This window comes from Mycobacterium sp. IDUB_1 (assembly GCF_055419625.1).
Genome location: NZ_JBVAYA010000002.1, coordinates 1 through 57671 on the forward strand (window position 1 = coordinate 1; position 57671 = coordinate 57671).

Below are 57671 nucleotides of genomic sequence, written 5' to 3' on the forward strand. Positions count from 1 at the left end.
CGTCAGTCCGAGCGCTACGGGGTGCCTGCGCACCAGCTGCTGCACCGTGCCGGGCAGCGCAAGCTGATCGGCGGCCAAGAAGACCAACTGATCGACATCGCCCTGGAAATCAAACGCGAAATGGACGCCGCGTCCCCATAGCCCGGCCGAATGCACACTCTGCCACGCGAACACCAGACACCGTGCACTCGACGCCGCGGGACTGACTTTTTTGGGATTTTCTGCCGGCCATCTGACCTGCGCGGACGGTGCGGGTTGTGAGTTGGGCGACGGTGCGGGGTGTTTGGCATCGGGAGCGATCGGCTAGCAGTGGGGGTGCGACTGTTTGATCGCAGACCCAAAGGAGTGATTTTTCGTGACTACCGCTAACACCGTTCGCCGTGGACTGTTCGGCATGTTCGCCGGCGGCCTGCTCGCCTTCGGATCGGCGGCGATCATCGCCCCAGTGGCCAATGCGCAGCCCGCGCCCGGGCCCGCACAGGACCAGGACTGCACGGCCAGCACCGTGGCCGGCACGGTCAGCACCGCAGCCGCATCAGAGGGCGCTTTCCTGACGGCGAACCCGCAGGCCAACGAGGCGCTGACGAAGATCGCGGCCGAGCCGCAGCCGCAGGTCAGCCAGGCGTACATGGCCTACTTCGCGGAGAACCCGCAGGTCGAGGACCAGCTCAAGGCGATTCACGAGCCGGTGAGTGCGCTCTCTGACCGCTGCGGTGTGAAGCTGGCGCCGACGCCGGTGGCTCAGGCGGTGTGGAGCGCCTCCGAGCAGTCACCTGAGGTACCCGTGATGCCGGCGCCTGAGGGCGAGGCGGCAGTGCCGGCAGCCCCGGAGATGCCGACCACCTGACCGCTCTCTCAGATGTTCACCGTGTCCACGTCGTGTGGGCACGGTGAATTTCTGTGTGGAAGCTACGCTCTGGCTGCGCCGGTGCGGTCCGTCCCGGCAAGTTCGGCCCGCTCGCGACATCGGAGTCTTCTTGACCGACGGCCTATCGACCGCCGACATTCCCCGCGTCCGAGGCTGGATTCACGTCGTTTGCGCAGTGCTCGCCGCCGCCGGCGGCTTCGCCCTGCTGCAGTCGGCCGCCATCGCGACGTCACCTCAGGTGTTCTGGTCGGCTGCGGTGTACGTCTGCGCCGTCGTGGCGATGTTCACCATCAGTGCGACATACCACCGGGTGGCGTGGGCATCACTGCCTGCGGAGAAGTGGATGATGCGTCTCGACCATTCGGTGATCTTCGTGTTCATCGCCGCTAGCTACACGCCGTTCGCGTTGCTCGCGATGCCGCCCGACATCGGTGCGCAAGTGCTGGTGATCGTCTGGAGTGGGGCGGCAGTGGGTGTCGTCCTGAAGCTGTGCTGGCCGTCAGCGCCGCGCTGGGTCGGGGTGCCGCCCTATCTGATGCTCGGGTACGTCGGGATCTGGTTCGCCGGGACACTGCTCGACGGCGCGGGCGCTGTGGTGGTGGCGCTGCTGATCGCCGGAGGCGTGCTCTACAACATCGGCGCCGTGCTGTACGGGCTCCGATGGCCCAATCCGTGGCCGAGGACGTTCGGCCATCACGAGTTCTTCCACGCCTTCACCGCCGCCGCGGCCGCGTGCCACTTCGCCGCTATCTGGCTTGTCGTCGGCTGACGGCACGATGGGGGCCATGGTGACCCGAAACGACGCGCAAGCGATCCTCGAGCAGTTGGCCGGGCCGGGCGCGCGCCTGCGTGACGACCAGTGGACGGCGATCGAGGCGCTGGTGGTGCACCGGCGCCGGGCGTTGGTGGTGCAGCGCACCGGCTGGGGCAAGTCGGCGGTCTATTTCATCGCGGCCACCCTGCTCCGTCGTAGCGGCCACGGTGCCACGGTCATCGTCTCGCCCCTGCTGGCGTTGATGCGCAACCAGGTGGCGTCCGCGGAGAAGGCGGGGGTGCGGGCCGCGACCATCAACTCGAGCAACATGACCGACTGGGACGGTATTCAGGCAAGGGTTCGCGACGGCGATCTCGATGTCCTGCTCGTCAGTCCGGAGCGGTTGAACAATCCCGAATTTCGCGACGCGGTGCTGCCGGAGCTCGCGCGCGACGCGGGCCTCGTCGTCGTGGACGAGGCGCACTGCGTCTCGGACTGGGGCCACGACTTCCGCCCCGACTACCGCCGCATCCGCACTCTTCTCGCCGACCTCGGCAGCGACGTTCCCGTGCTCGCCACGACCGCCACCGCGAACGACCGGGTGGTCGCCGACGTGGCCGCTCAGCTGGGCGTCGGCGGTCGCGACACGCTCGTGCTGCGCGGCGGTCTGGACCGGGAGTCACTACGCCTGTCGGTCGTCACCGCGGGCAACCCCGCTCAGCGCGCGGCCTGGCTGGCCGCTCACCTCGGTGAGCTGCCCGGGTCCGGCATCGTCTACACGCTGACCGTCGCCCAGGCGCACGACGTCGCCGCCCTGCTGCGTGAGCGCGGCTATCCGGTCGCGGCCTATACGGGCTCCACCGAGGCGGCCGAGCGGGAGCAGCTCGAAGCGGATCTGCTGGGAAACCGCGTCAAGGCGCTGATCGCCACGTCGGCGTTGGGGATGGGGTTCGACAAGCCCGATCTGGGGTTCGTGGTCCACCTCGGTGCGCCGTCATCGCCGATCGCGTACTACCAGCAGGTTGGCCGCGCTGGACGTGCGACCGAGCGTGCCGAGGTGATCCTGTTGCCCGGCCACGAGGACGCCGATATCTGGCGGTACTTCGGATCGCTGGCCTTCCCGCCGGAACAATTGGTGCGCAAGGTGATTCGCGAGCTGGATGGACAGCGTCCGCTGTCGACGGCGGCGCTGGAGCCGCTCGTCGACCTCAACCGTTCCCGGCTGGAGATGGTGCTCAAGGTCCTCGACGTCGACGGCGCGGTCCGCAGGGTCAAAGGTGGCTGGATCGGCACCGGGGTGCCCTGGGAGTACGACGAGCAGCGTTATCGGACGCTCGACGAGGCGCGCCGCCGCGAACAGCAGGCCATGCTCGACTACCAGGTGACGCAGGGCTGCCGGATGGCGTTTCTGCGCGGCCAGCTCGACGATCCGACGCTGAACCCTGACGAACGCTGCGGCCGCTGTGACAACTGCACCGGTGATCGCGTCAGCGGCGATGTCGCTGCCGCAGATGCCGAGCAGACCCGCGCCGCGCTGATGCGGCCCGGGGTCGAGTTGGCGCCGCGTAAGCAGTGGCCGACCGGGCTCGCCAAACTGGGCATCGAGCTGTCGGGCCGCATCACCGACGGGCCGTCGTCCGGTCGCGTGGTCGGGCGGCTCACGGATCTGGGGTGGGGCGCACGGCTTCGTACGCTGCTCGACGGCCCGGACGCCCAGGTGCCCGACGACGTGGTGGGCGCGGCGGTGAAGGTGCTCGCGGCGTGGGACTGGAAGGTACGCCCGACAGCAGTGATGGCGCTCGACTCGGCCACGCACCCGCTGCTGATCTCGTCGCTGCGCGTTCGGCTGGCCGAGCTGGGGCGGGTCACCGACCTCGGCACTCTGCGCTACGCGCCCGATCATCGACCGGTCAGCGCGGCCAACTCGGCGTACCGGGTCGCGGCGCTGTACGGCGCATGGTCGGAGCCCGACGCGCTGCCCGAGAGTCCGGTGCTGCTCGTCGACGACCGCACGGACACCGGGTGGACGATGACGATGGCCGCGCGCGTCGTACGGGCGGCCGGCGCTTCCGACGTGCTGCCGTTCGCGCTGGCCGCTACGTCGTGACCAGCAGGCGGCCGGGTCGGACCCCCCCGAGCTGGCCGGTGACCGCGTCTGCGGCGGCCACGACTGCCCGTGCCCGTTCGCCGATCTCGCGCTCGCTCAACGCCGTACCGATGTGCATCGAGGCCACCATGGCCTGACGCTGATGCTGGTCGAACACGGGGGCGGAGATCACGCTGATGTCGTGACGGCCCGCGCGCCTGTCCTCTCGCAATGACACACGCTCGCCGATGTCGGAGACCAGTTCGCCGAGCAGGGCGCGCAACTCGCCGGGCAGCGTCGCGGACATGCCGGCCATCAATGCGTACAAGCGCCGGCCCGCCGGGGTTTGTCGTTCCACCAGGTAGCCGTCCGCGCGGCACGCGGTGATCACCCGGTGCAGCCGCTGGGTGTCGGTGCGCAGCGGGATCGTCGGCTCCTTGGCCAACCAGGCCTGCGCCGCGAGGTCGTCCCACAGCACGAACATCAGTCCGACCGGCGGGGCGAACGGATAGCTCTGTCCCACCTCGACGCCCGGGTGCGCGCCGGGCGGGCTGACCAGGTCGAGCACGGTGATCCGATCGTCGACCACCGCCGACAGCGCGGCGGTGACCCCGAACCCCGTCGACAGGCGGCGCAGCTCGTCGCGTGCGGCCGGGCTGACCCGCATCGCCTCCTGAGCCCGGTGGCCGAGCGTGATCAACGACGGTCCCAGCCGGTAGGTCTTGTCGGTGTCGTCGCGCACCAGATAGCCGGCCTCGGCGAGCGAGGTCGTGATGCCCAGGCAGGTCGGCTTGCTCAGACCGAGGCGCCGCGCCAGTTCCGAGACACCGAAGCGTTCCGTCGGGTGCGCACCGAGGAAATCGAGGATCGCGACGACTCGGTCGGTCGGCGGCGACACGCGGCGAGGGGTGGGGGCCACATGCTGCACGGTACATATATGGAACGCTGCGGTCGATATATTGACTCCTGCTAGAACGCGTTCTAGTTTCAGGGTCGTGCACGCGCAGCCGTTGATCGACGCCATCGCCGAGGCCGAGGCGCTCGTCGTCGCCGCCCCGTTCATCGAATCCGAAGCCGACCTCCTCGAAGGTCTGCAGTACTTCGCCGGATGTGTGGCGGCATGCACGCAAGTGGCGTTCGACTACGACCGGGACCATCCCTTCCTGCACAGCGGGACCGGGCCGTTCACCAAGATGGGCCTCGACAACCCCGACACTCTGTACTTCGGAACCCGCGTGGTGCCGGGCCGTGAGTACGTCGTGACCGGGCGTCGTGGCACGACAACCGATCTCAGCTTCCAGATGCTCGGAGGCGAGTACACCGACGACAACGTCCCCGACAGTGAGACGGCGTTCGACGATCGCGAACTCGACATCGCGCCCGACGGTACCTTCGAGTGGCGCGTGGTCCCGAAGTCGCCCGCGCAGTTGGTGATTCGCGAGGTCTACAACGACTGGTCCGCACAGCGCGGCACGTTGGCGATCGCGCGCACCGACACCGCGGGAACCGCGCCGCCGCCGCTGACTCCCGAGCTGATCGAGAAACGGTTCGCGGTCGCGGGCAAGCAACTCGTGCAGCGGGTCAAGACCTGGCTGCAGTTCCCGCAGTGGTTCTACGACACGCTGCCGGTCAACACGATGGTCCCGCCGCGGCTCACCCCGGGCGGGTTGGCCACCCAGTACTCGTCTGTGGGTCACTTCGACCTGGGCCCAGACCAAGCCATGGTGATCACCGTGCCGGTCTCGGATGCGCCCTACATGGGCTTCCAGCTGGGCAGCCTCTGGTACATCTCGCTGGACTACATCAATCACCAGACCTCGTTGAACGGCACTCAGGCGCAGGTGGATCCGGACGGCTTCATCCGCATCGTGGTCTCCGATGCGAACCCCGGGGTGACCAACTGGGTCGAAACACTCGGCCACCGCAAGGGTTACCTGCAATTCCGGTGGCAGCGGGTGTCACGGCAGATGACCGAGGCCGACGGTCCCACAGTGGCCGTGATGGGCGTCGACGACGTCGCCGACGCGCTGCCGTACCACAGGGACAACGTGATCTCTTCCGATGACTGGCGGGCGCGAATCGCCCTGCGCCAGGAGCAGATCGGCTACAGGATGGTGGGTTGACGATGGGCATGCTCGAAAACAAGGTCGTCCTCATCAGCGGCGTCGGCCCGGCGTTGGGCACCACGCTCGCGCGTCGATGTGCCCAGGAGGGCGCCGACTTGGTGTTGGCAGCGCGCACCGTCGAGCGGCTCGAGGGCGTCGCCGCGGAGATCGAGGGCATCGGTAGACGAGCGGTCTCGGTGGGCACCGACATCACCGACGAGTCGCAGGTCACCAACCTGGTCGAGAAGTCACTCGAATCCTTTGGTCGGGTGGACGTGCTGATCAACAACGCGTTCAAGGTGCCGTCGATGAAACCGTTGGGCAAGACCAGCTTCGACCACATCCGGGAGACGTTCGAGCTCACCGTCCTCGGCGCGCTCCGGCTGATCCAGGGGCTGACGCCGGCGCTGGCCGAGGCCAACGGTTCGGTGGTGAACGTGAACTCGATGGTGGTGCGGCACTCCGATCCCAAGCAGGGCGCCTACAAGATGGCCAAGTCAGCGCTGCTGGCCATGTCGCAGTCGCTGGCGAGTGAACTCGGCGAGCAGGGAATTCGTGTGAATTCTGTTCTGCCGGGCTATATCTGGGGCGGAACGCTGCAGGGTTACTTCGAGCACCAGGCCGGCAAGTACGGCACGACGGTCGATGAGATCTACAAGGCCGCCGCGGTGAACTCCGACCTCAAGCGGCTGCCCACCGAAGACGAGGTGGCCTCGGCGATCCTGTTCATGGCCAGCGACCTGTCCAGTGGGATCACCGGCCAGGCGCTGGACGTCAACTGCGGGGAGTACAAGGCGTGACTTCTTCCTCCCGGACCAACGTTGGCACCGTCGAGGACCTGCATGCCTCGGCGGTGAAGGCCTGCGGGCTCGATGATTTCGGCAGCGACGACGACAATTACCGCGAAGCTCTGGCCGTCCTGCTCGAGTCCTATCAGCGCGACGCCGACCTGACCGAGTTCGGCAGCAAGATGCAGCGGTTCTTCGTGCGCAACGCACTGGTGGCCCGGCTGGTGTCGGAGGCGGCCTTTGCGCAGTACCCCGAGCACGCCGACGTACCGATCGAACGGCCGATCTTCGTCACAGGACTGCCCCGTACGGGTACCACGGTCGTGCATCGGTTACTGGCCGCCGATCCTCGTCATCAGGGTCTGGAGCTGTGGCTCGCCGAGTTCCCGCAGCCCCGGCCGCCGCGCGACACCTGGTCGCAGAACCCGGTCTTCCAACAGCTGGATGCACAGTTCGCCAAGGCGCACGCGGAGAATCCGGACTACACCGGCCTGCACTACATGACCGCCGACGAGGTGGAGGAGTGCTGGCAGCTGCTACGCCAGTCTCTGCATTCGGTGAGTTACGAGACGCTGGCTCATCTGCCGACCTACTCGCAGTGGCTGGCGCGGCAGGACTGGACGAAGCCGTACCAGCGGCACCGCAAGAACCTCCAGCTGATCGGGCTCAACGAAGTCGGGAAGCGTTGGGTACTCAAGAATCCCAGCCATCTGTTCGCGTTGGATGCGCTGTTCGCGACCTATCCCGACGCGCTGGTGATCCAATGTCACCGGCCGGCGGAGACGATCATGGCGTCGATGTGCTCGCTGGCGCAGCACACCACCGAGGGGTGGTCGAACAGCTTCCACGGCAGGGTCATCGGCGAGGACTCGCTGGAGACATGGTCTCGCGGGTTGCGGTTGTTCAGCGCCGAGCGGGCCAGGCACGATCCGGCGCAGTTCTACGATCTCGACTACTTCGCCCTGATCAAGGATCCGGTGGCGGTCGTGGAGGACATCTACCGGGCGTTCGGTATCGAGTTCACCGACGACGCACGCCAGGCGGTGGCGCACACGCACGAGAAGAGCCAGCAGGGGCCGCGCGCTCCCAAGCACACGTATTCACTGGCTGACTACGGCCTGACCGAAGAGCAGGTCAAAGCCCACTTCGCCGGCCTGTAACTGCGCCCAAACCAACGTTTGGGCGCAGTCGTTCGAGTGAAACACGCCATTTCGTCGTGTTCGGTACGGGCACGCGACGCCCAGGCATCAGGCCCGCCCAGGCGCCGTTAGCGGTTGGTCGTATGCCGAGATCGACGAAATGGCGAGAACCACTCGCACAAACCCGCCCAAACGTCGGTTTGGGCGGGAGAAGAGGCCGGGGTCAGCCGTCGCCGGGGGAGGGGGCGCTCGAGTATTCCTCGAGGCACCCCTCGGCCACGGCGTGGCGGATGCTGTCGGCCAGTCGCGGGCACGCTCGCTCGCGCGCTGGATCGCCGCCGGCACTGCGGATCTCGGCGAAATGGGCGCACCGCTGCGTCGCCTCGGCCGTCCACTGCACCGACGTGTGCGCCGGCCCGAGCTTCTTGACGCGCACCGCGACATGGCAGAAACGGCAGTCGACCGAGGCCAGCCCTGAATTCAGGTAGCGCTCGCGATCGGCCTGACTGCTCGCACGCACCGCCGCGGCACGTTCAGGGTCCGACGCGAAATCCGGTGCCTTACCCCAATGTCGGTTGGTGCCCTGCCCCGGATGACCGTGCTCGTGATCCTCGTCGTCATGGCCGTGCAACAGCAGCATCGACTTGGCGAGACGGTCCACATCCGGTGTGTCGCTCATGTCGACTGCTTCTCGGCGTCCCTTGCCTTCAGGTTCTCCTCGACCTCGACGTTCCACTTCTGCACCGCAGCCGTGGTGTCGACCTCGATCTCGAAGCGGTCTGTCATCTCCGGCGTCACATCAGCGACGTCGACGTAGAACTGCTGATACCACCGGCGCATCTGGTACACCGCGCCGTCTTCTTCGACCAGCAGCGGATTGTCGATGCGGGTCTTGTGTTTCCAGATCTCCACATCCTGCAGGAAGCCTTTACTGACCCCGTCGGTGAACGCGTCGGCCAGCTTCTCGGTTGTCTTGTCGTCCAACCCTTTCGGCTTCTCGACGATGACGCCCCACTGCAGCATGAACGAGTCCTGGGACACCGGATAGTGGCAGTTGATCAGGATCGACTCGGCCTTGAAATCGCCGTAGGTGTTGTGCAGCCAGTTGATCATGAACGACGGGCCGAAGTAGCTGGCCTCGGAGTCGAGCTTGGCCTCCCCGTATGCGGTGCCCATGTCGTTGATGTCTGGCCGGCCCACGTTGTGCAGATACTGCGACGCGATATGGCCCTCGAAGACGTTCTTGAAGTACGTCGGCAGACCGAAGTGGATGTAGAAGAAATGCGCCATGTCGGTGACGTTGTCGATGATCTCGCGGCAGTTGCTGCCCTCGATGAGCATCGAGTTCCACTTCCAGTCGGTCCACTCACCGCTGGCCCACTCAGTGATCTCGGGGATGCGCACTTCTTCCTGCGGCGGGTTGCCCTCGTGGTCGTGCCACACGAACAGCAGGCCGCCGCGGACGTCGGTGTGCCAGGCGCGAGTGCGCGCCAGGCGCGGCGTGCGTTTGGCGTAGGGCACGAGCTTGCACTTGCCGTCACCGCCCCAGCGCCAGTCGTGGAACGGGCAGGCGACGGTGTCGCCCTTGATCGTGCCCTGGGACAGGTTCCCGCCCATGTGGCGGCAGTAGCCGTCGAGGATCTTCACCTCGCCCGCTGAGTCGGCGAAGACCACCAGCATGGTGCCGAAGATCTCGATGCCGTGCGGCTTCCCGTCGAGGTAGTCCTTCACCGGCCCCAGGCAGTGCCAGCCGCGCGCAAAGCGGTCGGGCAGCGTGCCGGTGTCGATCTCGCGAATGCTCGCGGTTCCCGCCGTGTCGGTGCTCACCTGGGCCCTCCCCAATCTTGCTCGAATTAGAACACGTTACAGTTTTTCGCCGCTGTCGCGCAATCGGTCGACTCTCACCAGCGGAAAACGTTGCGCATCTCACCCTGAATCCGCCGTCGAGCCCGGGTACCCCGGTGGCCGTGACAGCACCATGCCAGATATAGTGCACACGGTGTCCACTATTTATCAGGCCCCGCCAATCGCTGGAACTCGGCGCTGGCTGGCCGTCGCTGCCGCGACCTTCGCGATCGCGTGGGGCGGCAACGAGTTCACCCCTCTGCTGGTCATGTACCGCTCGGGGGAGGGCTTCTCGGGCCTGACCCTCGACCTGCTGCTGTTCGCCTACGTGCTCGGTATCGTCCCGGCTCTGCTGGTCGGCGGGCCGCTCTCGGACCGCTTCGGTCGTCGCCCGCTGATGATCCCCGCACCCCTGCTCGCCGCCGCGGGCTCGCTGATCCTGGCGGTCGGCGCCGACTCCGCCGTCGTCCTGGCCGTCGGCCGCGTGTTCAGCGGTCTTGCGCTCGGGCTGGCGATGGCCGTGGGCGGCAGCTGGCTCAAGGAACTGTCCGCGCCGCCCTACGGGGACGGCACCGCGGGGGCGCGGCGCGCGGCGATGAGTCTGACGGCGGGTTTCGGGCTGGGTGCGGCAGCGGCGGGCGTGCTCGCGCAGTGGGGGCCGGCGCCGACGGTGCTCTCCTATGCGTGCAACGCCGCCCTGGCGCTGGCCGCGGCAGCTGTCCTGGCTGTTGCGCCCGAGACTCGCGAACGTCACGATGCGGTCGGGCCGTGGTGGGCGGACCTGGCGATCCCGGTCGCGTCTCGTCGGCGCTTCCTCTACGTTGTGGTGCCCGTCGCTCCCTGGGTCTTCGGGGCGGCGGGTTCGGCGTACGCGGTGCTGCCCGCGCTGCTGACGGAGCACGTGGCGCAGGCGCCGATCGCGTTCTCCGCACTGCTGTGCGTCGTCGCGCTCGGTGTCGGTTTCGGCGTGCAGCAGGCCGGTCGCGCATTGGGCGCCGACGGTCCGCGCGGTGTGGTGACTGCGCTGTTGCTGTTGGTCGCGGGCATGCTGTGCGCGGCCTGGGCGGCCGCCGCGCTGACCGTGACGACGGCGCTGATCGCGGCGGCGGTGCTGGGTGCGGGCTATGGCATGGCGCTGCTGGCCGGCCTTCAGCAGATCCAACGGCTCGCCGGCCCCGATGATCTTGCAGGCCTGACGGCGGTGTTCTACAGCCTGAGCTATCTGGGCTTCGGCGTGCCCGCGGTGCTGTCACTGCTCAATGGGGTCGGAGTGCCCTACCCCGCGATGTTCGGCGCGGGTGCGGTGCTGGCTGGCGGTTGCCTGGTCGTCGTGAAGATCGGCACTGTGATGATGAGCGGGGTCCGGCAGCCCTAGGGTTGACCCATGGCCACCCGCCGGGGACGTCCACGCAGCGAGGCGGCGCGTGGCGCCATCCTCACTGCCGCAGCGGAACTGGCTGCCGAGGGCGGCCCGGGCGCGGCGACCATCGACGCCATCGCCCGTCGTGCGGAGGTCAGCCGAACCACGATCTACAAGTGGTGGCCGTCGGCTGCAGCGATCGTTCTCGAAGGCCTGCTGGAATCCGTGCGGGAGTCGATCGTGCGGCCGCCCGGCAGCACCACGGTCGAGGCGCTCATCCACCACGTCAGCGCGCTCAACGCGATCCTGGCCGACCCCGGCGTCGGCGCCCTGCTGCGCAACGTGATCGCAGCGGCTGCCTCCGATCCCGCGATCCAGGCGGCCCTGCTGGCCCAGTGGATCGAACCGCGGCGCGGCGCCGTGGTCACTGCGCTGACCGACGCAGTGGCGGCCGGCGAGATTTCCGCAGACACCCACATCGAGGTGGTGGTCGACGCGCTGGTGTCACCGCCCTACTACCGGTTGGTGTTGGGGATGCCGCCGCTGTCCGAGCGCGGGGTGCGCGCGCTGGTCGACGCGGTGTGGGCGGGCTGCTCCTAGCGGTCCTGCCACCCCGAGTGGATATAGGTGTCGGCGAAGCGCTTCAGTGAATCCTTCTTCTGCTCGATCGGGGCGTCGAAATTCAATCCGTCGAACACCCAGGGGATCACGATATTGTCGGTGACGCCGGCCTCGGCGAGCTCTCGGTGCCCGTCCACGCCGAACTTGTCGATGCAGACCGCCTGGTACTCGAAAGATCCCTCCGCGCGGCCGTATTCGGCCCGCAGCGCTTCGATTGTGCCGATGGTCTCGGCGAGTTGAGCGCCTGTCATCATCGCGCTGGTCCAGCCGTCCCCGACCCGAGCCGCACGTTTGAGCGCGACGTCGGTGTGGCCTCCGACGTAGAACGGCACCGGCTCACTGGGTGCGGGGCTCATCTGCAGCCGGTCGAAATCGTAGAAGTCGCCATGGAACTCGACCATGCCGCCGCCCAGCACCAGCTTGATGACGTCGATCATCTCGTCGACGCGCTTGCCGCGCTTGGCATAGGGTACTCCGCACCATTCGAATTCCTCAGGTGCCCAGCCGATTCCGACGCCGAATCCGAACCGGTTGCCGGTGAGATTCGCCACCGAGCCGACCTGACGGGCCAGCAGCAGCGGATTGCGCGAACCCAACTTCATCACGTTGGTGTAGAACCGCAGCGTCGACGTGACAGCACCCATCGCGCCGGCGGCGATCAGCGGGTCCACCCACGGGGTGTTCTCGTCCCACATCCGCGAACCGTCGGGTGTGTACGGATAGTCCGCCGCCTGCTTCTCCATGTAGAACAGCGAATCGGGCAGCGCGATCGCGTCGAAGCCGACCTCTTCAGCAGTGCGGGCGATCTCGATCAGCTGGTCGATGGGCCCCATCGCCACACTGCAGGTGTACTTCATCATGCGCCGGGCTTGTCCGCGGGTTTGTCACTGGAGACCACCCACATCGAGTAGTACTGCGCCCCACCGCCGTACGCGTGTCCCAGAGCCTTGCGGGCGCCGGGGACCTGGTGGTCTTCGCCCTTGCCCATCACCTGGATGGCGGACTCGGCGAACCGGATCATGCCGGACGCGCCGATCGGATTGGACGACAGCACCCCGCCGGACGGGTTGAACGGGATGCGCCCGCCGATGGCTGTTTCGCCGGCCTCGGTCAGCTTCCAGCCCTCGCCCTCGGGGGCGAAGCCCAGGCTCTCCAGCCACATCGGCTCGTACCAGGAGAACGGCACGTACACCTCGGCCACGTCGATCTCGTCGATCGGGCTGGTGATTCCGGCGGCCTTCCACAGCGCCGCCGCCGCGTCGCGGCTGGCCTGCGGATTGACCTGATCACGGCCGGCGTAGGCCAGCGGCTCGGTGCGCAACGCGGTGGCGTGCACCCACGCCACCGGATGTCCCTCGGCGACACGGGCATCCGCGCTCGCCTCGTCACCGATCACCATCGCGGCCGCCCCGTCCGACGACGGGCACGTCTCGTCGTAGCGGATCGGATCCCACAGCATCGGGGAGGACATCACCTTCTCCAGCGTGATGTCGGGCTGGTGCAGATGCGCCAGCGGATTCTTGACCGCGTTGAGTCGGTCCTTGACCGCGACCATCGCGCCGATGTGTGTCGGTGCACCCGAGCGGCGGATGTAGGCACGCACGTGCGGGGCGAAGTACCCGCCCGCTCCCGCGCCGACGGGCTTGGTGAACGGCACCGGAATGCTCAGCGCCCACATGGCATTGGACTCCGACTGCTTCTCCCACGCCATCGTCAGCACCCGCCGGTACTTGCCCGACTGGACAAGGCTCGCCGCCACGATCGCCGTCGAGCCGCCCACAGAACCCGCCGTGTGCACTCGGATCAGCGGCTTGTTCGTCGCACCCGTGGCGTCGACCATGAACAGCTCGGGCATCATGACGCCCTCGAAGAAGTCCGGCGCCTTGCCGACCACGACAGCATCGATGTCGGCGAACGTCACCCCGGCATCGGCCAGCGCGCGGTCGATGGCCTCGCGCACCAATCCGTTCATCGACACGTCGGTGCGCTTGGCCACGTACTTGGTCTGCCCCGTCCCCAGGACGGCCGCGAGATGTTTGGCCATGGCTATTTCCCCTCCAGGACGGCGACCAGATTCTGTTGCAGCGCAGGCCCACTCGTCGCGTGTGCCAGCACCCGGGAGGCCTCACCGGCGAAGATGTGGCGGGCTGCCTCGCCGATCCGCTCCAGCCCGGCAGAGAACATCGGGTTGGCGGCTAGGGCACCACCGGTCGGGTTGATCCGCGTCGAGTCACCCAGCCCGATGGCTTCTTTGAGGATCAGGTGCTGATGGCTGAACGGGGCATAGATCTCGGCGATCTCGATCGATGAGGTGTCCCCACCGGTGGCCGCCTGCGCCGACGCCGCCGTGGACGGCGACGTGGTCAGATCGCGGGCGCCCAGCACCGGGGTCTCGATGCGATGCTCGATACCGGTGATCCAGGCGGGCCGCTCACGCAGCTCACGAGCCCGGTCGCCGGCGGCCAGGACGATCGCCGACGCACCGTCGGTGATCGGAGCGATGTCGTGGCGCCGCAACGGTTCTGCGAAATACGGCTGGGAGAGCAGCTCGTCGACGCTGCTGCCGGACTGCAGCCGATCCACCCGGCCCGCCGCTTGGGCAACGAGTGCGACCTCGGCCATCTGCTCGGCAGTCCACTTCTTCGAGTCCAGCCCGAGGCGGGCCTGCAGGCCGGCGATGCTGACCGAGTCCGGCCAGAGCGGAGCGACGGTGTACGGGTCGGTTTGCAGGGCCAGAACCCGGCGCAGCGTGCCCGCGCTGGACTTGCCGAAGCCGTACACCAGCGCCGTCTCCACCTGCCCGGTGAGGATCTTGATGTAGGCCTCATACAGCGCCCAGGCTGCGTCCATCTCGACGTGTGACTCGTTGATGGGCGGCACCGCGCCGATGGAGTCGATCGCGGAGATGAACGAGAAGGCGCGCCCGGCAAGGTAATCCGATGATCCGGAGCACCAGAACCCGATGTCGGACTTCGTGATGCCGAGCTCGTCGTAGATCTCGGCGAAACACGGCATCAACATCTCGACGCCGTTGGTGGTGCCGTCGGTGCGGCGCACGTGCGGGGCGTGCGCGAACCCGACCACTGCTACGTCAGTCATTGCGTGTCCTTAGAGGTGATGCTTGTAGGAGTCGTAGTCGGCGTCGGGTTCGCCGGTCGGCCGGAAGTACTCGATGTTGTCGATACCGAGGCCCCACTGATCGCGCGGCTTCCACACCGCTTCGACGCGCATGCCCATCCGCACCTTGTCGGCCTCGATGTCCGACACCAGATGCAGCACCGGGATGTCCGCCCCGTCGAGCAGCACGTAGGCGGCGACGTACGGAGGCTTGATGCGCTGCCCCGCGAACGGAATGTTGATGATCGCGAACGTCGTGACGGTGCCCTTGTCCGACAGCTCGACGAACTGGTCGAGCGGTCGACCGGTAGCCGGATTCGCTTCCTTGGGTGGGAAGTACACCTTCCCGTCATCGCCGGAACGAGCTCCCAGCAGGGTGCCCTGCTCGAGTGCGCGCAGGAACGTGCTCTCGGGAAACGAAGCGGTGTGCTGGATCTCGATCGACGACGGCGAGATCACCATCGTCACCGGGTCGAGCCCCTCGGCAGGGGCGGGCGTCTCCTCCGCCTCCTCGCCGAGCTCGAAGTACGCGATATCGGTGATAGCGCCGGCGGTTTCTTCGGCCCAGTGCACGTGCACGCGGGCGCCGGTGGTGACGGCGTCGGGACCGTCGGCGGCGACGGCGTGCAGCAGAGCGGTGTCAGCGCCGTCGAGGCGGATCAGCGCCCACGCGAACGGTCGGTCCAGCGGTTGGCCCTCCAGCGGGTGGGCCTGCCACGTCCACGACAGCACCGTGCCGACGCTCGACACCGGGACGACCTCGGTCAGGGGCTCGGAGGTGACAGGGTCATACTCAGCGGGCGGAACGTGGACTCGACCGTCGGAGCCACGCACCCCGACAACGCGTCGCTCGCGCAGAGCGGTGAAGAACTCGCCGAGGAGTGGTCCCACTGAACGGGTGTAGTCGAATGAGAGCCTCAGCGGCGCCGAGAGCGGCGGCTCATGGGGATCGATCTGCACCGGACTGCTTTGGCTGGTGGTCACGGCATCGAGTAGAACAGGTTCTAAGAATGGTTTCAAGGACGGGTGTGGAGGCGACCGCATGAAGTTGGGATTGCAGCTCGGATACTGGGGCGCGAAGCCCCCGGAGAACCATGCAGAACTCGTGGCCGCTGCCGAGGAGGCCGGCTTCGACACGGTGTTCACCGCCGAGGCGTGGGGCTCCGACGCGTACACACCGCTGGCGTGGTGGGGGCGTGAGACCAGCCGGATGCGGCTGGGCACCTCGGTCATTCAGCTGTCGGCCCGCACGCCGACCGCGTGTGCGATGGCGGCCTTGACGCTCGACCACCTCTCGGGCGGCAGACACATCCTCGGGCTGGGAGTGTCGGGCCCGCAGGTCGTCGAGGGCTGGTACGGCGCCAAGTTCCCCAAGCCGCTGGCCCGCACCCGCGAGTACGTCGACATCCTGCGCCAGGTCTGGGCGCGCGAGGCCCCGGTGCACAGCGACGGCCCGCACTATCCGCTACCGCTGACCGGTGAGGGCACCACCGGGTTGGGTAAGAATCTCAAGCCGATCACCCATCCGCTGCGCGCCGACATCCCCGTCATGCTGGGCGCCGAAGGGCCCAAGAACGTCGCCCTGGCCGCCGAGATCTGCGACGGGTGGCTGCCGATCTTCTACTCGCCGCGCATCGCCACGATGTACAACGAGTGGCTCGACGAGGGCTTCGCCCGGCCCGGTGCGCGCCGCACCCGGGAGACCTTCGAGATCTGCGCGACCGCGCAGGTCGTCGTCACCGATGACCGGCCCGCGATCATGGAGCTGATGAAGCCGCACCTGGCGCTCTACATGGGCGGTATGGGAGCCGAAGACACCAACTTCCACGCCGACGTGTACCGCCGCATGGGCTATGCAGAGGTCGTCGACGACGTCACGAAGCTGTTCCGCAGTGATCGGAAAGACGAGGCGGCGAAGATCATTCCGGACGAATTGGTCGACGACTCCGCGATCGTCGGGGATCTGGCCTACGTGCAGGAGCAGATCAAGGCCTGGGAGGCCGCAGGGGTGACGATGATGGTCGTCGGCGCCCGGTCGGCCGAGCAGATCCGCGATCTCGCCGCGCTGGTGTAGACAGATCTTGCTGACTGTCTAGAACACGTTCTAGATTGGCGGTGTGAGCCAACACACCATCCAGGGCACAGTGCTGAGCATGCCGGTGCGCGTGCGCACCGCCCATCAGCACACCGCCATGTTCGTCGTCGACGCCGATGCTGCGCAGCGGATGATCGACTACAGCGGGCTGCGGGTGTGCCGCTTCCTGGGCAACCGGGCGATGGTCGTGCTGATGCTGATGCGCTACGAGGACACCGATCTCGGGCAGTACTGGGAGTACGGCACCAACGTGATGGTGAACCCGCCGGGCTCGAACGCCGAGGGCCTGGCTGCGCTGCAGTCGGCGGGCGCGTTCGTACACCACCTGCCCGTCGACCAGTCGTTCACGCTGGAGGCGGGCCGCACGATCTGGGGCTATCCGAAGGTGATGGCAGACTTCACCGTTCGCGGAGCGGACAATTGGGCCGAGGCTCGCGACGGCCGGCGCTACGGATTCGACGTCACCATCGACGGGGCGCATGTGATCTCGATGGACTTCTCGCCGGGCCTGCCGGTGCCCGAGCGGTTCACCGCGCGTCCGCAGGTGCATTCGACGTACTCCTACGCCGACGGCGTCATCCGGGAGACGCCGGGGGAGATGCGGATGACAGGGGTGCGGTACCGGCCCGGAGGCGTCACCGTCCGATTGGGCACCCACCCGTATGCCGCCGAACTCGCGGCACTGGGGTTGCCGAAACGCGCCCTGGTCTCCAGTTCTGCTGCCAACGTGGACATGACCTTTGCCGACGCCAAGGAGATCGTGTGACTGCCATCGCCCCCGCCAAGCCCGACGTCGACCTCGCCGACGGCAACTTCTACGCCGACGGTCGTGCCGCGCGAGAGGCGTACGCGTGGATGCGGGCCAACCAGCCTGTGTTCCGCGACCGCAACGGGTTGGCCGCGGCGGCGACGTATCAGGCGGTGCTGGACGCGGAGCGCAACCCCGAATTGTTCTCCAGCACAGGCGGAATCCGGCCCGACCAGCCGGGCATGCCGTACATGATCGACATGGACGACCCGGCGCACATACTGCGGCGCAAACTCGTCAATTCCGGCTTCACCCGCAAGCGCGTGATGGACAAGGTGCCCTCGATCGAGCGGCTCTGCGACGCCCTGATCGACGCGGTGTGTGAGCGCGGAGAGGCCGACTTCGTCCGCGACATCGCCGCTCCGCTGCCGATGGCCGTCATCGGCGACATGCTGGGAGTGCTGCCGCAGGAGCGCGACAAGCTGCTCGAGTGGTCCGACGATCTGGTGTGCGGGCTGTCCTCCACGGTCGACGAGCAGACGATCCAGAAGCTCATGGAGACGTTTGCCGCGTATACCGCCTTCACGATGGAGGTGATCGCCGACCGTCGCGCGAACCCGACCGACGACCTGTTCTCGGTGCTCGTCAACGCCGAGGTCGAGGGTCAGAAGATGAGCGACGACGAGATCGTCTTCGAGACGCTGTTGATCCTCATCGGCGGTGACGAGACCACCCGGCACACGTTGTCCGGCGGCACCGAACAGCTGCTGCGGCACCAGGATCAGTGGCAGCGGCTCTGTGCCGATCTGGAACTGCTGCCGGGTGCGATCGAGGAGACGCTGCGCTGGACGTCCCCGGTCAAGAACATGTGCCGGACGCTGACCGCGGACACCGAGTTCCACGGCACGTCGATGACGGCCGGCGAGAAGATCATGCTGATGTTCGAGTCGGCCAACTTCGACGAGTCGGTGTTCGGCGATCCGCAGAACTTCCGGATCGACCGGAACCCGAACAGCCACTTGGCTTTCGGCTTCGGCACGCACTTCTGCCTGGGCAACCAGCTGGCGCGCCTCGAGCTGAAGATCATGATGACCAAGGTGCTGACCCGGCTACCGGATCTGCGGCTGGCCGACGAGGGCATGCTGCCGCTGCGGCCGGCGAACTTCGTCAGCGGCCTGGAGTCGATGCCGGTCGTGTTCACGCCGACGGCGAAGGTGCTCGACTAGGAGCCAGCGCGTGCCGAGTGTGCATCGCCATCCGCCTGCCGCGGCGCGTCGCGAATGACACCGCACACTCGCGGCACGACGGCCTTTACCCAATCTTGACCAGGCGCTGAATCCCGCCCGTCAGGGTGGGTGTGTGAGTACGCTTTCTCCGGTGGAGCTGGGAGTTCTCGGCCCTCTACAGGTCCGGCAGTTCGGCCTACCGGTCCCGATTCCTGGTGCCAAACCCCGCGCCGTGCTCGCGATGCTGGGGTTGTACGGCGGCGCCGTTGTTCCGGCCGAGACACTCATGGAGCTGCTCTGGGGCCCGGACCCGCCCCGTACTGCCGCCAAAGCACTGCAGACCCACGTATCTGCGCTGCGGCGAGCATTGGGCGATGGGATCGTGCTGACGCGGGGTGAGGGGTGGGCACTCCGTTCGATCGAGGTCGACGCGCTTGTCTACGAGAGGGCTGTCCGGCGTGGGCGCGACGCCATGGCCGCCGGTGACGTCGGAGCCGCGGCTGCATCCTTCGACGAAGCACTGGCGTTGTGGCGAGGTGCACCTGAACTGCCCGAGGGGCGACGTGGCAACGCGGAGCGGGTGCGGTGGATCGAGGGGCACGCCGCGCTCGTCGAGGACCGCGCCGATGCTCAACTCGCCAGTGGCCGCGCGGCGGAGCTCATCGGTGAGCTCGAAGCCGCCATCGCCGATGCGCCATTGCGTGAGCGTCGCTGGGGCCAACTTATGCTCGCTCTCTACCGCGCCGGTCGGCAGGGGGAGGCGCTCGCGGCGTTCCAACGTGTCCGCACCCTGCTCGCTGCGGAGTTGGGCATCGAACCGGGTCCGGAACTGCGCAGGCTGGAAAACAAGATCGTCGGCCAAGACATGTCGCTCGACGTAGCTGTGGAGCAACGGTTCCCCGTCGTCACTCGCGCGATCACGTTCTGCCTGACCGACATCGAAGGTTCGACAGCAGCATGGGAAGCGGATGCCCCCGGGATGGCGGCAGCGTTGGCGCGCCACGATGAGATGGTCGAGCAGATCGTCACGTTCGCCGGGGGGCGACTGATCAAGACACGCGGGGAAGGCGATGCGACGTTCTCGGTGTTCGACCGCCCGTCGGCGGCCGCGGCGGCCGCGATCGCCTTACAGGATGCCGTCTCTTCGGAGAAATGGACACTCGCCCGGCCGATGCGAATCCGCATCGCCCTGCACACCGGTGAGGCCGAGTTCCGCGACGGCGACTATTTCGGTCGCGCAGTCAATCGTGCCGCGCGGCTCAGATCGCTGGCCGCCGGTGGCCAGACGCTGTGCTCGGGGGCCATCGCGGAACTCGTGATCGACTCCCTGGGTGACGACGTCGTGTTGACCGATCTCGGAATGCGGACACTGAAGAATCTCGCCCGGCCGGAGCACGTGTTCGAGTTGTGCCGACATGGGGTCGAAGACCCAGCCCTCGCCCCGAACGCCGTGCCGCTGGATCGGCCGGCGGTACCTACCGCCCTCGCGGGAACCGGTCCGTTCGTCGGCCGGGGCGGGGAGCTCGAACGGCTAGCGTTGGTCTGGCAGACCACGGTGGTCGAGGGGGTGCGGGCAGCGCTGATCGCCGGCGAACCCGGCGTGGGTAAGACCCGGCTGGCAGGCGAATGGTCCCGTCAGGCCCATGACATGGGCGCAGTGGTCGTGTACGGACGCTGCGACGAGGACCTCGGTGCTCCCTATCAGCCCTTCGCCGAAGCCCTGCGCGCACTGGTCACCTACCTGGGTGGCGAACGCATGCGTGCCGTACGCGGTGTCGAATCTCTGCTTCCGTTGGTTCCCGGTGTGGCCGACATGCTCCCTGGCATCACGGAAGCACCGCGCGCGGACCCGGACACCGAGCGCTACGCACTGTTCGACGCGGTCGTCGCCCTGTTGAACGTCGCCTCGGGCGATGCACCGATCGTCATGGTCCTCGACGACCTCCACTGGGCTGCCAAATCGACACTGCTGCTGCTACGACATCTGCTCCGTTTCGGTGACCACGCCCGTGTCCACATCGTCGGCACGTACCGCAACACCGATCTGGACCGCTCCCACCCGCTGGCCGCGATGCTCGCCGATCTGCATCGCGACGGGCACGCCGACAGGCTGACCCTCGATGGACTCGACGAGGGTGACGTCACCACGTACGTCGCTGAATCCGGCTACGACGACGCAGAATTGGCCCGGGCTCTGGCCTCGGTGACCGGAGGGAACCCCTTCTTCCTCATCGAGGCACTGCGTCACGTCGGCGAGAGCGGCGGCCGCTGGGATGCCGGAACGCTGCCTCAGGGGGTGCGAGAAGCCGTGAGCCGCCGGTTGTCTCGGCTACCGGAGGCGACCAACGCGGCGCTCGCCGCGGCAGCCGTGGTCGGAAGTGTCTTCGCCGTCGAACTCGTCGAGCACGTGATCGAGCGAGATCTCGTCGATGCTTTCGACGAGGCAACCCGGGCCGGCCTGCTGATCGAGGAACCGAGTGGACGCTACCGCTTCAACCACGCGTTGGTGCGGCAGTCGCTGCTCGCCGAACTTCCGTCGGTGCGACGCATGCGATTGCATCAGAGGATCGGCTCGGCGCTGGAAGCCCGCACGAGCGCCGATGACGAGATTCTGGCCGAGCTCGCCTACCACTACTACGAATGTGCCTGGGCAGGAAACGCACTCAAGGCGGTCGAGTACTGCCGGCGGGCAGCGGACCAGGCGATGGCGCGACTGGCGTACGAAGGCGCTGCAGACCTCTACGACAAGGCGCTACATGCGCTGGACGAACTCGACGATGAACCGGCCGATATGGTCGAGCAGCAGGCCGAACTCCTGATCGCGCGGTGCGAGGCACTGCTCGCCGCCGGTGACGTGGAATCAGCTGCCGGCGCGGTGGCGCAATTACGTTCCACCGCCTCGGCTTCTGATCGACTGCGGGCGTGGGGAACATGCTTCGCAAGCCAGTTGACCATGCTGACCGAGCCCGAGCGACTCGACGAGATCGAGGGAGATGTCGCGGACGCTGCCGCCGTGTTGGCCAGTTTGGGCGATGCCGCCGGTGAAGCCAAGGCGCACACCGTGCGTGCGACATGTCTGGGGCGGTTGGGCAGAGTGGGCGATTGTGAGGCAGCGTTGGACCGAGCGCTGACCGCTGCACGACGCGCGCGAGACGACCGGCGCGTCAACGCGGTTTTGGCCGGCGCGCCGTTGGCGGCCCTGTGGGGCCCGAGCCCGGTTCCACGGGCAGGCGGCCGTTGCCTCGACGTCGTGCGACTACTTCGCATCACCACCGGATCGCCCGTCGTCGAGGCGGCGTCGACCCGCTGTCAAGGAGTGCTCGACGCACTGCGCGGTCGGACCGCCGCCGCTCGGGCACTGATCGACTCGGCGCGGCGCAGTCTCGACGAATTGGGCATGCGCCACGCCGTTCTCGAAGTCGAGCAGTTCGCGGGCATCGCGGAGCTGATTGCCGGCGATGCGATTGCAGCCCAACGACATCTGCGTATGGCCTACCTCGGATTTCGTCGGATGCGGTTGGACGCGGACACGGCCGAGACGGCGGCGTTGCTCGCCCGGGCGTGTCTTGCCCTTGGGCAGGACGACGACGCCGACAGGCTCTGTGGCGAGAGTGAACGCTTGTCGGGCCATGCGCTGAAAGCATCGATCGCGTGGCGCACGGTGCGTGCGCAGCTGCTGGCTCACAGTGGTGACTCCGTGGGTGCTCGCCGAGTGGCGGAGGAGGCAGTCGCTCTCGCCGAGCGCACGGATGCGCTGGTCGACCACGGCGATGCCTGCCTGGCACTGGCGGCGGTGCTGGACGCGGCGGGCGATGCGTCGGGCGCTCGGGCCGCGGCGGAGCGGGCCGCCGATCTCTACCAGCTCAAAGGCGCTGCAGCACTGGTTGATCAGGCGCGCGCCTTCCTCGGGGAACAGCTGAGTGCAGGTTCGTCTGCCTCAGCTGTCGTGGCCGGCGACGAGCCGAGCAACGCGTGTGCGCGAGCTGGTAGGCAGATGGTCGGCGCCGTTCGACGTCGAGCGTGGCATGAAGTGGCGCAGCTCCTCGCGCCGTCGATCGATTACGAGAGTCGTCGGATGATCGTCGGCGTCCCCCGTAGTCGCCTGCCCTTCGACCGGTGGCGGCATGAAATGGAGCGATACGTCGAACTCGGATTGACCCGGTATCGACAGTCGTGCATCGCTGTTCGCGGTGACGAGTTCGCCTTGATCCGATTGTCAGCGGAGGCCGAAGATACAGATGAGGGCGCACCGGTCGATGAGTTCCTGATGCTGGCAGGCTTGGATAGTGAAGGGAGAATCGCTCGTCAGGTGTTCTTCGATTCAGGCGACCTCGATGCGGCCATGAACCAGTTGGCCGAACTCGGCGGCTCGGTGCACTCTCCGGAGAATGCGGCGATCCACTGCTACAAACAATTCAACGCGTGCATGGTCACAGGCGACCGGATCGGCCTGGCCAAAACCATGGCAGACGGTTTCGTCGCCGACGATCGCCGTCGCGTGGTCGGAGCGGGTCGTGGCGGACGTGACGCCGCGCTCGCACACGTTGGTGTCATCGCCGATCTCGGTGTGACGCACTCAGGTTCCACGGTTCTGGCCACCCGAGGGAATCGTCTGGCGCTGCTGCGCGCTCGCTTCTGGGGCCCCGACCTCCGGCCGGATGCCTTCTCCGTCGACGTACTCCACCTCGTCGAGGTCTCTGAGGCTTCTCAGTTGACGGGTTTCGTCGCGTTCGATGTCGAGGACCTCGATGCCGCGATGGCCGAACTCGACGCGAGATACTCGGCGGGTGAGGCTGCGCGGTTCACGCACGCGTGGTCCGCGGTCGCCGACGCCTACGCCGCGTTCAACCGGCGCGAGATCGCCCCGACCTCCGAGGGCTGGGTGAGCATCGACCACCGTCGAGGTGCGGGGTTCGCTCCGGGCGATATGGTGGCGTATCTGTCGGCAGCGTGGGCGGATTCACCCGACACCAGGATCTACGTCGACGCGGTGCACCGGTTGACCGACACAGGTGCCGTCGTGACGCACGCCGCGAGGGGGTTGTCGCACAACGGCTTCGAGGCGGAGTGGCGTGACGTCAACTTGCTGACGCTCGATGGCGTTCTCATCACCGGTACCGAACTGTTCGACGCGGACGACCTCGACACCGCGGTCAAGAGATTCGATCGGCTCGACCGGGATGCGCGCGAGTCCGGCGCTAAGAAAACCCACTGGGTGGAGTGCTTTCGGCAGAGCTTCCTCGCCCGGGATTGGCAATCCGTCCGGGTGATGCTGGCTGACGACTTCTTTCTCGATGACCGTCGACGAACGGTCAACGGCGGAAGCCATACAGGCCGAGATGCCGAGGTCCTCGAGCTGAAGGCTGCCGCCGACGTCGGTTTCAACGATGTGGACTGGAATGAAATCGCCACCAGGGGAGGGAATCTGGTGCTCATGCGAGTCGCGTGGTCCGGTTCAGATCGAGGGTCTGGAACGTTCCACGCTGAGTGGTTCGGCGTCGCGCAGTGGACCGCCGGAGACCAGCTCGCGCGGCTGGTGATGTTCGACGTGGACGATTTCGATGCCGCGATCGCCGAGTTGGATGCGAGATACCTGGCCGGCGAGGCTGCACCGTTCGCGCGAACGTATTCGACCATCACCAATGCGTTCACCGCACTCAATCAGCGCGAAGTCCCCGCGACGACAGACTGTTTCGTCGACGTAGATCATCGGACCGCTGCAAAGATCGGCGAGGGCGATTTGCTTGCTTACCTGGCCGTCGCTCTCCACGACACGCAGAGCAATCTGCTCTACACAGAATCCGTCCACCGACTGAACGACGTTGGCGCAGTGATCACCCATGTGGCAACGAGCTCGTCGCAGGAGGGGCTGCGTCTCGAGTGGCGAATCGTCGACATCCTGACGGTCGTCGACGGCCTCTTGGACCGTTGCGAGATGTATGACGATGATGCGCTCGACGCTGCGCTCGAGCGTTTCGACGAGCTCATCAGTCCAGCTGCGCAATTGGCGAACTCCGCAAGCCGAACCTACGACCGCTGGGTGACGGCTTTCCGTCGAGACGACTGGGACGCGATGCGCGAGTTGATGGCTGACGACGTTACGCTCGAGGATCGGCGTCGAGTGGTCAACGGTGGAGTCCAGAACGGCCCAGAGGCCGTGGTGGCCAATATGGAGGCCATGACAGCCGTCGGGGTGACGAACGTCGACTCCAGTGTCATCGCAACCCGCGGTGACCGGCTTGCGCTCGTACGACAGCGGGTCTCGGGTGACGCGCGTTCAGACGCATATGGATTCGAGGTCGCGAGCGTGGTGGAGGTAGATTCCGGCAATCTCTTTGCCAGGGGCGTCACTTTCGACTGCGAGGACTTGCATTCCGCCCTCGTCGAACTCGACGCGCGATACATGGCGGGGGAAGCCGCGCCGTATGCGCACATCTGGTGGCTCGTCACCCAGGCATACGCGGCGTTCAACCGGCATGAGTTGTCGACGACGACGCCGGACTGGATCAACATCGATCATCGACTGGGCGTCGGATCGGCACCCGGCGACATGAACTCCTATGTCAGTGCGTCGTGGAATCTCGTCCCCGACATCAGCACCCGCATCGAGGCCGTGCACCGGCTGACCGCTCGCGGCGCGGTCTTCACCCACAACGAGCGCGGTAGCTCGCAGGACGGGTTCGCCGCCGAGTGGAGGGAGGTCGCGCTCTTGATGTTCGACGGCGACGCGATCAGCCGCTGCGAGCTCTACGACGAGCGGGATCTCGCAGATGCTCTGACCCATTTCGACGAGCTGGACGCGCCAGGCGCGATGGCTGTACAGAACTTTGCGAGCCGAGCCATTGAGCGATTCGTGGAGGGCTTCTCCAGCGGTGATTGGGAAGCCATGACCGACAGAATCCACAGCGACTTCACCCTGGACGATCGCCGTCGCGTGATCGGGGCTGGTGTCCGGGAAGGGCGCGACGCCGAGCTGGAGGATCTTCGGGCTTTCACCGAAGTCGGTCTCACTGACGTGACGTTCACCGTCCTCGCCGTGAGGGGTGAGCGACTCGTACTCTCACGGACCAGCCTCGGAGAGAGGGGAGTCGCGTCGAGCCAGGCGCACACGGATACGTTCACGATCGCCGAGGTCGATGCCGCGGGACGTATGACGGCCGCAGTGATGTTCGACGTCGAGGACCTCGATGCGGCGTACGCGGAGCTCGATGCGAGATACTCCAGCCAGCCTGACCCGCCGAGTGTGGGTCCCGATCCGCCTGCCGCGGCGCGGGTGACACCGCACAGTCGCGGCTCGGCTACTTCATCTGGAAGTTCGGCGCCCGCTTCTCCTTGAATGCCAGAGGGCCCTCTTTGGCGTCCTCGGACAGGAACACCGGGATGCCGTTGGCGGTGTCGGGCTTGAAAGCCTCTTCCTCGTGCATGCCCTCGGTCTCGCGGATGGTCTTGAGGATCGCCTGCACCGCGAGCGGGCCGTTGTTGTTGATCACCTCGGCGATCTCGAGCGCCTTGTCCAGCGCGCCGCCGTCGGGCACGACATAGCCGATCAAGCCGTACGACAGAGCCTCGGCGGCGGTGATGTGGCGGCCGGTCAGCAGCAGATCGCACGCGATCGTGTACGGAATCTGGCGCACCAGGCGCACCGCGGAACCACCCATCGGGTACAGGCTCCACTTCGCCTCGGAGATGCCGAATTTGGCGCTCTCGCCGGCGATGCGGATATCGGTGCCCTGCAGGATCTCGGTGCCGCCGGCGATCGCGGGGCCTTCGACGGCCGCGATCAACGGCTTGGTCAGCCGCCGACCCTTGAGCAGACCGTCGATGCGCGACGGGTCGTAGCTGCCGTCCTTGAACGAGTCGCCCGGCGGCTTCTTCGATGCCGCTTTGAGGTCCATGCCCGCGCAGAAATAACCGCCCGCGCCGGTCAGGATGCAGGTGCGGATCTCCGGATCGGAGTCCACCCGATCCCAGGCCTCGACCATGATCTCCAGCATTTCCCCGGAGAGTGCATTGCGCGCCTGCGGCCGGTTCATCGTGACGATCAGCGTGTGTCCGCGCTGCTCAACAAGGCAGTCGGGCTGCTTCTCGGAATTCTGCGCGTCACTCACAGATCAGGCCGCCTTCCAGCGTCGTTGCCACAGACTTGTCTGAAAATGTAACACGTTCTAGTTTAGAAGCGTGGCCCTGAACATCGCCGATCTCGCCGAGCACGCCATCGACGCCGTGCCTGACCGCGTCGCCCTGATCTCGGGCGACCAGACGCTGACCTACGCCGAGCTCGAGGAGAAAGCCAACCGGCTGGCCCACTACCTGCTCGACCAAGGCGTCAAGAAGGACGACAAGGTCGGACTGTACTGCCGCAACCGCATCGAGATCGTCATCGGCATGCTCGGAATCGTCAAGGCCGGCGCGATCCTGGTGAACGTCAACTTCCGATATGTCGAGGGCGAGCTGAAGTACCTGTTCGACAACTCCGACATGGTCGCGCTCATCCACGAGCGGCGGTACTCCGACCGGGTCGCCAACGTGCTGCCCGAGACGCCCAACGTGCGGACCATCCTGGTCGTCGAGGACGGCACCGACGACGACTTCGGCCGCTACGGCGGGGTCGAGTTCTACTCGGCGCTGGAGCAGGGCTCGCCGGAGCGGGACTTCGGAACCCGCAGCGAGGACGACATCTACCTCCTCTACACCGGCGGCACGACGGGATTCCCCAAGGGCGTGATGTGGCGCCACGAGGACATCTACCGGGTTCTGTTCGGCGGCACGGACTTCGCCACCGGTGAGCCGATCGCCGACGAGTACGGCCTGGCCCAGCAGGCGGCGGCGAACCCCCCGATGGTGCGCTACCCGATCCCGCCGATGATCCACGGCGCCACGCAGTCCGCCACCTGGATGGCGTTGTTCTCGGGCCAGACGACCGTGCTGGTCCCGGAATTCGACGCCGACGCGGTGTGGCGCACCATCCACGAGCACAAGGTGAACCTGTTGTTCTTCACCGGTGACGCGATGGCTCGCCCCCTGCTCGACGCCCTGCTTGCCCATCAGGATGCAGGCAACACCTACGACCTCGACTCGCTGTTCCTGCTCGCCAGCACAGCCGCGTTGTTCTCGACCAGCCTGAAGGAGAAGTTCCTCGAGCTGCTGCCCAACCGCATCATCACCGACTCGATCGGCTCGTCGGAGACGGGTTTCGGCGGTACCAGCGTGGTGGCCAAGGGGCAGTCGCACACCGGCGGTCCGCGCGTGACGATCGACAAGAACACCAAGGTGCTCGACGAGGACGGCAACGAGATCGAGCCGGGTTCGGGCAAGCGCGGCATCATCGCCAAGTGCGGTCACATCCCGGTCGGATACTTCAAGGACGAGAAGAAGACGGCTGAGACATTCCGTACGTATCACGGTGTGCGGTACGCGATTCCGGGCGACTACGCCGAGGTGGAGGCCGACGGCACCGTGACGATGCTGGGCCGCGGCTCGGTGTCGATCAACAGCGGCGGCGAGAAGATCTACCCCGAAGAGGTGGAGGCCGCGCTCAAGGGCCATCCCGACGTGTTCGACGCGCTGGTCGTCGGCGTGCCCGATCCCCGGTTCGGACAGCACGTGGCCGCTGTCGTGCATCCCCGCGAGGGCAGCAGGCCGACGCTTGCCGATCTCGATGCATTCGTGCGCAGCGAGATCGCCGGGTACAAGGTGCCGCGCAGCCTGTGGCTGGTCGACGAGGTGAAGCGTTCGCCTGCAGGAAAACCCGACTATCGATGGGCCAAGGACGTGACCGAGGCGCGCCCGGCCGACGAGGTCCACGAAAAACATGCGGCGGTGAAATAGACATGAGAACCGAACTCTGCGATCGCTTCGGCATCGAGTACCCGATCTTCGTATTCACCCCGTCGGAGAAGGTCGCCGCGGCGGTCACAAAGGCCGGCGGCCTCGGCGTACTCGGCTGCGTGCGGTTCAACGACGCCGAGGATCTGGAGAACGTCCTGCAGTGGATGGACGCCAACACCGACGGCAAGCCCTACGGCGTCGACATCGTCATGCCCGCCAAGGTGCCGACCGAGGGAACCTCGGTCGACATCAACAAGCTCATCCCCGCCCAGCACCGCGAGTTCGTCGACAAGACGCTCGCCGATCTCGGTGTGCCGCCTCTGCCCGCCGACGAGGAACGCTCCGAAGGTGTTCTGGGGTGGCTGCATTCAGTGGCCCGCAGCCACGTCGAGGTCGCGCTCAAGCACCCGATCAAGCTGATCGCCAACGCGCTGGGCTCCCCGCCCAAGGATGTCATCGACCAGGTGCACGAGGCCGGCGTGCCGATCGCGGCGCTCGCAGGCTCCGCCAAACACGCTCTCCGGCATGCGGAGAACGGCGTCGACATCGTGGTCGCCCAGGGTCATGAGGCCGGGGGCCACACCGGGGAAATCGGGTCGATGGTGCTCTGGCCGGAGATCGTCGATGCTCTGGACGGCAAGACCCCGGTGTTGGCGGCCGGCGGCATCGGGACGGGACGGCAGGTCGCGGCGGCGTTGGCCCTTGGCGCGCAGGGAGTCTGGATGGGCTCGGCGTTCCTCACCTCGGCCGAATACGACCTCGGCGTGCGCCTCGATTCGGGCCGATCGGTGATCCAGGAAGCGATGCTGAACGCCACGTCTGCCGACACCGTGCGCCGCCGCATCTACACAGGCAAGCCGGCACGCCTGCTCAAGAGCCGCTGGACCGACGCCTGGGACGCCGACGGTGCACCAGAGCCGCTGCCGATGCCGCTGCAGAACATCCTCGTCAGCGAGGCTCATCAGCGGATGAGCGAGTCTTCTGATCCCTCGGCGGTCGCGATGCCCGTCGGCCAGATCGTCGGCCGCATGAACGAGATCCGGCCTGTCGCCGACATCATCGCCGAACTGGTCAGCGGCTTCGACGAGGCGACGAAACGCCTCGACGGCATCCGCGAGGGCTGAGCGGGCGTATAAAGCAGGAGTGAACGGCGCGCATTCCCTGCTCACCACGCTCGTCGATGCCGGCGTGGACATCTGCTTCGCCAACCCCGGGACATCCGAGATGCACTTCGTCGCCGCGCTCGACACTGTCGAGGGCATGCGGGCAGTGCTGACGCTGTTCGAGGGTGTCGCCACCGGAGCCGCCGACGGCTATGCGCGCATCGCCGGCACGCCCGCCGCGGTGCTCCTGCATCTGGGGCCGGGGCTGGGCAATGGCCTGGCCAACCTGCACAACGCGCGCCGAGCGCACACCCCGATGGTCGTGGTGGTCGGCGACCACGCCACGTACCACAAGAAGTACGACGCCCCTTTGGAATCCGACATCGACGCGGTCGCCGGAACTGTCTCGGGCTGGGTGCGCCGGACGATGCGTCCCGACGACGTCGCCGCCGACGCGGTGGCTGCTCTCGACGCTGCCCGGCGTGGCGCGGTATCGACGCTGATCCTGCCCGCCGATGTGTCGTGGAGCGACGGGGCCGCCGCTGAACGTGATGCGACCGTGACTGTCGAGCTCGAACACGGCGACACCGGCACTCTCGACGGGGCGGAGTCGGCGCTGCGGTCGGGGGGACGCACCGTGCTCCTCATCGGCGGCGACGCCACCCACGGACCGGGGCTCGCGGCCGCGGTGCGCATCGGTGAGGCCATCGGAGCGACCGTGCTGAGCGAGACGTTCCCCGCCCGGCTGCAGCGAGGCGCGGGCGTGCCGGCTGTCGAGCGGCTCGCCTACCTCGCCGAAGCCGCCGCCGAACAACTGGCTGGCGCGCGGCACCTGATCCTGGCCGGGGCGCCGTCGCCGGTGTCGTTCTTCGCCTACCCGGACAAGCCCAGCGACCTGGTACCGGACGGCTGCGCGGTGCACGTGCTGGCCTCGCACCGGGGAGCTGCAGAGGCCCTCGAACGTCTCGCCGACGCCGTGGCGCCCGGCACGACGGCGTCAACGGCGTCCGCGGCGCGCCCCCAGGTGCCCAGCGGGGAGCTCACCGCGTTCTCGGCGGCCGCTGTGATCGGCGCTCTGCTGCCCGACGACGCGATCCTGGTCGATGAGTCGAACACCGCGGGCGTGGGCATCGCCGCGGCCACCGCCGGCGCGCCCGCCCACGACGTCCTGACGCTGACCGGCGGTGCCATCGGTTACGGTCTGCCCGCGGCGATCGGCGCAGCGATCGCCGCGCCGCACCGCCCCGTCCTCGCCCTGCAAGCCGACGGTTCGGCGATGTACACGATCTCGGCGCTGTGGACGCACGCCCGCGAGAACCTCGACGTGACGACGGTGATCTTCGACAATGGCGCGTACGACATCCTGCGCATCGAGCTGCAGAGGGTCGGTGCGACCAGTGGCACCGACCCTGGCCCCAAGGCTCGCGAGCTCCTCGACTTGGGTTCGCCAGCAATCGATTTCGTACAGATCGCCGAGGGTCTCGGGGTGCCGGGCCGGCGAGTGAGTACCGCCGAGGAACTCGCCGCCGCGCTGGCCGACGCGTTCGCCGAGCCGGGCCCCCATCTGATCGACGCGCTGGTGCCGTCCCTGCTGGGTTAGCCCGACTGCGTCGATTCGCGCAGGTTCTGCTCGACCTCCTGCTGCCACAGATCGTAGGCGTGGGTGGTGTCGACCTCCTGCTCGAAGCGGTCGGTCATGTCGGGGGTGACCTCGGCGGCATCGACGTAGAACTGCTCGTACCAGCGCCGGTGCTGATACACCGGCCCGTCTTCCTCGGTCAGCAGCGGATTGTCGATGCGGGACTTGTTCTTCCAGATCTCCACGTCTTCACCGAAGCCTTCTCCGAAACTGCGATTCATCGCTCCGGCCAGCTTGACGGCCTTGTCCGCGGGCAGGCCGGGCATCGCCGCCACGGCCACACCCCACTGCAGCATGAAGGAGTCGTGGGTCACCGGATAGTGGCAGTTGATCAGCGCCACCTCGACGGTGAAACCGGGCGCGAGGTCGTTGTGCAGCCAGTTGATCATGTACGCGGGCCCGAAGTACGTGGCTTCGGACCGCAGATAGGTTCCCTCCCAAAGCTTTTCCGGGTCGGCCACGTAGTCGGGCCGGGGCTTGGACTCCATGTACTGGCTGGCGGTGTGGCCCTCGATGACGTTCTTGAAGTACGTCGGGTAGGCGTGGTGGATGTAGAAGAAGTGCGCCATGTCGACGTTGTTGTCGACGATCTCGCGGCAGTGCGATCCCTCGATCAGCACCGAACTCCACTGCCACGGCGACCAGCGGCCCTCGTCGTAACCCTCGATAGTCGGCGGAGTCAGGGCTGCATCGGGCGTCGAGCCCTCCGGGTCGTGCCACACCAGCAGCTGCCCGTTGACCTCGGTGGTGAGCCATGCGCGGGTGCGCGCCATCCGAGGTGTTCGCTTGGCGTAGGGCACCAGCGAGCATCGACCGTCGCCGCGCCAGCGCCAATCGTGGAACGGGCACGCGATGTCGTCACCCTTGACGGTGCCCTGGGCGAGGTTGCCGCCCATGTGTCTGCAGTAGCCGTCGAGGACCTTGAGGTCGCCGGCGGAATCGGCGAACACCACCAGCAGCGAGCCGAACGCATTGATGCCGTGCGGCTTTCCGTCCCGGAAGTCCTGGGCGAGGCCGAGGCAGTGCCAGCCCCGGGCGAAGCGCTTGGGCGTTGTGCCGGTGTCGATCTCGCGGATCAGCTGGTTCATGTCCTGTCTCCTGTCATGTCCCGCACGGCGAGGTGGCTGAACACCATGGACGTGCCGATGGGGTTGCCGCCGCCGGGATAGGCGGTTCCGCTGGGAGCGGCCATGGTGTTGCCCGCCGCGTACAGGCCGGGGATCACCGCGCCGGCGGTGTCGAGCACCCGGGCGGCCGCATCGGTCCGCAACCCGCCCTTGGTACCCAGATCGGAGACACCGAAGGCCGCGGCGTGAAACGGCGGCTGATCGATGGTGTGCAGCGGGGACGCGCCGCCGGAGAAGGCCCGGTCGTACGGTTCGTCGCCCCGACCGAAATCCTCGTCCACCCCGCGGCGGGCGAACTCGTTGAAGCGTCGCACCGTGGCGACGAGAGAGTCCGAGGGGACGCCGATGGCATCCGCCAGCTCCTCGAGAGTGCCGGCGCTGCGCCACAATCCGGCGTCCACGTAGCGCTGCGTCTCCACCATCGACACGTTGGGCGCCTTGACCGGCGGCGCGGCTCCCTCGCGATCGTCGTAGACCATCCAGTAGGGCAGTGTCACCGACCCGTCGGCCATCGCGTCGAGCACTGCCCGGCCCAGCCGGTCGTACGCGGCGGACTCGTTGACGAACCGCCTCCCCTGATCGTCGACGAAGATGCCGCCGGTGAACCACAGTGCGAATGCTGCTGTTCCGTCGGGATGCATCAGGCCTGGCGACCACCACGCCTGATCCATCAGGTCGACGTCGGCCCCGGCGGCCATACCGGCCAGGTGGGCCAGGCCGAGGTTCGACGGCGGCCCCATCGTGTCGCGTGATCGGCCCGGCACACCGTAGCGCTCCCGCATCGCGTCGTTGTGTTCGAATCCGCCGGCTGCCAGCAGCACTCCCCGCCGTGCGCGGATCCTGCGGCTTCCGTTGGCGTCGGTCACGATCGCGCCGACAACGGCATCGCCCTCGACGACGAGGTCGGTGAGCGCGGTGCCCAGCCGGGTCTGCGCGTGGGGGTAGCGACGCAGCGCGATCAGGAACCGGGCGATCAAAGCCCGTCCACCCACGAAGTAATCGTCGGGCTGCGGATGTCCGAGCCGGTCGGTGTCGAGGGGCCCGCGGATCAACTCGCGAAGATCAGGTGCGGCAGCGACTTTCAGTGGCTTGGCAGCGATGTGCCGCATGCCGTCGGCGCGTGCCTTCGGTGCGTGGCCAAAGTAGTCCGGCCAGGGCAGCAGCGAGAACTTCAGCTGATCGTCGGCTTCGAGGTAGGCGATCAGCGGGGCGCCACTGCGGACGTAGGTCTCGCGCAGGGTTGCCGGGGTGCGCTCGCCGACGACGGCGTTGTAGTACTCGAGCGCATCATCGATCGTGTCATCCGGTGCGTCGCCGAAACCGGCGCGCTGCAGAACGGGGTTGCACGGGAACCACATTCCGCCGCCGCCCGAGTACGCCGTGGTGCCGCCGAATTTGTCGGAGGCCTCCACGAGCAGCACGTCGAGGCCTTCGCGGGCGGCGGTGTAGGCGCCTGTGACGCCGCCTGCGCCCGACCCGGCGACGATGACGTCGATCTCAGAGTCCCAGTTCCCGTCAGACATGGCGTTCCCTTCCGTGGGCGGCGAACTCGGCATCGAGCGCGTTTCGATCGGCGACGGTCATCAGGTGATACTCCGGCAGGCCCCGTCCGGCCCAGGAGTACACCGATTCATCGGTGTGCCATCGCTGCGCCTGCAGGTCCCGCTTGAGCACCTTGTTCGACCCTGTCACCGGGAGATCAGCCGACACTCGCAGCAACCGAGGCACACCTTTGGCGCCCAGATCCTCGTGCTCGCCGAGGAACTGCGCAAAATCCTCGATGTCGAACGTCTGCGGATCGGCCACCTCCACCGCTGCCATCACCTGGTCTCCGGAGCGTGGATCAGGCACGCCGTACACCGCCGCCGCGATCACGTCTGGGTGCCGGCGTAGAACCCGTTCGATGGCCAGCGCCGAGATGTTCTCGCCGTCGACGCGAATCCAGTCACCGCGCCGACCCGCGAAGTACAGGAACCCGTCGGTGTCCACATAACCGAGGTCGCCCGACCAGTACCACCCGTTGCGGGTGCGCTCGGCCTCGGCCGCGTCGTTGCGGTAGTAACCCTCGAAGTCACGGGCGCCGCGCCGGTCGACGATCTCGCCGACCGCCTCACCGGCGTTGAGGACACGGCGCGCGTCGTCGAGTACCGCTGCCGGACAGGGCCGTAACGTCTGGGGATCGATGACGACGACGTCGGAGTGCGCAGGCCGGCCCAAGGAGCCCGGCGGCGCGGTGGGATCGGGAGCGGCGACCGCGCCGCCTTCGCTGGAGCCGTAACCCTCGAACAGCTCCGCTCCGAAGCGGCGGCGGAATTCCTTCTGATCCTCCGGTGAGGCCTCGGTGCCGAAGCCCCGCTGCAGCGAGTTCTCGGCGTCGTCGGGCAGCTCGGGGGTGGCCAGCAGGTAGGCGAGCGCCTTGCCGACGTAGGTGAAGAACGTGGCGCCGAAGAAGCGCACATCGGGCAGAAAGCCCGACGCGGAGAACGCGGGGGTGAGGCAGACCGTGGCGCCGTTGGCCAGGGCCGGCGCCCACAGCGCCATCAGCGCGTTGCCGTGGAACAACGGCATGCAGCAGTAGTCCACATCGCCACGGTGGTGGCCGAACTTCTCCGTTGCCGAGTACGCGATGCGGGCCAGCCGACCCTGCGTGCACCGCACCGCCTTCGACGTGCCGGTGGTGCCGGAGGTGAACAACAGCAGCAGGAGTGTCGTCGCGTCGACACCGGCGGCAGCCATGTGGGCAGCGCCGCGGTGTTCGTCGACGAGGTGCCGGTATCGCTCGTCATTGACGCGCCAGATCCGTTCGGCGTCGACGCCGTGATCGAGGGTGTGCAGCCGGTCCGCGCCCGCGGTGTCGGTCACGATCATCGCGCAGTCGGCATGCCGGATGTCTGCCGCCAGATCCTGCGCGCCGCGGGTCGGATTGAGGCCGACGACGGTCGCACCGGCCAACGCCGCACCACCGAGCCAGAACACGAATTCGGGCACATTGTCCAACAGCACCCCGATGTGACACGGTGTGCCGTCGGTCATTCGGGACCGCTGCGCACTCGCCAGCGCTGCGCGGGCCGCCGAACACGTCACCACCTCGTCCCAGGTCCAGGTGTGCTCTCGGGTGCGCAACCCGGGATGGGTGTCACCTGATCGTGCCAGCAGCATCGATGCGATGTCGGCGTGCCCGGTCATGGCCGGACGATCTCGAACACGGCATCGGCGCAGTCGGTACCCTCGGCCGACAGCTGCCGTTTGATCACCTTGAACGTCTCGGTGCGCGGCAAGACGGCGGCCACCCGCACGTACACCGGCCATTGTTTGGGTCCCAGATCGTCCTGGGCGCAGAGGAATTCGGTGAAGTCTTGCGGTCGGAACGCCGCAGGATCGGGCAGCACCAGCGCTGCCATCACCCGGTCACCGACGGAATCGTCGGGAATGGCGTAGACGACGGCTTCGGTCACGCCCGGGTAGCGCATCAGGATGCGTTCGATCGGGGCGGTACCGAGGTTCTCCCCGTCGACCCGCAACCAATCGCCCAATCGGCCTGCGAAATACGCGAACCCGCGGTCGTCTCGGTAGGCGAGGTCGCCGCTGTGGTAGACGCCGCCCCGCAACCGATCGGCGTCGGCCTCTGGATCGTTGTAGTAGCCGCGGAACTGACCGGGCCCTTCGGTGTTGACCAGCTCACCGATCACCCCGGGCGGGCAGTCGAGCCCGGTGTCGACGTCGACGATGGTCACCCCGCCGACGAGAGGCCCCAACGCGCCCTCAGGGGTGTCTGGGGTGCGCGCGATCGAGACGCCGCCCTCGCTCGAGCCGAACCCGTCGACGACCTCGACGGCGAATCGCTGCGCGAAGCGGCTCAGATCCCGCGGCGCACCTTCGTTGCCGTAGGCCACTCGCAACGGGTTGTCCGCGTCGTCGCTGCGTTCGGGTGTGGCGAGGATGTAGGACAGCGGCTTGCCGACGTAGTTGGCGTAGGTCGCGCCGACTCGGCGGACATCGGGAAGGAACTGTGAGGCGGAGAACTTGCGCCGCAACGCGATCGAGGCTCCGCCGGCAACGGCGGGCGCCCAGCCGGCCATGATCGCGTTGGAGTGGAACAGCGGCATCGACAGATAGCAGGTGTCGGACGGGCCCAGACCGAATCGCTGGGCGAGCATCAGTCCTGGGAGGGCGACCTTTTCGTGTGTGCAGCGCACCGCCTTCGGATCCCCGCTGGTACCCGAGGTGAAGATCAGCATGAACAGGTCGTCGGGGGCGGCGTCGCGGAACCGGACATCGGCTCCGGCGTGTCTGTCCAGTTCGGCAGTGAAGGAACAGGATTCGACGTCGATCGACGCAATACCCGGCACGGCACTGTCGCGGTCGGCCAGTACCAGCTGGCAGTCGGCGTGGTCGACGTCGCGCTGCAGCGCCGCCCCGCGTCGGGTCGGGTTCAACCCGACGGGGACGATGCCCGACATCGCCGCGGCGACGAGCATCCGCGAGAAGAACGGTGTGTTCCCCGCGAGGACTCCGATGTGCGGTGGTCGATCCGGGTCCAGGCGCGCGCGCAGGGCAGCAGCCAGGGCCGCGGCATCGCGAAGGTGATCACGCCAGGAGACGAACGAGACCTGCCCGGAACCATCGATGCCGTGCACGCCGCCGTCCTGGACGTCGGCCAACGGCGCGAGCAGGGCGGCGACGGTGGATGCGACGGGGGCGCCCACCGCGTCTCAGGCCGGCGTGTCGGCCAGTTCGCGGCCGATACGCAGTAACTGTCCGGTCGCGCCGCCGATCGCGAATTCGGTCTGCTTGGCGGCCAGGAAATAGCGGTGGATCGGGTGATCAGTGTCGATCCCGACACCGCCGTGGACGTGAACGGCGGTGTGGGCCACCCGATGCCCCGCCTCGGCGGCCCAGAACGCCGCACTGGCCACGTCGATGTCGGCGGGCAGATCTTCCGACACCCGCCATGCGGCCTGGGTGACGGTGAGCCGCAGCCCCTTGATGTCGATGTAGCCGTCGGCCAACCGGGCCGAGACCGCCTGGAAGCTGCCGATGGGTCGGTCGAACTGCTCGCGTTCCCGGGCGTAGGCGGCGGTCATCTCCAGCGCACGTTCCACGACGCCGAGCTGGTAGGCGCTGCGGCCGAGACCGCCGCGGTTGACGAGCCAGTCCACGACCTCAGGTCCGCCGACGCGGCGATCCGCAGGCACCGTGACCTCGTGCAGATCGAGCGCTCCGACACTGCCGTGTCCCGTGGTGTCCAGTGCGGTGACGGTCAACCCGCTGTCACTCGCGGCGACCAGGAAAACGCCGATGCCGGAATCGGTTTCGGCCGGCACCAGGAAGGCGTCGGCCTTCGGGCCGAAGGGCACCAGCGTTCGGGCTCCGGTGAGCGTGACGGTGGAACCGTCGGCGCGCGCCCGGACCGGACCCTCACCCATCTCGCCGTCGAGCGCGATCGTGAGGATCTTCGCGCCGCGCACGGCCGGCGCCGCCCACTCCTGAGCGACGGCGTCGGAACCGAATCTGGTCAGGGCGCCCGCGCCCAGCACAACGGACTCCAGGTACGGCACGGCCGCGAGCTGGCGTCCGAGCGCTACGAGTACCGCCACCTCCTCGAGCACGCCGAAACCGCCGCCGCCCACCGCCTCCGGTGCAGTGGTCGACAGGATGTCGGCGTCGATCAGTTTGCGCCACAGGGCATCGTCGAACCGACCGCCCTGCTGCGGCCCCAACCCGTCCAGCTCGCGCTGATGCTGGGGCGTGCACACCGACTCGGTGATCGTGCGAACCAGGCCGCCGAGATCGTCGCTGGCCTCAGTCGTCGAGAAATCCATGTCGAAGGTCTCCTTTATCGGTTCACGCGGGGCAGCCCGAGCGCCACCATGCCGATGATGTCTCGCTGAATCTCGTTGGTGCCGCCCCCGAAGGTGAGGATCAGGCAGGACCGGTGCATCCGCTCGATCCGGCCGCGCAACAGGGCGCCCGGGGAATCGGCACGCAGCGTCGCCGCGGTGCCCATCACCTCCATCAGCAGCCGGTAGGCCTCGGTGGCCAGCTCGGTGCCGTACACCTTGGCCGCCGACGCGTCGGCGGGGGAGGGCGCCGCGTCCTCGGTGGATGCGAGCTCCCAGTTGATCAGCTTGAGCACCTCGGCCTTGGCGTGCACCCGCGCGAGGTTGAGCTGCACCCATTGCGCGTCGATGAGCCGGCTGCCGTGCACGTCCTTGGTGTTCTGGGCCCACTCGCGCACCGCGCCGAGGGCGACGAAGATCGGCTGCGCGGAGACGAGCGCCACCCGCTCATGGTTCAGCTGGTTGGTCACCAACTTCCAACCGGCGTTCTCCTCACCGACGAGGCTGCTGACCGGGACGCGGACATCCTGGTAGTAGGTCGCGCTGGTGTCCACGCCCGCGACGGTGTGCACCGGCGTCCAGGAGAAACCGTCGGCCGTCGTCGACACGATCAGCATCGAGATACCGCGGTGCTTCTTGGCGTCGGGATTGGTGCGCGCGGCCAGCCACACATAGTCGGCGTACGCAATCAGCGACGTCCACATCTTCTGCCCGTTGATCACGTACTCGTCACCGTCGCGCACCGCGGTCGTGCGCAGGGAGGCCAGGTCGGTGCCAGCGCCGGGTTCGGAGTAGCCGATCGAGAAGTGCAGTTCGCCCGCGGCGATCTTGGGCAGAAAGAACTTCTTCTGCTCGTCGCTGCCGAATCCCATGATCGTCGGCGCCACGCTGTTGATCGTCAGGAACGGCACCGGCACGTTGGCGATGGCGGCCTCGTCGTTGAAGATCAGGCCGTCCATCGGGGGCCGCGCCTGACCGCCGTACTCCGTCGGCCACGACAACGTCAGCCAGCCGTCCTTGCCCATCTGGGCGACGGTCTCGCGGTACACGTTCCCGCGTCCCATCTCGCCGTCGTTGCTCGACAGTGCCTCGGCACGCTCAGGGGTCATCAGCTTCGAGAAGTACGCGCGCAGCTCGCGCCGCAGCTCCTCTTGCTCGGGGGTGTAGCCGATCCGCATCGCGATCCTCACTAGTCTGCGAGCCTGTACCCGGTGCCGTCCCGGACGCCCGTCTGGATACCTCAGGTCTTCCCCGGTTGTAACACGTTCTAGTCTTGGGGTCCAGGCTGGTGCCACACTGGGTGCTCTGCGAACCGGCCTACAGCCCTAGACCGTCAGGAGGAAGTCATGCGAGTGGAAGTGGATCGCGACCGTTGCGAGGGCAACGCCGTGTGCGTCGGAATAGCGCCCGACCTGTTCGACCTCGATGACGAGGACTACGCGGTGGTCAAGGCCGACCCCGTCCCCGAAGGCGAGGAGGCGGTGGCCGATCAGGCCATCGTCGAGTGCCCCCGCGCCGCCCTCATCCGGCACGACTAGAGGTATTCATAAGTGACATCTTCTGCAGCCGACATCGATCTGTCCGGACGCGTCGCGGTCGTCACCGGGGCAGCCGCCGGGCTGGGCCGGGCCGAGGCCGTCGGGCTCGCCCGGGCAGGGGCCACGGTGGTGGTCAATGACATCGCGCCCGCGCTGGACCGCTCCGATGTTCTCGACGAGATCGCCGAGGTCGGTGCCAAGGGAGTAGCAGTCGCCGGCGACATCAGCGAGCGCTCCACCGCCGACGAGCTCGTCGAGACCGCCGACGGTCTCGGCGGTCTGGCCATCGTGGTCAACAACGCCGGTATCACCCGCGACCGCATCCTGTTCAACATGACCGACGAGGAGTGGGACGCGGTCATCAACGTGCATCTGCGGGGGCACTTCCTGTTGACGCGCAACGCCGCCACCTACTGGCGGTCGAAGGCCAAACAGGCCGGGGACGGCGACAAGAACGGCACCGTCTATGGCCGGATCATCAACACCTCGTCGGAGGCCGGCCTGTCGGGCCCCGTCGGTCAACCCAATTACGGCGCGGCGAAGGCGGGCATCACGGCGCTGACGCTGTCGGCGGCGCGCGCGCTGGGGCGCTTCGGCGTCCGGGCCAATGCGATCGCTCCGCGGGCCAGGACGGCGATGACGGCCGGTGTCTTCGGTGACGCACCGGAGTTGCCCGACGGCGCGGTGGACCCCCTGTCGCCCGAGCACGTCGTGAACCTCGTGCGGTTCCTCGCATCTCCTGCCGCCGAAGCCGTCAACGGACAGCTGTTCATCGTCTATGGTCCGACGGTGACGCTCCTGGCGGCGCCGACGGCCGAAAAGCAGTTCAGTGCCGACGGCGACGAGTGGGACCCGTCCGCGTTGTCGGCGAGCTTGCAGGAATACTTTGCTGATCGTGATCCGGAGAAGGGCTTCTCCGCAGCGATGGGGCTTGGGGACCGAGACTGACAGTCTCTGTTGTCACAGCCACTCCGCAGGTAGAACGTGTTCTAGAATGACCTACGTCACACCGGCCTTGAACAGCGGGAACATAACAATATGCAGCCGATTAGCGTTCTTTGACACTGCGAACGTGTTCTAGTTAGTATGATCCGGCTCACGGGAGACAGCGCTGGGTGCAGGGGTGGGAACCCCACGCAGGCAGCTTCCCGGTAAGAGTTCGCCAGGCGTACGTGTCGACACCTTCGGACCGAGATCGGAGCACAGGTTGATCGAACAGCTTGCGGCGCCCGCGCGGGCCGTGGGCGGGTTCGTCGAGATGTCCTTGGACACTTTCGCCAAGTCCTTCCGCCGACCGTTCCAGTTCCGCGAATTCCTCGATCAGACGTGGATGATCGCGCGCGTCTCCCTGGTCCCCACCCTGCTGGTGGCGATCCCCTTCACCGTTCTGGTGGCCTTCACACTGAACATCCTGCTGCGCGAGATCGGTGCCGCGGATCTCTCCGGCGCAGGCACCGCGTTCGGCACCATCACCCAGCTGGGGCCGGTGGTGACGGTGCTCGTCGTCGCCGGAGCCGGCGCGACCGCCATCTGTGCCGACCTGGGGGCCCGCACGATCCGCGAAGAGATAGACGCCATGCGCGTGCTGGGCATCGACCCCATCCAGCGGTTGGTGGTGCCCCGCGTGCTGGCGTCGACGTTCGTGGCGCTGCTTCTCAACGGCCTGGTCTGTCTGATCGGTCTGGCCGGCGGTTACGTGTTCTCCGTGTTCCTGCAGGGCGTCAACCCCGGTGCGTTCATCAACGGGCTGACGGTGTTGACCGGGCTCGGGGAGCTGGTGCTGGCCGAGATCAAAGCTCTGCTGTTCGGTGTCGTCGCCGGTCTGGTGGGGTGCTACCGCGGCCTCACGGTCAAGGGCGGCCCCAAGGGCGTTGGCAACGCGGTCAACGAGACCGTGGTCTACGCGTTCATCTGTCTGTTCGTGATCAACGTGATCATGACGGCGGTCGGGGTCAGGGTGCTGGCGCGATGAGCGTTTACGCGAAGAGCAGAAGACTCCGATGAGCGTTCACGCGAAGAAGAGACCGTTCTGATGAGCTATGACCTCACCCTCCGGTTCCGGCGCGCGTTCCGCGTCGTGCCGCGCACCGTCGACACCGTGGGCGAGCAGGCGTTGTTCTACGGCGAGTCGGTCCGCTACATCCCCAACGCGGTCACGAGATACCGCAAGGAAACGATCCGGCTCATCGCCGAGATGACCATGGGCACCGGCGCTCTCGTGATGATCGGCGGAACGGTCGGCGTCGCGGCGTTCATGACCCTGGCCTCTGGCGGCGTCATCGCCGTGCAGGGCTACTCATCGCTGGGCAACATCGGCATCGAGGCACTCACCGGCTTCCTGTCGGCCTTCCTCAACGTGCGCATCGTGGCGCCGGTGATCGCGGGCATCGCGCTCGCGGCGACCATCGGCGCGGGCGCCACGGCCCAGCTCGGCGCGATGCGCGTCGCCGAGGAGATCGACGCCGTGGAATCGATGGCCGTGCATGCGGTGTCGTATCTGGTGTCGACCCGATTGATCGCCGGGCTGATCGCGATCGTTCCGCTCTACGCACTCTCGGTGCTCGCAGCGTTCTTCGCCGCCCGCTTCACCACCGTCTACATCAACGGTCAGTCCGCCGGTTTGTACGACCACTATTTCAACACCTTTCTGGTCCCCAGCGATCTGCTGTGGTCTTTCCTGCAGGCCATCGTGATGTCGGTGGCGGTCATGCTGGTGCACACCTACTACGGTTTCAACGCCTCCGGAGGCCCGGTCGGCGTGGGCATCGCGGTGGGCCAAGCCGTGCGGACCTCGCTGATCGTCGTGGTGACGATCGTTCTGTTCATCTCCCTGGCGGTCTACGGCGCCTCGGGCAACTTCAACCTCTCCGGATAGGACGACAGCTCAATGGCCAACGGTGACGCAAAGCGCACCCACGTGAGGATCGCTGCGGCGATTCTCGCTGTGGTGGTGCTTGCCGCCGTGGTGTTCACGTACCTGTCCTACACCGCGGCCTTCACATCCACCGACAAGGTGACGGTGCTCTCGCCACGCGCCGGGCTGGTGATGGAGACCAAGGCGAAGGTGAAGTACCGCGGCATCCAGGTCGGCGAGGTCGAATCGATCGACTACGCGGGTCAGGACGCCAAGTTGACGCTGGCCATCCGCAGCGACGACATGCGCTACATCCCGAGCAATGCACCGGTCCGCATCGCCGGCAACACGATCTTCGGTGCCAAGTCGGTGGAGTTCCTGACCCCCGAGAATCCGGACTCGACGTCGCTGCGGCCGGGTACCCAAGTGCAGGCCAAAGACGTTCAGCTCGAGGTCAACACGCTGTTCCAGACGTTGACCGACGTGCTCGGCAAGATCGATCCGGTCAATCTGAACGCGACGTTGTCGGCGCTGGCCGAGGGTCTGCGCGGGCACGGTGACGACCTCGGCGCCGGTCTGTCGGGCCTCAATTACTATCTGCAGCAGCTGAATCCGAAGTTGCCGACCCTGCAGGACGACTTCCGCAAGGCGGCGATCGTCACCAACATCTACGGTGATGCTGCGCCGGATCTGGCGACGATTCTCGACAACGCGCCGACGGTCAGCAAGACGGTGGTCGACGAGCAGGACAACTTGAACGCGACGCTGCTGGCGGCCACCGGGTTGGGCAACAACGCCGCCGACACCCTCGAACCGGCGGCAGACAATTTCATCGCCGCCGTCCAGCGGTTGCGGGCGCCGCTGAAGGTGCTCGGCGACTACTCGCCGGAGTTCGGCTGCCTGCTCAAGGGCATCTCGATCGGCATCGACCGGTTCGCGCCGATCATCGGCGGTATCCGGCCGGGCCTGTTCGTGGCGTCGAACTTCATCCCCGGCTCGCCGGCCTACACCTATCCGGAGAGCCTGCCCCTCGTCAACGCCTCCGGCGGTCCGAACTGCCGCGGCTTGCCGGACGCTCCGAGCAAGCAGTTCGGCGGATCGTGGTATCACTCACCGTTCCTCGTGACCGACAACGCCTACGTGCCCTACCAGCCGAACACCGAGCTGCAGTTCGACGCACCCTCGACGCTGCAGTTCCTGTTCAACGGGGCCTTCGCCGAACGGGATGACTTCTAGTGGCGCGCAGACTCGGTGCGCAGGACCGCACCATGATCAACGTCGGTGTCTTCACCGTCGTGATGCTGCTCGTCGCCGGCATGCTGATCGTGGTGTTCGGCGAGTTCCGCTTCGGTTCGGACAAGGACTATCACGCGACGTTCACCGACGCCTCGCGGCTCAAGGCCGGTCAGGACGTGCGCATCGCCGGTGTGCCCGTCGGGGCGGTCAAGGACATCAAGCTCAACGACGACAACACGGTTGACGTCGCGTTCAGCCTCAACGAGCGCTATCAGCTCTACACCTCCAGCAAGGCGCTGGTCCGCTACGAAAACCTGGTGGGCGACCGGTACCTCGAGATCGCCTCGGGCCCAGGGGACCTGGTGAAGCTCCCGCCCGGTGGCACCATCACCAACACCGCTCCCGCCCTCGATCTGGATGCGTTGCTCGGCGGACTGAAGCCGGTCTTCAAAGGCCTGGACGGCCAGAAGATCAACGAGGTCAGCAACGCGATCATCGAGTTGCTGCAGGGTCAGGGCGGCGCGCTCTCGCAGATGCTGTCCTCTACCAGCGCGTTCACCCAGGATCTAGCTGCGCGTGATCAGTTGATCGGAGACCTGATCACCCACCTGAACACGGTGCTCGGCACGGTCGACGAGAAGGGTGCCGAGTTCGACGCGACCGTCGACAAACTGCAGAAGGTGTTGACCGGGCTGGCCCAGGGCCGTGATCCGATCGCCGGCGCCATCGGCCCGCTCGCCTCGGCCACCAACGATCTGACCGAGACACTGGAGAAGAGCCGCCGACCGCTGCAGGGTGTGCTGGAGAACGTGCGGCCCCTGGCGCAGCGGATGGACGAGCGCAAGGGCGACATCAACAAGGTCATCGAGCCGCTCGCGGAGAACTACCTGCGGCTCAACGCACTCGGCGCCTACGGCTCGTTCTTCAACATCTACTACTGCTCGATCCGCATGAAGATCAACGGGCCCGCCGGTAGCGACATCCTGATCCCGTTCGGTGGCCCACCGGATCCGTCCAAGGGGAGGTGCTCTGAGAATGGCTAGACCTGACGGTGGAAACCCCTTGCGCACCGGCATCTTCGGCATCGTGCTGGTGACCTGCCTGGTCCTCGTGTCGTTCGGCTACAGCAACCTCCCGTTCATGCCGCAGGGCAAGCCGTACGAGGCGTTCTTCACCGACGCCGGCGGCATCTCCCCGGGTAACGACGTCAACGTCTCGGGGATCAACGTCGGCAAGGTCAAGAATGTGGCGCTGGCCGGCGACACCGCGAAGGTGACATTCACCGTCGACCGCAAGATCCGAGTCGGCGACCAGTCGCTGGTGGCGATCAAGACCGACACCGTGCTGGGCGAGAAGTCGTTGGCCGTGACGCCGAAGGGCGGCGGTTCGGTGACATCGATCCCGGTGGGCCGCACCACGACTCCGTACACGCTCAACACGGCGCTGCAGGATCTGGGGCAGAACGCCAGCGAGCTGGACAAGCCGCGGTTCGAACAGGCGCTGCAGACGCTGACCGACTCGCTACGCGATGCCAAGCCGCAGCTGCGTGGTGCCCTCGACGGTGTCACGAACTTGTCGCGGAGCCTGAACAAGCGCGACGAGGCCCTCGAGCAGCTGCTCACCCACGCCAAGCGGGTCACCGACACGCTGGCGCAGCGGTCCGGCCAGGTCAACCAGCTCATCATCGACGGGAACATGCTGTTCGCCGCTCTCGACGAACGCCGCCAGGCGCTCAGCAATCTCATCGGTGGGATCGACGATGTCTCACAACAGCTCTCGGGTTTCGTGGCCGACAACAAGCGGGAGTTCGGCCCGGTACTGAAGCAGCTGAACCTGGTGATGGACAATTTGCTGGAACGGCGCGAGCACATCGGTGAGGCGCTCAAGCGGCTGCCGCCCTATGCGACCGCACTCGGTGAAGTGGTCGGCTCCGGCCCCGGATTCCAGATCAACCTCTACGGTCTGCCGCCCGCCACGCTGTCCGAAGTCCTGCTCGACACCTACTTCCAGCCCGGCAAACTGCCCGACAGCCTTGCCGACTACCTGCGCGGATTCATCTCCGAGCGGCTGATCATCAGGCCGAAATCGCCATGACGCAACCAGATTCGTCCTCCTCGAAGGGCCGCGTGCTGCGTATCGCACTGGCGGCCGTGCTCGTCGTCGCGCTGGTGTCGGCGGTGTATCTGGTGTGGCCGTCGCGTGGTGGCAACAAGCTGGTCGCCTACTTCCCGTCGGCGGTCGGCCTGTACTCCGGCGACGAGGTGCGTGTCATCGGTGTCCCGGTGGGGCGCATCGACTCGATCGAACCGCGCGCCAAGGACGTCAAGATCACGATATCCATCGACGACGGGGTCAAGATCCCGGCTGACGCGCAGGCGCTGATCATCTCGCCCAACCTGGTCGCGGCCCGATTCGTCCAGTTGGCGCCCGCCTACACCGGAGGCCCGGTGATGGCCGACGGTGCCGAGATCGGTCTCGATCGAACCGCCGTCCCGGTGGAGTGGGACGAGGTCAAAGAGCAACTCACGCAACTGAGTAGTCAGTTGGGGCCGCAACAGAACTCGGTGCAGGGACCACTGAAGGCGTTCGTCGACCAGGCTGCCGACACCCTTGACGGCAACGGGGATTCGTTCCGGTCGGCGATCCGCGAGCTGTCCCAGACCGCGGGGCGCCTCGGCGACTCCCGAACCGACCTGTTCGGCACCATCCGCAACCTGCAGGTACTCGTCAACGCGCTGTCCAACAGCAACCAGCAGATCGTGCAGTTCACCGACCACGTCGCGTCGGTGTCGCAGGTACTCGCCGACAGCTCCGCCGATCTGGACAACACGCTGGGCACGTTGAACCAGGCGCTGTCGGACGTCAAAGGCCTTCTGGGAGAGAACAACAAAGCACTGATCGACCAGGTGGCCAAGCTGACGGACTTCACCAACCTGCTGACCGAACACAGCGACGACATCGAGCAGATCCTGCACATCACGCCCAACGGGCTGGCCAACTTCTACAACATCTACAACCCGGCGCAGGGCACCGTCGGCGGTCTGCTGACGCTGCCGAACTTCGCCAATCCGGTGCAGTTCATCTGCGGCGGCACCTTCGACATCGGCGCCAACCCGGACAACTACAAGCGCGCGGAGATCTGCCGCCAGCGAATGGGTCCGGTGTTCAAGCGCATCGCGATGAACTTCCCGCCGCTGCTGTTCCACCCGATCAACAGCATCACCGCCTACAAGGGGCAGATCCAGTACGACACCCCGGAGACGGAAGCCAAGGCCCAGACTCCGGTGCCGTACCTGCAGTGGCAGAACGCCCCGGGGACGACGCCGCCGCAGATCGCCCCCGGTGGAGCGGATCTGGCTGCGCTGTTCGCGCCGACCGCGCCGACCCAGGGTTCGGGCCAGGCACCCGGTCCCGCGCCGTCGCAGGGTTCTGGTCCCGCGCCGGGCCCCGTACCCGCTCCCACGGGGGGGAACTGATGATCCGCAAGGCCATCCGTCCCGTGTTGGCGCTGGGTACCCTGACGGTCTTGGTGTCCGGGTGCGAGTTCGGTGGGTTGAACTCGCTGGACATGCCCGGCACCGCGGGTCACGGCGAGGGTTCCTACACCGTCACCGTCGAGTTGCCGGATGTGGCGACGCTGCCGCAGAACTCACCGGTGATGGTCAACGACGTGACCGTGGGGAGTGTGTCGGGCATCGATGCCGTTCAGCGCCCCGACGGGACGTTCTACGCGGCGGTGAAGCTGTCGCTGGAAAAGGACGTCAATCTGCCCGCCAACGCGATCGCGAAGGTCGCGCAGACCTCGCTGCTGGGCTCCCAGCACGTCGAGTTGGCAGATCCCCCCGAGAAGCCGATCGGCCGGTTGGAGAACGGCTCGAACATCCCGCTGGACCGCACCGGTCGCTATCCGACCACCGAAGAGGTGCTGTCGTCGCTCGGCGTCGTGGTCAACAAGGGCAATCTCGGTGCGCTGCAGGACATCACCGAGGAGTTCTACAACGCAGTCGTCGGCAGGCAAGGCACCTTCACCGATCTGATCCCGCGACTGGCGGAGCTGACGTCCTCGCTGGACCGGCAGACCGATGACATCATCTCTGCCGCCGAGGGACTGGACCGCTTCGCCGGCATCCTCGCGCGCAGCAAGGACAGCCTGGGCCGCACCCTGGACACGCTGCCCGCGGCACTCGATGTGCTGGACCGCAACCGGGCCACCATCGTCGACACCTTCACCGCCCTGCGCCGACTGGCCGTGGTGGGGTCGAAGGTTCTCGCCGAGACCAAAGTCGACCTGGCCGCCGATCTGAAAGATCTGTTCCCGGTGGTCAAGTCGCTCAACGACAACGCCGACGACCTCATCAAGAGCCTGGAGCTTCTTCCGACGTTCCCGTTCCACTATCAGTATCTGCGCAAGGCCGTCCGCGGCGACTACCTCAACGTGTTCGTCACGTTCGACCTGACCCTGCGTCGCCTGGGCGAGACGGTGTTCACCACCTCGCTCGGACTCGACCCGAACATGAAGCGGCTCAACGAGGTCGTCAACCCCCCGGACTTCCTGACCGGCGAGTTGGCCAACCTTTCGGGTCAGGCCGCCGACCCCTTCAAGATCGCGCCGGGAACGGCCACCCAGCACGAGGGGACACCGTAGATGCTGGACAGGCTCTCCAAGATCCAACTGTCGATCTTCGCGGTCGTGACCGTGTTGACCGTCGGCGCGATCTCGATCTTCTATCTGCGGGTGCCCGAGGCGATCGGGTTGAACTCCTACCAGGTGACGGCCAACTTCACCGCGGGCGGCGGCCTCTACCAGAACGCCAACGTCACCTACCGCGGTGTCACGGTGGGTCAGGTGGAGTCGATCGGCCTGTCCGACAACGGCGTCGTCGCACACATGAGGCTCGACAGTGGAACGCCGGTGCCCGCCAACGTGACCGCGACCGTCAAGAGCGTCTCGGCCGTCGGCGAACAGTACGTCGATCTGGTGCCGCCTGAGGATCCCGCCGGTGACAAGCTGCGCAACGGCGCGGACATCCCGGTGAGCCGCACCGCGATCGGGCAGGACATCGCCGGATTGCTCCAGCAGGCGGACTCCCTGGTCAGCAGCGTCGGCAACAGCCGGATCAAGGACCTGCTGCGGGAAACGTTCAAGGCATTCAACGGATCCGGGCCGGAGCTCGCCCGACTGATCCAGTCCGCGCGGCTTCTCGTCGACGAGGCCAACGCCAACTACGGGCAGACCACCCAATTGATCGACCAGGCCGGCCCGTTCCTGGACGCACAGATAGCCAGCGGCGACAACATCCGGTCTCTGGCCGACGGGCTGGCCCGGTTCACCGGAGAGGTCGCAAACGCTGACCCACAGCTGCGTACGCTGCTGCAGACCGCCCCGGGCGCCGCAGGCGTCGCGAACGAGACCTTCGAGGGCATCCGCCCCAATTTCCCCATGCTCGCGGCGAATCTGGCCAACCTGGGCCGGATCGGGGCGATCTATCACAAGTCGATCGAGCAGGCCCTTGTGATCTTCCCCGCCCTGATGGCCGGCCTGAACACCGTCGCCGGCGGCGTGCCCGCCGACGAGGGCGGCAAGCTCGACTTCAAGGTCCATCTCAACGATCCGCCGACCTGCTCGGTCGGCTTCCTGCCGCCGACGACCATCCGCTCGCCCGCGGACACGACGCTGCGCGAGTTGCCGACCGATCTGTACTGCAAGACCCCGCAGAACGATCCCTCGGTGGTGCGCGGTGCGCGCAACTATCCATGCCAGGAGTTCCCGGGCAAGCGCGCCCCGACGATCCAGCTGTGCCGCGACCCCAAGGGTTACGTGCCGATCGGCACGAACCCGTGGCGCGGGCCGCCGGTCCCGCTGGGCACACCGATCGAGGATGGGCGCAACATCCTGCCGCCCAACAAGTTCCCCTTCATCCCGCCGCAGGTGGACCCGGATCCCGGCCCGCCCGTGGTGCAGCTGCCCCCGGGCGCGGTGCCTGGACCCGGGCCTGCCCCGCACGCACCGTTCCCGCTTCCGGTGCCGCCGAACGAGCCGGGAACACCTCCTCCGCCGTGGCCGTACTTCGCGCCGCCGGATCAAGTGGTGCCGCCGTACGGCCGTACCCCACCCGGGCCACCCGCTCCGGCTGCTCCCGCACCGGCAGCACCACCCGCAGTGGCACCCGCTCCCGGGGCTCCCGCTGCCCCCTCTGGCCCGCTGCTGCCCGCCGAGGCGGTACCGCAGCCGGGTGGACCCACGCCGCAGGCCGCGGGACCCGCGATGGCGACCTACGACCAGAACGGCAAGTTCGTCGACCCTGCCGGCGGAACTGGCACGTTCGCTGGTGGAACTGACAAACTGGCGCCTGCAGAGAACTGGGTCGATCTGATGTTGGCCCCGAAGCAGCTATAGGCAGGACGAGTTGGTAGAAGCTAGCCCGCGTGAAGCGAGCCGGCCCCCGCGGCGTCGCGCCTCCCGCGCCGCCGGGCCGGCCTCCGGTGCCGAACCGGAGTCCTTGGCGGTTGTGCTCGACGCCCCCGGCACCACCACGGTCCGTCGTCCGGGCTCGGCGTCCGCGGCGCCGCCGCCACGTCGCCGGGCCAATCGTGGCCTCGTCGCGCTGGTGTCCCTGCTGACCCTGCTCGTGTTAGCGGGTGCGCTGGGTGGTGGGGTGGCGTGGATGCTGCACCAGCAGCGGGTCCAAGAGGCCCAGCTGGCCCGCGACCAACGGTTCGTCGACACGGCTTCGCAGTTGGTGGTCAACATGTTCAGCTACACGCAGGACGACATCGACGACAGTGTGAACCGCTTCGTCAACGGCACGAGCGGACCGCTGCGCGACATGCTCAGCCAGGGCGACAACGTCGACAACCTCAAGGCCATCTTCCGCGACACCAACGCCAGCTCCGAGGCGGTGATCAACGGCGCCGCACTCGAGAAGGTCGACCAAGTCAGCGGTAACGCCGCGGTGCTGGTGTCCGCTCGCGTGACGGTGACCGACGTCGACGGCACCAACAAGCCGTCGCAGCCCTACCGCATGCGGGTGATCGTGCACGAGGACGACAACGGGCACATGACGGGCTACGACCTCAAATACCCCGACGGCGGCAACTGATGGGTAAGTGGACCGCGCGACTGCTGGCCGCCATCGGCGTGCTGTTGTCACTCGGCGTGGTGGCGCTCGGTGGCGTCGGCGGCTGGCTGTACTGGGACCGGGTGCAGTTGCAGGGCGAGCAGGCGGCGCGCGACGAGCTGGCTCCGCTTGCCCAGCAACAGATTCCCCAGGTCTTCGGTTACGACTACCAGACGGTCGAGGGCAGCCTGGGCAAGGTGTACCCCCTGCTGACGCCCAACTACCGCCGCGAGTTCGAGGACCGTGCGACCAAGGACATCATCCCGCAGGCACGGGACCGCCAGCTGGTCAGCCAGGCGAACGTGGTGGGCGTGGGAGTGCTGGAGGCGCAACGTAATTCGGCGTCAGTGATGGTCTACATGAACCGCACGGTGACCGACAAGTCCCGCCAGCCCATATACGACGGCAGCCGCCTACGTGTCGACTATCAGAAGATCGACGGCAAGTGGCTGATCAACTACATCACGCCGATTTAGAGTCGGCCAGCGCGTCGAGAAAGGCCCGCGCCCAGCGGTCCACGTCGTGGGCCAGCACCTGCCGACGCAGCGCCCGCATCCTGCGCCGACCCTCCTCCGGGGTCTGTGTCAGCGCCGCCTCGATGGCATCCTTGACGCCTTCCAGGTGGTGCGGGTTGGTCAGATAGGCCTGCCGTAATTCGGCTGCGGCACCGGTGAATTCGCTCAACACCAGGGCTCCGCCGAGATCGCTGCGGCACGCCACGTACTCCTTGGCCACCAGGTTCATGCCGTCGCGCAGCGGGGTCACCAGCATGACGTCGGCGGCGGCGTAGAACGCGATCAGGTCTTCCCGGGGCACGGGGCGATGCAGGTAGTGCAGCACCGGGTGTCCGACCTGTCCGTATTCGCCGTTGACGTGGCCGACCTGGCGCTCGATGTCCTCCCGCATCGCGATGTAGCTCTCCACCCGCTCGCGGCTCGGCGTGGCCAGCTGCACCAGGACGGTGTCGTTCGGGTCGATGCGGCCCTCGTCGAGCAGCTCGGAGAACGCCCGCAGCCGCACGTCGATCCCCTTGGTGTAGTCCAGCCGGTCGACGCCGAGCAGCACCTTGCGCGGGTTACCGAGTTCGGCGCGAATCTCTCTGGCGCGCTGTCGGATTCGGCGGGTGCGCGCCTGCTGATCGAGATCGCCGGAGTCGATCGAGATCGGGAACGCGCCGACCTTGACGGTGCGGAAGCCCACGAACACCTCGCCGAAGCGGGAGCGGACGCCGACGTTGCCGCGCGAGGTGTTGGCGCCCACCAGCCTGCGCGACAGGATCAGGAAGTTCTGCGCACCGCCGGGCAGGTGGAACCCGACCAGGTCGGCACCGAGAAGACCTTCGATGATCTCGGTGCGCCAGGGCATCTGCATGAACAGTTCGACCGGCGGGAAGGGGATGTGCAGGAAGAAACCGATGGTCAGGTCGGGCCGCAGCATGCGCAGCATCTTCGGGACCAGCTGCAGCTGATAGTCCTGCACCCACACCGTGGCGCCCTCGGCCGCGATCCGTGCGGTCGCCTCGGCGAAGCGGCGGTTGACCTCGACGTAACGGTCCCACCACTGCCGGTGGTAGATCGGTTTGACGATGACGTCGTGATACAGCGGCCACAGGGTCGCGTTCGAGAACCCCTCGTAGTATTCGGCGACGTCGTCGGCGGACAGCCGTACCGGAACCAACGTCATGCCGTCCTGCTCGATGGGTTCATCGAAGCTGTCCGGATCGTCGGCCTCCTCGGGAACGCCGGGCCACCCGATCCAGGCGCCGCTGCGCTTACGCAGAAGCGGCTCGAGCGCAGTCACCAGTCCGCCCGGGCTGCGCTTGTACTCCGTGGAACCGTCGGGCCGGCGGACGATGTCGATGGGGAGGCGGTTCGCGACGACGACGAAATCGGCCGACGCGGCCGGGCCCGAGCGGTCCTCTGCGCCGCCCGGAACAGGCATTACGCGTCGAGCTTTGCCGGTCCGATACCGAGCATCGACAGGAACACCCGGCATTCGTCGGCGTCGGTGGCGTAGGCGGCGACCACGCGTCGCGCCTGGCGCTCGGTGCTGTCGGCGATGGGCTCGACGTCGCCGATCTCGGCAGGGTCAGGTTTGGCAGGCATGGCACAACTCTAGCCAATGGCGGGGCCGGGAGCCGAAACCCGTTCGTGGCGGCCCCGGTGGCGTATAACTAGAACACGTTCTCGTTTTGATGTGGTGAAAGGTGCATGGATGCAGCTCTCTGATGCGATGCTCTCGGGCCGAACGGTGCTGGTCACCGGCGGGGGGAGCGGGATCGGTAAGGGGGTGGCCGCAGCGGTCGTGGCGGCAGGCGGCAACGCGATGTTGATGGGCCGCAATGCGGACAAGCTGGCTGCGGCAGTCGAGGAGATCGGCGGCGCGGTGCGCTACGAGCCCGGCGACGTCACCAACGAGGACGAGGTGGCCCGCACGATCGATGCGGCGACGGCGTGGACGGGTCGGCTCGACGGCGTGGTGCACTGCGCCGGCGGCAGCGACACGATCGGCCCGATCACCCAGCTCGACTCCGAGGCCTGGCGGCGGCTGGTCGACCTCAACATCAACGGCACCTTCTACGTGCTCAAGCACTCGGCACGGGCGATGGTGCGCGGCGGCGGGGGATCGTTCGTCGGCATTTCTTCGATCGCGGCGAGCAACACCCACCGCTGGTTCGGTGCCTACGGCGTGTCCAAGGCGGGGGTGGATCACCTGATGCAGCTGGCCGCCGACGAGCTCGGCCCCTCGCTGGTGCGGGTGAACTGCATCCGGCCGGGCCTGATCCGCACGGACCTGGTGGCGGCGATCTTCATGTCGCCAGAGGTGAGCGGCGACTACGCGGCAGCCACGCCGCTGCCGCGTCCCGGTGAGGCCGAGGACGTCGCCAATGCGGCGGTGTTCCTGCTCAGCGACGCGTCCAGCTACATCACCGGACAGCTGATCAATGTCGACGGCGGCATGATGCTGCGCCGCGGGCCAGACTTCTCGGCGATGCTCGAACCGGTCTTCGGTGCCGACGGTCTGCGCGGCGTCGTACCGGACTAGTTGCCCTGGTCGTGGTGGATGCGGCCGCGCGTCTCGGTCAGAGGCCGGCCCCCACCGCCCCATCGGGAGGCGATGATCTCCGCGGCGATCGACACCGCCGTCTCCTCGGGGGTACGGGCACCGAGATCGAGCCCGATGGGGCTGGACAGTCGGCTCAAGTCGTCGTCGGTCAGACCCGCGTCCCGCAGGCGGCGCATCCGATCCTCGTGGGTGCGCCGCGATCCCATCACGCCGACGTAGCCGATCTCGGGCAGCCGCAACGCCACCTCGAGCGCCGGGACATCGAACTTCGCATCGTGGGTGAGCACGCAGATAGCGGTCCGCGCGTCGAGGGCGCCGCGCTCGGCCTCGCTGGCGAGGTAGCGGTGCGGCCAGTCGACCACCACGTCGTCGGCTGCGGGAAACCTTGCCGCGGTGGCGAATACGGGCCGGGCATCGCAGACGGTGACCCGGTAGCCCAGCAGGGTTGCCTGGGCGGCGAGTGCGGTGGCGAAGTCGATGGCCCCGACGATGATCATCCGCGGCCGAGGCGCGTGACTGGCGACGAAGACCTCCATCCCGGTCTCTTGCCGCTGCCCGTCCGGTCCGTAGCTCAGAACGGCCGAGCGGCCCGCGGCCAGCAGGCCTCTGGCGTCGTCGACGATCGCGTCGTCGGCGCGCTCGGAACCCACTGAGCCGTCGGCGAAGTCAGGCCCGACGACGATCCGTCGCCCGTGGCGCAGCGGGTCGGGATGATCGATGACGGTGGCCACCGCCACCGCGCGGTGAGCGGCGATGTCGTCAGCGACGGCCTGCAACTGTGGAAACGTCTGGCGCGACACCGGTTCGGTGAAGACATCGATGATGCCTCCGCAGGTCAACCCCACAGCGAAGGCCTCGTCGTCGCTGACGCCGTACCGCTGCAACTGCGTGCGGCCGCTCGCCATGACGTCACCGGCCACGTCGTAGACCGCAGCTTCGACGCAGCCGCCCGAGACGGAGCCGGCGACGGCGCCGTCGGGGGTCACCACCATGGCCGCGCCGGGCGGACGTGGTGCGGAGTTCATCGTGCGGACGACCGTCGACAGGCCTGCGGTACCGCCGGCACGCCAGACGGTCAGCAACTCGTCGAGCACGTCGCGCACGTGCGAAGTCTATGCCCGCCGCGGACTCGCTACACCTTGGTCAGATCGGTGTGCATCAGCATCACGTTGTAGCTCGACCAGAGCGAGAGGTTGAAGTACAGATCCGATCCGGTGCCCAATGTGGACGGAGACCAGGGGTGCAGCATCGGTGCGTAGATGCCACCGGACTGCTGGCTCATCAGGACGGTGGCATCCGACCAGGCGCCCTCGGGGGTGTCCGCGGTCCGCATGACGATGCTGTTGTTCTGGTCGCCGTACAGCACGATGTACTTGTCCAGGTAGTCGTTGTACTGCACCGACATTTCGCTGACCGTGTAGCCGGGTTTGGTGAAACCCAGGAAACCGCCCGACTTTCCGATGATCGCCGTCGCTGCCGACGGGTTTCCCTTCACCCAGCTGGCGGGCGTGGTGCCCAGCCAGCTCTTCGAGGCGGCCTTGTAGTACTCGTACTTCGAGGGATCGAGGATGTTCTCGGGCGCCACACGCGACAGGTACGCCGCGCCCTGACGGCCGTTCGGTGTGCCGTACGCGTAGATGAGGCCATCGTCGCCCTTGACGAAGGCCGACTGCTGAAAGTTCTTGTTGCCGCTGAGGAACGAGTTGTATCGAATGCTCTTCGGGTCGATCGTGAAGTTCTCGCCGTTGTCCGTCGAGTAACCCATCGCCGAGTAGTTGGTGGTCCACTTACCCGACGAACCCCACTTACTGACCGACATGTAGCTGACGTACTGAATGGTGCCGTACGGCGTGTCCTTGGTGACTGGCACGTTGACCGAGATACCCGCGGTCGGGATCATCGTCACCGAACTCGGCAACCACTTCTCGGGATTGATGATCGGGCGTGCGTTCACCGGACCGTCCAGCGGTGCACCGCCGAAGTAGTTGCCGGTGAACCATTCTCCGTTGGGGATCGTGATGCCGTCGCTCAGATTGGTGTCCGAGCTGCGGAACAGCGTGTTGAAGATGTGCCGGCCCGTCATGTTGGGCCCGCTGAAGGTGTCGCCGACGGCGATCAGCACCTGGTGCTCGTTGTACGGGGTGGTCGGGTCGTCGACCATGCCGTTGTCCCACATGGTGCCGACGTCGGTGCCCCACACGCTGAACCGGTCGACGGTGTTCGCCTTCAGCGGATCGCCGTAGGAGTAGCCGCCGGTCACCCAGCTGACGAAGTTGGTCGACGGGCTGACCTGAGGGTTCAGCCACGGCGAGTACGGCGTGACCGCGGCGGCAGCCAGCGGGGCGGCCTGCGGGGTGTCGGTGGTCAGGCTCGAGGTGGCGACGCGGGTGGTGCGTGCGGCCGACAGCGTCTCGAGCTCGCGCCGTGCCACCGACAGCAGTGCGAACAGGAACGGGGGCGGTGCCGTCTGGCCCTGGCCGGCGTCAGCCTTCTGGTGCGCCCAGTCGACCATGCTGCGGGCAACTTCGACGACGGCCTTGACGACTGGTCTGTCGATCGGCCGGTCGATCTGCTGTGCGGGCACGGCGGTGTCCGGTGCCGGGCGCAGCAGCGTCGACCGCAACGAGATGCGCGGCGGTTCGGCCGGATCGGGGGAGACGACCTGGGTGCGTCGCGCGGAGCGCGACGGCGCTTTGTTGGTGTCGGCGGTCGCAGCGGTTGACGCCGACGAGCCGGGGGTGGCCCCGGGGGTGCTGTCCGCCTTCCTCCAGGTCGGCCTCGATGTGCGCTTCGTGGTCGGCTTCGTGGTCGGTTGTGTCGTCGTCACCGAATCGGCGGGATCGGCCGTATCGGATGCGTCCGTCTTGTCGGGCTTGCCGAACCGCCGTGGCTTGTCGGCGCGGTCGGATCTCGGGGTGGTGCGGGCCTTGGGGCCCGCCGCGGTCGAGGGCTTCTCGGTCGACGACGGGGACGACGAAGCCGACGAGGACGTCGAGGCCGAGGCGGTGTCATCGGCCCACGCCTGCCCCGCGAACACCGCCGACCCGATGCCCAGGGCGACGGCCAAGGCGCCGACACGGCCGATATACGCTGCGGAACTCAACAGAAAACCCCTTTGGAAACCGGTCTCTCGTCCCCCGACGTAGCGCCATTCAATCGCATCTCACAGGAGTCGGCCAGCAAAAGGGCGTAAAGGCCCCGATATCGTTTCGCGACTGTGATCGTTGGCTTTTCCGGAGTCATGCCGCGACGCTGCAAACCCGGTTGGCGAGACGGCGGTCGTTCACCGCCCGTCATGGAGCCCCCTGTCAGGATTGAACTGACGACCTACGCTTTACAAGAGCGTTGCTCTACCGCTGAGCTAAGGAGGCGTGGAAGGTCAGCTTAACGGCTGTGCCCTCACTCTTCGACATCGATCACCCGCTGCGGCGTCGCCGGTCGCGCGATGAATCGGGCACGCGGGCGGCGTCCCGGCAGAGGGATGCGGTCGGCGATGTTGCTCAGCGGGTTCACCACCTGACTCAGCACGATCACGGCCTCACGCAACGCCTCGATCGTCGGCTCCAGCGC

47 protein-coding genes, 1 tRNA gene and 1 pseudogene (1 of these 49 running past the window's edge) are annotated in these 57671 nt (G+C 67.1%); 29 read left to right on the top strand and 20 right to left on the bottom strand.

Going from position 1 to position 57671, the window contains the following annotated elements:
- The 4 genes and pseudogenes from ACZYYX_RS12790 to ACZYYX_RS12805 form a co-directional block, all read left to right on the top strand.
- Positions 1 to 141, top strand: a pseudogene (locus ACZYYX_RS12790) (4-hydroxy-2-oxovalerate aldolase); the annotation flags it as partial.
- A gap of 214 nt (positions 142 to 355) precedes the next feature.
- Positions 356 to 847, top strand: a complete 492-nt coding sequence (locus ACZYYX_RS12795) for a hemophore-related protein (RefSeq protein WP_463814900.1) — start codon at positions 356 to 358, stop codon at positions 845 to 847.
- Positions 848 to 977: 130 nt separating this feature from the next.
- Positions 978 to 1637 carry a PAQR family membrane homeostasis protein TrhA gene (gene trhA / locus ACZYYX_RS12800; RefSeq protein ID WP_463814901.1) on the top strand — a complete coding sequence of 220 codons (660 nt, stop codon included), beginning with the start codon at positions 978 to 980 and terminating at the stop codon, positions 1635 to 1637.
- Positions 1638 to 1653: 16 nt separating this feature from the next.
- Positions 1654 to 3729 carry a RecQ family ATP-dependent DNA helicase gene (locus ACZYYX_RS12805; protein WP_463814902.1) on the top strand — a complete coding sequence of 692 codons (2076 nt, stop codon included), beginning with the start codon at positions 1654 to 1656 and terminating at the stop codon, positions 3727 to 3729.
- Here ACZYYX_RS12805 and ACZYYX_RS12810 read toward each other — a convergent pair.
- Positions 3719 to 4627 carry an IclR family transcriptional regulator gene (locus ACZYYX_RS12810; RefSeq protein WP_463814903.1) on the bottom strand — a complete coding sequence of 303 codons (909 nt, stop codon included), beginning with the start codon at positions 4625 to 4627 and terminating at the stop codon, positions 3719 to 3721. The two genes, ACZYYX_RS12805 and ACZYYX_RS12810, sit on opposite strands and share 11 nt — an antisense overlap.
- A gap of 76 nt (positions 4628 to 4703) precedes the next feature.
- Between ACZYYX_RS12810 and ACZYYX_RS12815 the strand changes: the two genes are divergently transcribed.
- The 3 genes from ACZYYX_RS12815 to ACZYYX_RS12825 are packed head-to-tail and all read left to right on the top strand — an operon-like array spanning position 4704 to position 7761.
- Entirely contained in the window at positions 4704 to 5831 is a 1128-nt protein-coding gene (locus ACZYYX_RS12815; protein WP_463814904.1) for a hypothetical protein, read from the top strand.
- A gap of 2 nt (positions 5832 to 5833) precedes the next feature.
- A complete protein-coding gene (locus ACZYYX_RS12820) occupies positions 5834 to 6613 on the top strand; it encodes an SDR family oxidoreductase (RefSeq protein ID WP_463814905.1) in 780 nt (259 codons plus the stop codon).
- A complete protein-coding gene (locus tag ACZYYX_RS12825; RefSeq protein ID WP_463814906.1) occupies positions 6610 to 7761 on the top strand; it encodes a sulfotransferase family protein in 1152 nt (383 codons plus the stop codon). Before ACZYYX_RS12820 ends, ACZYYX_RS12825 begins: the two co-directional genes overlap by 4 nt.
- A gap of 202 nt (positions 7762 to 7963) precedes the next feature.
- On the opposite strand, the gene ACZYYX_RS12830 is transcribed toward ACZYYX_RS12825, so the two are convergent.
- Together ACZYYX_RS12830 and ACZYYX_RS12835 are read right to left on the bottom strand one after the other, a co-directional pair.
- Positions 7964 to 8419: a hypothetical protein gene (locus ACZYYX_RS12830; RefSeq protein WP_463814907.1), complete on the bottom strand. Its 456-nt coding sequence runs from the start codon at positions 8417 to 8419 to the stop codon at positions 7964 to 7966.
- Positions 8416 to 9567: a Rieske 2Fe-2S domain-containing protein gene (locus ACZYYX_RS12835; protein WP_463814908.1), complete on the bottom strand. Its 1152-nt coding sequence runs from the start codon at positions 9565 to 9567 to the stop codon at positions 8416 to 8418. Before ACZYYX_RS12835 ends, ACZYYX_RS12830 begins: the two co-directional genes overlap by 4 nt.
- A 172-nt stretch (positions 9568 to 9739) precedes the next feature.
- Here ACZYYX_RS12835 and ACZYYX_RS12840 point away from each other — a divergent pair, with 172 nt between their 5' ends.
- Together ACZYYX_RS12840 and ACZYYX_RS12845 are read left to right on the top strand one after the other, a co-directional pair.
- The gene (locus tag ACZYYX_RS12840; protein ID WP_463814909.1) at positions 9740 to 10960 is read left to right on the top strand and encodes an MFS transporter; all 1221 of its coding nucleotides are present in this window, start codon (positions 9740 to 9742) and stop codon (positions 10958 to 10960) included.
- 9 nt (positions 10961 to 10969) lie between these two features.
- Positions 10970 to 11545 (top strand): TetR/AcrR family transcriptional regulator, encoded by a 576-nt coding sequence (locus ACZYYX_RS12845; protein WP_463814910.1) that lies wholly within the window; start codon positions 10970 to 10972, stop codon positions 11543 to 11545.
- Here the strand turns inward: ACZYYX_RS12845 and ACZYYX_RS12850 are convergent.
- Genes ACZYYX_RS12850 through ACZYYX_RS12865 form a run of 4 tightly spaced genes read right to left on the bottom strand, consistent with a single transcriptional unit; the run spans position 11542 to position 15667 of the window.
- Positions 11542 to 12423, bottom strand: a complete 882-nt coding sequence (locus tag ACZYYX_RS12850) for a TIGR03619 family F420-dependent LLM class oxidoreductase (RefSeq protein WP_463815780.1) — start codon at positions 12421 to 12423, stop codon at positions 11542 to 11544. The genes ACZYYX_RS12845 and ACZYYX_RS12850 overlap by 4 nt on opposite strands.
- Positions 12423 to 13610 carry a thiolase domain-containing protein gene (locus tag ACZYYX_RS12855; RefSeq protein WP_463814911.1) on the bottom strand — a complete coding sequence of 396 codons (1188 nt, stop codon included), beginning with the start codon at positions 13608 to 13610 and terminating at the stop codon, positions 12423 to 12425. Before ACZYYX_RS12855 ends, ACZYYX_RS12850 begins: the two co-directional genes overlap by 1 nt.
- A gap of 2 nt (positions 13611 to 13612) precedes the next feature.
- Positions 13613 to 14665, bottom strand: a complete 1053-nt coding sequence (locus tag ACZYYX_RS12860) for a thiolase domain-containing protein (RefSeq protein ID WP_463814912.1) — start codon at positions 14663 to 14665, stop codon at positions 13613 to 13615.
- A gap of 9 nt (positions 14666 to 14674) precedes the next feature.
- Entirely contained in the window at positions 14675 to 15667 is a 993-nt protein-coding gene (locus ACZYYX_RS12865; RefSeq protein WP_463814913.1) for a Zn-ribbon domain-containing OB-fold protein, read from the bottom strand.
- A gap of 58 nt (positions 15668 to 15725) precedes the next feature.
- On the opposite strand from ACZYYX_RS12865, the gene ACZYYX_RS12870 reads away from it, so the two are divergent.
- From ACZYYX_RS12870 to ACZYYX_RS12885, 4 genes are all read left to right on the top strand, one after another.
- Positions 15726 to 16757 (top strand): LLM class F420-dependent oxidoreductase, encoded by a 1032-nt coding sequence (locus ACZYYX_RS12870; protein ID WP_463814914.1) that lies wholly within the window; start codon positions 15726 to 15728, stop codon positions 16755 to 16757.
- A gap of 43 nt (positions 16758 to 16800) precedes the next feature.
- On the top strand, positions 16801 to 17544 hold the full coding sequence (locus ACZYYX_RS12875) for an acetoacetate decarboxylase family protein (RefSeq protein ID WP_463814915.1): 744 nt from the start codon (positions 16801 to 16803) through the stop codon (positions 17542 to 17544).
- Between the two features lie 5 nt (positions 17545 to 17549).
- Positions 17550 to 18752 (top strand): cytochrome P450, encoded by a 1203-nt coding sequence (locus ACZYYX_RS12880; protein ID WP_463815781.1) that lies wholly within the window; start codon positions 17550 to 17552, stop codon positions 18750 to 18752.
- Positions 18753 to 18903: 151 nt separating this feature from the next.
- Positions 18904 to 26088, top strand: a complete 7185-nt coding sequence (locus ACZYYX_RS12885) for a BTAD domain-containing putative transcriptional regulator (protein ID WP_463815782.1) — start codon at positions 18904 to 18906, stop codon at positions 26086 to 26088.
- Here ACZYYX_RS12885 and ACZYYX_RS12890 read toward each other — a convergent pair.
- A complete protein-coding gene (locus tag ACZYYX_RS12890; protein WP_463814916.1) occupies positions 26051 to 26860 on the bottom strand; it encodes a crotonase/enoyl-CoA hydratase family protein in 810 nt (269 codons plus the stop codon). The genes ACZYYX_RS12885 and ACZYYX_RS12890 overlap by 38 nt on opposite strands.
- Before the next feature lie 70 nt (positions 26861 to 26930).
- On the opposite strand from ACZYYX_RS12890, the gene ACZYYX_RS12895 reads away from it, so the two are divergent.
- Genes ACZYYX_RS12895 through ACZYYX_RS12905 form a run of 3 tightly spaced genes read left to right on the top strand, consistent with a single transcriptional unit; the run spans position 26931 to position 31283 of the window.
- Positions 26931 to 28580, top strand: a complete 1650-nt coding sequence (locus ACZYYX_RS12895) for an acyl-CoA synthetase (RefSeq protein ID WP_463814917.1) — start codon at positions 26931 to 26933, stop codon at positions 28578 to 28580.
- Between the two features lie 2 nt (positions 28581 to 28582).
- The gene (locus tag ACZYYX_RS12900; protein ID WP_463814918.1) at positions 28583 to 29704 is read left to right on the top strand and encodes an NAD(P)H-dependent flavin oxidoreductase; all 1122 of its coding nucleotides are present in this window, start codon (positions 28583 to 28585) and stop codon (positions 29702 to 29704) included.
- 19 nt (positions 29705 to 29723) lie between these two features.
- Positions 29724 to 31283, top strand: coding sequence for an acetolactate synthase large subunit (locus tag ACZYYX_RS12905; protein ID WP_463814919.1), 1560 nt, complete (start codon positions 29724 to 29726; stop codon positions 31281 to 31283).
- Here ACZYYX_RS12905 and ACZYYX_RS12910 read toward each other — a convergent pair.
- Genes ACZYYX_RS12910 through ACZYYX_RS12935 form a run of 6 tightly spaced genes read right to left on the bottom strand, consistent with a single transcriptional unit; the run spans position 31280 to position 39467 of the window.
- Positions 31280 to 32410: a Rieske 2Fe-2S domain-containing protein gene (locus tag ACZYYX_RS12910; protein WP_463814920.1), complete on the bottom strand. Its 1131-nt coding sequence runs from the start codon at positions 32408 to 32410 to the stop codon at positions 31280 to 31282. The two genes, ACZYYX_RS12905 and ACZYYX_RS12910, sit on opposite strands and share 4 nt — an antisense overlap.
- Positions 32407 to 33972 carry an FAD-binding protein gene (locus ACZYYX_RS12915; protein WP_463814921.1) on the bottom strand — a complete coding sequence of 522 codons (1566 nt, stop codon included), beginning with the start codon at positions 33970 to 33972 and terminating at the stop codon, positions 32407 to 32409. The genes ACZYYX_RS12910 and ACZYYX_RS12915 overlap by 4 nt, the downstream gene beginning before the upstream one ends.
- A complete protein-coding gene (gene casI, locus ACZYYX_RS12920; RefSeq protein WP_463814923.1) occupies positions 33965 to 35635 on the bottom strand; it encodes a steroid-22-oyl-CoA synthetase in 1671 nt (556 codons plus the stop codon). The genes ACZYYX_RS12915 and casI overlap by 8 nt, the downstream gene beginning before the upstream one ends.
- Entirely contained in the window at positions 35632 to 37155 is a 1524-nt protein-coding gene (gene fadD17 / locus ACZYYX_RS12925) for a long-chain-fatty-acid--CoA ligase FadD17 (RefSeq protein ID WP_463814924.1), read from the bottom strand. The genes casI and fadD17 overlap by 4 nt, the downstream gene beginning before the upstream one ends.
- A 6-nt stretch (positions 37156 to 37161) precedes the next feature.
- On the bottom strand, positions 37162 to 38271 hold the full coding sequence (locus ACZYYX_RS12930) for an acyl-CoA dehydrogenase family protein (RefSeq protein WP_463814925.1): 1110 nt from the start codon (positions 38269 to 38271) through the stop codon (positions 37162 to 37164).
- 14 nt (positions 38272 to 38285) lie between these two features.
- Complete coding sequence (locus ACZYYX_RS12935; RefSeq protein WP_463814926.1) at positions 38286 to 39467, bottom strand: acyl-CoA dehydrogenase family protein; 1182 nt, start codon at positions 39465 to 39467, stop codon at positions 38286 to 38288.
- 168 nt (positions 39468 to 39635) lie between these two features.
- Between ACZYYX_RS12935 and ACZYYX_RS12940 the strand changes: the two genes are divergently transcribed.
- The 12 genes from ACZYYX_RS12940 (at position 39636) to ACZYYX_RS12995 (ending at position 51511) form a co-directional block, all read left to right on the top strand.
- Positions 39636 to 39827 carry a ferredoxin gene (locus tag ACZYYX_RS12940; protein WP_463814927.1) on the top strand — a complete coding sequence of 64 codons (192 nt, stop codon included), beginning with the start codon at positions 39636 to 39638 and terminating at the stop codon, positions 39825 to 39827.
- Between the two features lie 12 nt (positions 39828 to 39839).
- Positions 39840 to 40775, top strand: coding sequence for a 3-oxoacyl-ACP reductase (locus ACZYYX_RS12945; RefSeq protein WP_463814928.1), 936 nt, complete (start codon positions 39840 to 39842; stop codon positions 40773 to 40775).
- 259 nt (positions 40776 to 41034) lie between these two features.
- A complete protein-coding gene (locus ACZYYX_RS12950; RefSeq protein WP_046365488.1) occupies positions 41035 to 41799 on the top strand; it encodes an MlaE family ABC transporter permease in 765 nt (254 codons plus the stop codon).
- A gap of 60 nt (positions 41800 to 41859) precedes the next feature.
- Complete coding sequence (locus ACZYYX_RS12955; protein WP_463814929.1) at positions 41860 to 42702, top strand: MlaE family ABC transporter permease; 843 nt, start codon at positions 41860 to 41862, stop codon at positions 42700 to 42702.
- Between the two features lie 12 nt (positions 42703 to 42714).
- Entirely contained in the window at positions 42715 to 43917 is a 1203-nt protein-coding gene (locus tag ACZYYX_RS12960; RefSeq protein WP_463814931.1) for an MCE family protein, read from the top strand.
- Positions 43918 to 43949: 32 nt separating this feature from the next.
- Positions 43950 to 44960, top strand: a complete 1011-nt coding sequence (locus ACZYYX_RS12965) for an MCE family protein (RefSeq protein ID WP_463815783.1) — start codon at positions 43950 to 43952, stop codon at positions 44958 to 44960.
- A complete protein-coding gene (locus ACZYYX_RS12970) occupies positions 44953 to 46011 on the top strand; it encodes an MCE family protein (protein ID WP_463814932.1) in 1059 nt (352 codons plus the stop codon). Before ACZYYX_RS12965 ends, ACZYYX_RS12970 begins: the two co-directional genes overlap by 8 nt.
- On the top strand, positions 46008 to 47393 hold the full coding sequence (locus ACZYYX_RS12975; RefSeq protein ID WP_463814933.1) for an MCE family protein: 1386 nt from the start codon (positions 46008 to 46010) through the stop codon (positions 47391 to 47393). Before ACZYYX_RS12970 ends, ACZYYX_RS12975 begins: the two co-directional genes overlap by 4 nt.
- Complete coding sequence (locus ACZYYX_RS12980) at positions 47393 to 48562, top strand: MCE family protein (RefSeq protein WP_463814934.1); 1170 nt, start codon at positions 47393 to 47395, stop codon at positions 48560 to 48562. The genes ACZYYX_RS12975 and ACZYYX_RS12980 overlap by 1 nt, the downstream gene beginning before the upstream one ends.
- Complete coding sequence (locus ACZYYX_RS12985; protein ID WP_463814935.1) at positions 48563 to 50314, top strand: virulence factor Mce family protein; 1752 nt, start codon at positions 48563 to 48565, stop codon at positions 50312 to 50314.
- A 10-nt stretch (positions 50315 to 50324) separates the two neighbouring features.
- Positions 50325 to 51017 (top strand): mammalian cell entry protein, encoded by a 693-nt coding sequence (locus ACZYYX_RS12990; protein ID WP_463814936.1) that lies wholly within the window; start codon positions 50325 to 50327, stop codon positions 51015 to 51017.
- On the top strand, positions 51017 to 51511 hold the full coding sequence (locus ACZYYX_RS12995) for a mammalian cell entry protein (protein WP_463814937.1): 495 nt from the start codon (positions 51017 to 51019) through the stop codon (positions 51509 to 51511). The genes ACZYYX_RS12990 and ACZYYX_RS12995 overlap by 1 nt, the downstream gene beginning before the upstream one ends.
- Here the strand turns inward: ACZYYX_RS12995 and ACZYYX_RS13000 are convergent.
- On the bottom strand, positions 51498 to 52976 hold the full coding sequence (locus tag ACZYYX_RS13000; protein ID WP_463814938.1) for an alpha,alpha-trehalose-phosphate synthase (UDP-forming): 1479 nt from the start codon (positions 52974 to 52976) through the stop codon (positions 51498 to 51500). The genes ACZYYX_RS12995 and ACZYYX_RS13000 overlap by 14 nt on opposite strands.
- Positions 52976 to 53140, bottom strand: a complete 165-nt coding sequence (locus tag ACZYYX_RS13005; RefSeq protein ID WP_172835593.1) for a hypothetical protein — start codon at positions 53138 to 53140, stop codon at positions 52976 to 52978. The genes ACZYYX_RS13000 and ACZYYX_RS13005 overlap by 1 nt, the downstream gene beginning before the upstream one ends.
- 109 nt (positions 53141 to 53249) lie before the next feature.
- Here ACZYYX_RS13005 and ACZYYX_RS13010 point away from each other — a divergent pair, with 109 nt between their 5' ends.
- Entirely contained in the window at positions 53250 to 54080 is an 831-nt protein-coding gene (locus tag ACZYYX_RS13010) for an SDR family oxidoreductase (protein ID WP_463814939.1), read from the top strand.
- Here the strand turns inward: ACZYYX_RS13010 and ACZYYX_RS13015 are convergent.
- From ACZYYX_RS13015 to ACZYYX_RS13030, 4 genes are all read right to left on the bottom strand, one after another.
- Positions 54077 to 55204: an XdhC family protein gene (locus tag ACZYYX_RS13015; RefSeq protein WP_463814940.1), complete on the bottom strand. Its 1128-nt coding sequence runs from the start codon at positions 55202 to 55204 to the stop codon at positions 54077 to 54079. The two genes, ACZYYX_RS13010 and ACZYYX_RS13015, sit on opposite strands and share 4 nt — an antisense overlap.
- 29 nt (positions 55205 to 55233) lie before the next feature.
- Positions 55234 to 57204 (bottom strand): DUF4185 domain-containing protein, encoded by a 1971-nt coding sequence (locus ACZYYX_RS13020; protein ID WP_463814941.1) that lies wholly within the window; start codon positions 57202 to 57204, stop codon positions 55234 to 55236.
- 193 nt (positions 57205 to 57397) lie between these two features.
- Positions 57398 to 57472: transfer RNA gene (locus ACZYYX_RS13025), tRNA-Thr, on the bottom strand.
- A gap of 28 nt (positions 57473 to 57500) precedes the next feature.
- Positions 57501 to 57671, bottom strand: partial view of an MlaD family protein gene (locus ACZYYX_RS13030; protein ID WP_463814942.1) — the final stretch only. It continues 564 nt past the right edge of the window; 171 of the gene's 735 nt are visible here — the last part of the coding sequence; its start codon lies off the right edge, out of view; its stop codon occupies positions 57501 to 57503.

What these genes read in the sequence shown, in the direction of transcription:
- ACZYYX_RS12805 (WP_463814902.1), top strand. Translation starts at nt 1,654, where the DNA reads ATGGTGACCCGAAACGACGCGCAAGCGATCCTCGAGCAGTTGGCCGGG.
- ACZYYX_RS12820 (WP_463814905.1), top strand. Translation starts at nt 5,834, where the DNA reads ATGGGCATGCTCGAAAACAAGGTCGTCCTCATCAGCGGCGTCGGCCCG.
- ACZYYX_RS12830 (WP_463814907.1), bottom strand. Translation starts at nt 8,419, where the DNA reads ATGAGCGACACACCGGATGTGGACCGTCTCGCCAAGTCGATGCTGCTG.
- ACZYYX_RS12845 (WP_463814910.1), top strand. Translation starts at nt 10,970, where the DNA reads ATGGCCACCCGCCGGGGACGTCCACGCAGCGAGGCGGCGCGTGGCGCC.
- ACZYYX_RS12850 (WP_463815780.1), bottom strand. Translation starts at nt 12,423, where the DNA reads ATGAAGTACACCTGCAGTGTGGCGATGGGGCCCATCGACCAGCTGATC.
- ACZYYX_RS12855 (WP_463814911.1), bottom strand. Translation starts at nt 13,610, where the DNA reads ATGGCCAAACATCTCGCGGCCGTCCTGGGGACGGGGCAGACCAAGTAC.
- ACZYYX_RS12860 (WP_463814912.1), bottom strand. Translation starts at nt 14,665, where the DNA reads ATGACTGACGTAGCAGTGGTCGGGTTCGCGCACGCCCCGCACGTGCGC.
- ACZYYX_RS12870 (WP_463814914.1), top strand. Translation starts at nt 15,726, where the DNA reads ATGAAGTTGGGATTGCAGCTCGGATACTGGGGCGCGAAGCCCCCGGAG.
- ACZYYX_RS12900 (WP_463814918.1), top strand. Translation starts at nt 28,583, where the DNA reads ATGAGAACCGAACTCTGCGATCGCTTCGGCATCGAGTACCCGATCTTC.
- ACZYYX_RS12910 (WP_463814920.1), bottom strand. Translation starts at nt 32,410, where the DNA reads ATGAACCAGCTGATCCGCGAGATCGACACCGGCACAACGCCCAAGCGC.
- ACZYYX_RS12915 (WP_463814921.1), bottom strand. Translation starts at nt 33,972, where the DNA reads ATGTCTGACGGGAACTGGGACTCTGAGATCGACGTCATCGTCGCCGGG.
- casI (WP_463814923.1), bottom strand. Translation starts at nt 35,635, where the DNA reads ATGACCGGGCACGCCGACATCGCATCGATGCTGCTGGCACGATCAGGT.
- ACZYYX_RS12930 (WP_463814925.1), bottom strand. Translation starts at nt 38,271, where the DNA reads ATGGATTTCTCGACGACTGAGGCCAGCGACGATCTCGGCGGCCTGGTT.
- ACZYYX_RS12935 (WP_463814926.1), bottom strand. Translation starts at nt 39,467, where the DNA reads ATGCGGATCGGCTACACCCCCGAGCAAGAGGAGCTGCGGCGCGAGCTG.
- ACZYYX_RS12940 (WP_463814927.1), top strand. Translation starts at nt 39,636, where the DNA reads ATGCGAGTGGAAGTGGATCGCGACCGTTGCGAGGGCAACGCCGTGTGC.
- ACZYYX_RS12955 (WP_463814929.1), top strand. Translation starts at nt 41,860, where the DNA reads ATGAGCTATGACCTCACCCTCCGGTTCCGGCGCGCGTTCCGCGTCGTG.
- ACZYYX_RS12960 (WP_463814931.1), top strand. Translation starts at nt 42,715, where the DNA reads ATGGCCAACGGTGACGCAAAGCGCACCCACGTGAGGATCGCTGCGGCG.
- ACZYYX_RS12965 (WP_463815783.1), top strand. Translation starts at nt 43,950, where the DNA reads ATGATCAACGTCGGTGTCTTCACCGTCGTGATGCTGCTCGTCGCCGGC.
- ACZYYX_RS12970 (WP_463814932.1), top strand. Translation starts at nt 44,953, where the DNA reads ATGGCTAGACCTGACGGTGGAAACCCCTTGCGCACCGGCATCTTCGGC.
- ACZYYX_RS12975 (WP_463814933.1), top strand. Translation starts at nt 46,008, where the DNA reads ATGACGCAACCAGATTCGTCCTCCTCGAAGGGCCGCGTGCTGCGTATC.
- ACZYYX_RS12980 (WP_463814934.1), top strand. Translation starts at nt 47,393, where the DNA reads ATGATCCGCAAGGCCATCCGTCCCGTGTTGGCGCTGGGTACCCTGACG.
- ACZYYX_RS12985 (WP_463814935.1), top strand. Translation starts at nt 48,563, where the DNA reads ATGCTGGACAGGCTCTCCAAGATCCAACTGTCGATCTTCGCGGTCGTG.
- ACZYYX_RS12995 (WP_463814937.1), top strand. Translation starts at nt 51,017, where the DNA reads ATGGGTAAGTGGACCGCGCGACTGCTGGCCGCCATCGGCGTGCTGTTG.
- ACZYYX_RS13000 (WP_463814938.1), bottom strand. Translation starts at nt 52,976, where the DNA reads ATGCCTGTTCCGGGCGGCGCAGAGGACCGCTCGGGCCCGGCCGCGTCG.
- ACZYYX_RS13005 (WP_172835593.1), bottom strand. Translation starts at nt 53,140, where the DNA reads ATGCCTGCCAAACCTGACCCTGCCGAGATCGGCGACGTCGAGCCCATC.
- ACZYYX_RS13010 (WP_463814939.1), top strand. Translation starts at nt 53,250, where the DNA reads ATGCAGCTCTCTGATGCGATGCTCTCGGGCCGAACGGTGCTGGTCACC.